The sequence below is a fragment of the Stenotrophomonas pictorum JCM 9942 genome, from assembly GCF_001431585.1.
GTDB lineage: Bacteria > Pseudomonadota > Gammaproteobacteria > Xanthomonadales > Xanthomonadaceae > Stenotrophomonas > Stenotrophomonas pictorum.
Genome location: NZ_LLXS01000025.1, coordinates 1 through 41,880, shown reverse-complemented (window position 1 = coordinate 41,880; position 41,880 = coordinate 1). Strand labels below are relative to the sequence as shown.

At 66.0% G+C, this 41,880-nt stretch carries 36 protein-coding genes and 2 pseudogenes; 20 read left to right on the top strand and 18 right to left on the bottom strand.

Translation table 11 applies throughout. From position 1 onward, the window contains the following. Nucleotides 1-1,485, top strand: a 1,485-nt coding sequence (gene hutU, locus ARC78_RS09435) for a urocanate hydratase (protein WP_057506170.1), incomplete at its 5' end; no start/stop codon positions are given. Between the two features lie 962 nt (nt 1,486-2,447). Next, nucleotides 2,448-2,741 (top strand): hypothetical protein, encoded by a 294-nt coding sequence (locus tag ARC78_RS09430; RefSeq protein ID WP_145974310.1) that lies wholly within the window; start codon nt 2,448-2,450, stop codon nt 2,739-2,741. Between the two features lie 22 nt (nt 2,742-2,763). Here the strand turns inward: ARC78_RS09430 and ARC78_RS16330 are convergent. Then, nucleotides 2,764-2,916, bottom strand: a pseudogene (locus ARC78_RS16330) (VOC family protein); the annotation flags it as partial. A gap of 183 nt (nt 2,917-3,099) precedes the next feature. Between ARC78_RS16330 and ARC78_RS09425 the strand changes: the two are divergent. Then, a complete protein-coding gene (locus ARC78_RS09425) occupies nt 3,100-3,990 on the top strand; it encodes a polysaccharide deacetylase family protein (protein ID WP_158499981.1) in 891 nt (296 codons plus the stop codon). 39 nt (nt 3,991-4,029) lie between these two features. Here the strand turns inward: ARC78_RS09425 and ARC78_RS09420 are convergent, their stop codons facing one another. Next, nucleotides 4,030-5,157: a fatty acid desaturase family protein gene (locus ARC78_RS09420; RefSeq protein ID WP_054657024.1), complete on the bottom strand. Its 1,128-nt coding sequence runs from the start codon at nt 5,155-5,157 to the stop codon at nt 4,030-4,032. Between the two features lie 3 nt (nt 5,158-5,160). Further along, nucleotides 5,161-6,222, bottom strand: a complete 1,062-nt coding sequence (locus ARC78_RS09415; protein ID WP_054657027.1) for a ferredoxin reductase — start codon at nt 6,220-6,222, stop codon at nt 5,161-5,163. A 92-nt stretch (nt 6,223-6,314) separates the two neighbouring features. Here ARC78_RS09415 and fabR point away from each other — a divergent pair, with 92 nt between their 5' ends. Beyond that, complete coding sequence (gene fabR, locus ARC78_RS09410) at nt 6,315-6,977, top strand: HTH-type transcriptional repressor FabR (protein WP_054657029.1); 663 nt, start codon at nt 6,315-6,317, stop codon at nt 6,975-6,977. 48 nt (nt 6,978-7,025) lie between these two features. Here the strand turns inward: fabR and ARC78_RS17100 are convergent. Further along, nucleotides 7,026-8,133 (bottom strand): annotated as a pseudogene (locus tag ARC78_RS17100) (DUF1615 domain-containing protein). 67 nt (nt 8,134-8,200) lie between these two features. Here ARC78_RS17100 and ARC78_RS09400 point away from each other — a divergent pair. Continuing rightward, the gene (locus ARC78_RS09400; protein ID WP_057506169.1) at nt 8,201-9,433 is read left to right on the top strand and encodes a GGDEF domain-containing protein; all 1,233 of its coding nucleotides are present in this window, start codon (nt 8,201-8,203) and stop codon (nt 9,431-9,433) included. A 425-nt stretch (nt 9,434-9,858) separates the two neighbouring features. Here ARC78_RS09400 and gyrA read toward each other — a convergent pair whose 3' ends face one another. From gyrA to ARC78_RS09340, 12 genes are all read right to left on the bottom strand, one after another. Next, the gene (gene gyrA, locus ARC78_RS09395) at nt 9,859-12,585 is read right to left on the bottom strand and encodes a DNA gyrase subunit A (protein ID WP_057506168.1); all 2,727 of its coding nucleotides are present in this window, start codon (nt 12,583-12,585) and stop codon (nt 9,859-9,861) included. Nucleotides 12,586-12,862: 277 nt separating this feature from the next. Next, entirely contained in the window at nt 12,863-13,927 is a 1,065-nt protein-coding gene (gene mtnA, locus ARC78_RS09390; protein ID WP_054657034.1) for an S-methyl-5-thioribose-1-phosphate isomerase, read from the bottom strand. 34 nt (nt 13,928-13,961) lie between these two features. Continuing rightward, nucleotides 13,962-14,651 (bottom strand): DUF3011 domain-containing protein, encoded by a 690-nt coding sequence (locus ARC78_RS09385; RefSeq protein WP_054657036.1) that lies wholly within the window; start codon nt 14,649-14,651, stop codon nt 13,962-13,964. 121 nt (nt 14,652-14,772) lie between these two features. Next, on the bottom strand, nt 14,773-15,717 hold the full coding sequence (gene epmA / locus ARC78_RS09380) for an EF-P lysine aminoacylase EpmA (protein ID WP_054657037.1): 945 nt from the start codon (nt 15,715-15,717) through the stop codon (nt 14,773-14,775). A 115-nt stretch (nt 15,718-15,832) separates the two neighbouring features. Next, the gene (locus ARC78_RS09375) at nt 15,833-16,315 is read right to left on the bottom strand and encodes a GNAT family N-acetyltransferase (RefSeq protein ID WP_054657039.1); all 483 of its coding nucleotides are present in this window, start codon (nt 16,313-16,315) and stop codon (nt 15,833-15,835) included. Further along, nucleotides 16,312-18,789, bottom strand: coding sequence for an NAD-dependent DNA ligase LigA (gene ligA, locus ARC78_RS09370; protein ID WP_054657041.1), 2,478 nt, complete (start codon nt 18,787-18,789; stop codon nt 16,312-16,314). Before ligA ends, ARC78_RS09375 begins: the two co-directional genes overlap by 4 nt. Before the next feature lie 133 nt (nt 18,790-18,922). Further along, a complete protein-coding gene (gene zipA / locus ARC78_RS09365; protein ID WP_057506167.1) occupies nt 18,923-19,660 on the bottom strand; it encodes a cell division protein ZipA in 738 nt (245 codons plus the stop codon). A gap of 48 nt (nt 19,661-19,708) precedes the next feature. Beyond that, entirely contained in the window at nt 19,709-23,212 is a 3,504-nt protein-coding gene (gene smc, locus ARC78_RS09360) for a chromosome segregation protein SMC (RefSeq protein ID WP_057506166.1), read from the bottom strand. A gap of 231 nt (nt 23,213-23,443) precedes the next feature. Next, nucleotides 23,444-23,893, bottom strand: coding sequence for a 50S ribosomal protein L9 (gene rplI, locus ARC78_RS09355; protein WP_054658583.1), 450 nt, complete (start codon nt 23,891-23,893; stop codon nt 23,444-23,446). A 157-nt stretch (nt 23,894-24,050) separates the two neighbouring features. Then, nucleotides 24,051-24,281 carry a 30S ribosomal protein S18 gene (gene rpsR / locus ARC78_RS09350; protein WP_002804494.1) on the bottom strand — a complete coding sequence of 77 codons (231 nt, stop codon included), beginning with the start codon at nt 24,279-24,281 and terminating at the stop codon, nt 24,051-24,053. Between the two features lie 11 nt (nt 24,282-24,292). Beyond that, nucleotides 24,293-24,724, bottom strand: a complete 432-nt coding sequence (gene rpsF / locus ARC78_RS09345) for a 30S ribosomal protein S6 (protein WP_054658585.1) — start codon at nt 24,722-24,724, stop codon at nt 24,293-24,295. 209 nt (nt 24,725-24,933) lie between these two features. Continuing rightward, nucleotides 24,934-25,272 carry a HesB/IscA family protein gene (locus ARC78_RS09340; RefSeq protein WP_054658587.1) on the bottom strand — a complete coding sequence of 113 codons (339 nt, stop codon included), beginning with the start codon at nt 25,270-25,272 and terminating at the stop codon, nt 24,934-24,936. A 150-nt stretch (nt 25,273-25,422) separates the two neighbouring features. Between ARC78_RS09340 and asnS the strand changes: the two genes are divergently transcribed. The 13 genes from asnS to ARC78_RS09275 all read left to right on the top strand — a co-directional run bounded on the left by asnS (nt 25,423) and on the right by ARC78_RS09275 (nt 37,707). Continuing rightward, nucleotides 25,423-26,817: an asparagine--tRNA ligase gene (gene asnS, locus ARC78_RS09335; protein WP_054658589.1), complete on the top strand. Its 1,395-nt coding sequence runs from the start codon at nt 25,423-25,425 to the stop codon at nt 26,815-26,817. Between the two features lie 24 nt (nt 26,818-26,841). Further along, complete coding sequence (locus ARC78_RS09330) at nt 26,842-27,147, top strand: hypothetical protein (protein ID WP_054658591.1); 306 nt, start codon at nt 26,842-26,844, stop codon at nt 27,145-27,147. Next, on the top strand, nt 27,144-27,458 hold the full coding sequence (locus tag ARC78_RS09325; protein ID WP_054658593.1) for a hypothetical protein: 315 nt from the start codon (nt 27,144-27,146) through the stop codon (nt 27,456-27,458). Before ARC78_RS09330 ends, ARC78_RS09325 begins: the two co-directional genes overlap by 4 nt. 8 nt (nt 27,459-27,466) lie before the next feature. Next, on the top strand, nt 27,467-28,105 hold the full coding sequence (locus ARC78_RS09320; protein ID WP_054658595.1) for an FMN-binding negative transcriptional regulator: 639 nt from the start codon (nt 27,467-27,469) through the stop codon (nt 28,103-28,105). 85 nt (nt 28,106-28,190) lie between these two features. Further along, on the top strand, nt 28,191-28,853 hold the full coding sequence (gene can, locus ARC78_RS09315) for a carbonate dehydratase (RefSeq protein ID WP_054658601.1): 663 nt from the start codon (nt 28,191-28,193) through the stop codon (nt 28,851-28,853). Nucleotides 28,854-28,925: 72 nt separating this feature from the next. Further along, on the top strand, nt 28,926-29,453 hold the full coding sequence (locus tag ARC78_RS09310) for a 3-hydroxyanthranilate 3,4-dioxygenase (protein ID WP_054658597.1): 528 nt from the start codon (nt 28,926-28,928) through the stop codon (nt 29,451-29,453). Between the two features lie 142 nt (nt 29,454-29,595). Then, nucleotides 29,596-30,870 (top strand): kynureninase, encoded by a 1,275-nt coding sequence (gene kynU, locus ARC78_RS09305; protein WP_057506165.1) that lies wholly within the window; start codon nt 29,596-29,598, stop codon nt 30,868-30,870. Nucleotides 30,871-30,889: 19 nt separating this feature from the next. Continuing rightward, nucleotides 30,890-32,260, top strand: coding sequence for an FAD-dependent oxidoreductase (locus tag ARC78_RS09300; protein WP_057506164.1), 1,371 nt, complete (start codon nt 30,890-30,892; stop codon nt 32,258-32,260). Between the two features lie 87 nt (nt 32,261-32,347). After that, nucleotides 32,348-33,790: an exodeoxyribonuclease I gene (gene sbcB / locus ARC78_RS09295; protein ID WP_054658210.1), complete on the top strand. Its 1,443-nt coding sequence runs from the start codon at nt 32,348-32,350 to the stop codon at nt 33,788-33,790. After that, entirely contained in the window at nt 33,787-34,473 is a 687-nt protein-coding gene (locus tag ARC78_RS09290; RefSeq protein ID WP_054658208.1) for a DUF2461 domain-containing protein, read from the top strand. The genes sbcB and ARC78_RS09290 overlap by 4 nt, the downstream gene beginning before the upstream one ends. Nucleotides 34,474-34,547: 74 nt before the next feature. Beyond that, nucleotides 34,548-35,021, top strand: coding sequence for an SRPBCC family protein (locus ARC78_RS09285; RefSeq protein ID WP_054658206.1), 474 nt, complete (start codon nt 34,548-34,550; stop codon nt 35,019-35,021). 161 nt (nt 35,022-35,182) lie between these two features. Then, on the top strand, nt 35,183-35,584 hold the full coding sequence (locus tag ARC78_RS09280) for a DUF2946 family protein (RefSeq protein ID WP_054658204.1): 402 nt from the start codon (nt 35,183-35,185) through the stop codon (nt 35,582-35,584). A 62-nt stretch (nt 35,585-35,646) separates the two neighbouring features. Next, entirely contained in the window at nt 35,647-37,707 is a 2,061-nt protein-coding gene (locus ARC78_RS09275) for a TonB-dependent copper receptor (RefSeq protein WP_057506163.1), read from the top strand. 457 nt (nt 37,708-38,164) lie between these two features. On the opposite strand, the gene chrA is transcribed toward ARC78_RS09275, so the two are convergent. After that, a complete protein-coding gene (gene chrA / locus ARC78_RS09270) occupies nt 38,165-39,382 on the bottom strand; it encodes a chromate efflux transporter (protein WP_054658214.1) in 1,218 nt (405 codons plus the stop codon). Nucleotides 39,383-39,728: 346 nt separating this feature from the next. Here chrA and ARC78_RS16770 point away from each other — a divergent pair, with 346 nt between their 5' ends. After that, nucleotides 39,729-39,887: a hypothetical protein gene (locus ARC78_RS16770; protein WP_157722792.1), complete on the top strand. Its 159-nt coding sequence runs from the start codon at nt 39,729-39,731 to the stop codon at nt 39,885-39,887. Nucleotides 39,888-40,166: 279 nt separating this feature from the next. On the opposite strand, the gene ARC78_RS09265 is transcribed toward ARC78_RS16770, so the two are convergent. Beyond that, nucleotides 40,167-40,421, bottom strand: a complete 255-nt coding sequence (locus tag ARC78_RS09265) for a hypothetical protein (RefSeq protein ID WP_145974309.1) — start codon at nt 40,419-40,421, stop codon at nt 40,167-40,169. A gap of 123 nt (nt 40,422-40,544) precedes the next feature. Here ARC78_RS09265 and ARC78_RS09260 point away from each other — a divergent pair, with 123 nt between their 5' ends. Beyond that, nucleotides 40,545-41,726, top strand: coding sequence for a restriction endonuclease (locus tag ARC78_RS09260; RefSeq protein WP_145974308.1), 1,182 nt, complete (start codon nt 40,545-40,547; stop codon nt 41,724-41,726). The last annotated feature ends 154 nt before the right edge of the window (nt 41,727-41,880 follow it).

The following is a 41,880-nucleotide window of genomic DNA, read 5'->3' as shown; positions in this document are numbered from 1 at the left end:
AGCTACGACAGGATCCTGGAAACCCTCAAGCGGCTGGACGACAACCAGACTCTGCTGGTGCAGTCGGGCAAGCCGGTCGGCGTGTTCCCCACCCACCCCGATGCCCCGCGCGTGCTAATCGCAAACTCCAACCTGGTGCCGCACTGGGCCAACTGGGAGCACTTCAACGCGCTCGATAAGAAAGGCTTGATGATGTACGGGCAGATGACCGCCGGCAGCTGGATCTACATCGGCAGTCAGGGCATCGTCCAGGGCACCTACGAGACCTTCGTCGAGATGGGCCGCCAGCACTACGGCGGCAGCCTGACCGGCAAGTGGATCCTCACCGCCGGGCTGGGCGGCATGGGCGGTGCGCAGCCGCTGGCTGCCTCGCTGGCCGGCGCCTGCTCGCTGACCATCGAATGCCGCCAGAGCAGCATCGATTTCCGCCTGCGTACCCGTTACGTGGACGAGCAGGCCACCGACATCGACGATGCGCTGACGCGTATCGCCAGGTACACCGCCAGCGGCGAAGCCAAATCCATCGCGCTGCTCGGCAACGCCGCCGAGATCCTGCCCGAGCTGGTACGCCGCGGCGTGCGTCCGGACGCCGTCACCGACCAGACCAGCGCGCACGATCCGGTGCACGGCTACCTGCCGATCGGCTGGACCGTCGAGCAGTGGCTCACCGAACAGCAGGCCAACCCTTCGATGGTTCGTGACGCCGCCAAGGCGGCGATGCGCGTGCACGTGGAGGCAATGCTGGCTTTCCACGCCGCCGGCGTCCCGACCGTGGACTACGGCAACAACATCCGCCAGATGGCCTTCGACGAGGGCCTGAAGAACGCCTTCGACTTCCCCGGTTTCGTGCCGGCCTACGTGCGCCCGCTGTTCTGCCGCGGCGTCGGCCCGTTCCGCTGGGTCGCGCTGTCCGGCGACCCGGAAGACATCTACAAGACCGATGCCAAGGTCAAGGAGATCATCGCCGATGATCCGCACCTGCACCGCTGGCTGGACATGGCGCGCGAGCGCATCGCCTTCCAGGGCCTGCCGGCGCGCATCTGCTGGGTCGGTCTGGGCCTGCGCCACAAGCTGGGCCTGGCCTTCAACGAGATGGTCCGCAACGGGGAGCTGAGCGCGCCGGTAGTGATCGGCCGCGACCATCTGGACAGCGGCAGCGTCGCCTCGCCCAACCGCGAGACCGAAGCGATGAAGGACGGCTCCGACGCCGTCTCCGACTGGCCGCTGCTCAACGCCATGCTCAACGTCGCCGGCGGCGCCACGTGGGTGAGCCTGCACCACGGCGGTGGCGTCGGCATGGGCTACTCGCAGCATTCCGGCGTGGTCATCGTCTGCGACGGCAGCGAGGAAGCGGACAAGCGCATCGCCCGCGTGCTGTGGAACGACCCCGGCACCGGCGTGATGCGCCACGCCGATGCGGGTTATGAGATCGCCATCGAGTGTGCGAAGGAAAAGGGGTTGGACCTGCCGGGGATTCTTGGCTGATTTGACCACGGGGAGGTTGTGCAATCACCTCCCCATAATCGGATATCCCATAAAGGGCAGCCTCCGGGCTGCCCTTTTGTCTGGCGCTCTTTTATCCATAGAGCCGTAGGCTGGGGTGGCCTTATCAACCCAGCTTCGTTCCAGCGCGAACGGAAGATCAAGATCAAAGGCGTTCCGTTTGCTGTCGCAACCGGGTGACTTTTGACGCGGCAAAAGTCACCAAAACCGCTTACGCCGGACGCATGCCGATGCGATGAAGCCGCATCGGTGCCCTGCGCTTCTCGCGGATCGGGGCGGCGCGGAACTCGCTGCGCTCAGACACCCGCGCCTTTCTCCCCCGATCCGCTGCGATGCTCGGCATGCTTTCACGGCTGGGGAAAGTCAAAAGCGCCAGCACAACATTGCTGCGCCCTACCCTCCCCGGCGTTGCTGTTGCCGATCTTTTGCGCTACCGGCGTCCACTTACGCCCTAGGCCGAGGCAATTAGATACGTTTTCAGAACAATCGACCAATAATCGCTCGACTGCGACCATAAATCGCTCGTGCACGACCAGAAAATGGTCGGCGTCGACCATATATCGCTCGACGTCGAGCAGAAAATGGTCGCGCGCGAGCAAAAACCGGTCGTCGCCGACCGGAAAACGGCCGCCACTGGCCGTTGACGGGTCATGACCGGAAGGAACCGGCCGGGTGCGGCCCGGCCAATCCCCTCACCGCTCGCCCCCTCGGCGCCATGCGGCCACAGGGGTGGCTCCGGGGCCGACTGCCACGCCCGGCTGATCAAGGCATGGACCGGAACAGTAAAGGGAATCGCACGCTGTCGCCGCCACAGCGCACTTTAGAAAATCTGCCAGCGGTCGAAAACATGACGGTCGCACATCCCTTTCCGGGATGCACCGCGCCGGCTGGTTCGAGCGCGAACGTGCCGGAAAACATGCCCCCATCGTGCGATGTCGAACCTGATGAAGCCTCCCTTCAAATTCCGCCCGGGCTTGCTGGTCTGCAGCCTGGCGCTGGCGCCATTCGCCCACGCCGGAGCGCCCCGCGACAGTCTGGCGGTGTCGCGGGTGCTGGTGGAGCACTGCCAGACGCGCACCGATCCGGACGCCCGGCCCATGGACTTCGGCGTACCGGGCTTCGCCTGCGCGCACACCACAGTCCCTTCCGGCCGCGCCGGCGAAGCGATGGCGATCCGCTGCTCCTTTGGCCGCTACCCGTCAGTCACCCTTACGGTGGTCGCGCAGCTGACGTTCTGAACGGTCCCGGGTGCCCCGGCGCCGTTAGTAGTTCGCCGCGCATGCCGGCCGGGTAGTCGTCGGGAGCGCGATGGACAGCGGTGACGCGGCTGTCGGGAAAGGTCGCCGCATAGAAGCTGGCCGCCTCCAGCGCGGCGTGGTCGTACCACAGGCAGATCGTGTTCTTGCCCGGCATCGGGCGTCTCCCGTTCGGATAGACAGGACGATCGCCACCCGCGGCAGCGATTGCGCTAAGGCAATGGTTTATCACTGCGGTTGTAAGCAGGCGGTCATGGCCAGCCTTCTGTGCACGGCAGCTACACTCCGGTGCCGCCCCGCTTCATGACGGCCCAGCCCCATGCCGCTGCTGTTGCGAATCTTGAAGTTGCTGACCCTCAGCGCCGCCTTTCTCATGGCCGGCGCGCAACAGCTGGGCCTGACGTTTGACGATGGTTTGAACCCCGACACCGAACCCCACGCGCCGCGGTGGAGTGCACAGATCCTCGCCGGCCTGCGTCAAGCCGAGCTCACCGCCATGGCATTTCCCTCGCTGGCCCGCACCGGGGAAGGCCAAGGACTGGCGCTGATCCGGCAATGGGCCGAGGCCGGCCACGCCATCGGCAACCACACCGCCTCGCACCGCAGCCTGTCCCTGCCTTCGATCACCCTGGCCGGGTTCATCGCCGATGTGGATCGGACCGACGCGGTGTTCGGGAGTTATCCGAACAGGGTGCCGTTGTTGCGCTTTCCCTATCTGAAAGAAGGCAACAGCGTCGAGCGCCGCGACGGCATGCGCGCCTGGATGCAGGCCCACGGCTACCGCGCCGCGCCGGTTTCCATCGACGCCAGCGACGGGTACTACGACCAGGTGTATGCGGCGCACATTGCCAAGGGCGACACTGACAGGGCCAGCCGGGTGAAGCGCGCCTATATCCAGCACCTGCTGGACCGCGCCAGCTACTACGAGGCGCTGGCCGTCACCACGCTGGGGCGCAGCCCGGCGCATGTGCTGCGGTTGCATACCAACCAGATCAATGCCGACGCGCTGGGCGAGATCGTGGCCGCGTTCCGGGCCCGCGACTGGACGCTGGTGAACCCGTGTATCGCGTTCGATGATCCGCTCTATGCGCGCCAGCCCGAGACGCTGCCGGCCGGTGAAACCATCGTGTGGGCGCTGGCCAGGCAGGCCGGCCACGCCGGTTTGCGCTATCCGGCCGAGGATTCCACCGATGAGGCGCCGGTACTGTGCGCGCAGGGCCTGCTGCCGTAAACACCGACGCCGCCCGGAGGCGGCGTCGGTGAGGGTGTCTCAGCCGGCGTCCAGCTGCGCACCAGCCGGCAACGGCTCGCGGCGTGCCGGTTTGCTGGGGAAGGCGTGGCGCAGGATGCGCCACATCACCTGGCCGAACTGGCGTGGCATCGAACCGGTGTTGTAGTGCTGGCCATAGCGGGCGCAGATGTCCTTCACTTCCACCGCCATCGCCGCATAGCGGTTGGCGGGGATATCCGGATAGAAATGGTGTTCGATCTGGTGGCTGAGGTTGCCGGTCATCACGTCCATCCACTTGCCGCCGGTCAGGTTGGACGAGCCGCGCAGCTGGCGCAGGTACCAGTGGCCGCGGCTTTCATTGCGCACGCATTCCTTGGGGAAGGTTTCGGCATCGGCGGTGAAGTGGCCGCAGAAGATCACCACATAGGTCCACACGTTGCGGATGAGGTTGGCCGCCACGTTGCCCAGCAGCACCGGCAGGAAGAACGGGCCGGCCAGCGCGGGGAACAGCACATAGTCCTTGAGCATCTGCTTGCTGATCTTGCGGCCGACCGGGCGCGCCTGCCGCCACAGCTGCTTCAGGGTCATCTTGCCGGCCAGCACCCGGCCGATGCGCAGGTCCTGGATGGCGATGCCCCATTCGAACAGCAACGCGAACACCACCGCCACGAACGGCTGGGTCAGGAAGAACGGGTGCCAGCGCTGCTCGGGGAAGATGCGCAGCAGGCCATAGCCGATGTCGTCATCGAGTCCGCGCACGTTGGTATAGGTGTGGTGGCGGAAGTTGTGGGTCTTGCGCCAGTTCTCCGAGGTGCCGACGATGTCCCATTCGTAGGTCTTGCCCTGCAGCGCCGGATCGCCCATCCAGTCGTACTGGCCATGGATGACGTTGTGTGCCAGCTCCATGTTTTCCAGGATCTTGGACAGTGCCAGCAGCAGCACGCCGGCGATCCACGCCGGGACCAGCACGCTGTGCACGAAGGCGCCGAGGAACAGCAACGCGCGGCCGGCCACGCCGGTCCAGCGCACCGCGGCCACCACCTTGCGGATATAGCGCGCGTCGCTGCCGCCGAGGGTGGCGAAGTGGCGCGCACGCAGCGCATCCAGTTCGTCACCGAAGGCCTGCAGCTCGCGCGACGAGAGTGCACGGTTTTTCACGGAGGACATCGCTTAAAGCTCCAGGATCAGATCGGTGCTAGCGCTGCTCACGCACAGCTTCAGCGGAACGGACGGCTCGCCGGCGTACTCGCCGGTCAACGTATGACGGGTGACGCCGGCGACCTTGCCGCAGACGCAGGTATTGCAGATCCCCATGCGGCAGCCGCTGGCCGGCTGGATGCCCTGCGCTTCCAGGGCCTGCAGCAGCGGGGTGCCGCGCGCCACGGTAAGCGTGCGGCCGCTGTGGCGCAGTTCCACCTGCACCGTGCCCTGCTCCACCTCGGGCAGGACCGGCAGGCTGAACGCCTCGCTTTCAAACCTGGCCACCTGGTCGTGCAGGCGCATGCGCGCCGCCTCGACAAAGCCGGCCGGGCCACAGGCCAGTACCCGGGCGTTGCCCAGATCCTCGATGCCGGCGAACGACCACTGGTCCACGCGCGCGGCGGGCGCGGCAGGGTCGCGGGTCAGCGCCAGATGCAGGCCGAAGTCCGGATGCCGGGCCGTCAGCGCCTGGAGTTCATCGACAAAGCACAGCTCTTCCCTGCGCCGGGCCCAGTACACCAGGTCCACCGGGGCCGGCATGCCGGCATCGGCCAGCTGGCGCAGCAACGCCCGCATCGGGGTGATACCACTGCCGGCGGCCAGCAGCAGCAGGCGCTGGCCGGGAGTGGCCGGGACGGTCATCTCGCCGAACGCCTGGCCGAGGCTGAAAACCTCGCCCAGTGCGGCCTCACGGGCCAGGTGCTGGCTGACTTTGCCTCCGGGGATCGCCTTGACGGTAATCGCCAGCCGGCCATTGGCCAGCGGCGTCGGACTGTAGCTGCGGGTGAGCAGGCGCCCGTCCACTTCCACGCCCAGATTGACGTGCTGGCCGGGCAGCAGACCGTCGAAGTGGCGATTGGGCTGCAATTCCAGCGTTACCGCATCGGCGCTGGCGGCCGTACGCCCGACCAGACGCGCCAGCGGACGCCGCAGCGTCCACAGCGGATGCACGCGGGTGGACCAGAAATCGAAGAAGCCTTCACTGAACCAGTGAATCGGCGGCGGCGCGGCATTGCGGTAGACGGCACTCATGACTGAACTATACGGATGAGCGCACACCTGTGTATACAGGTGTATACCCTCCATACCGGCTATGATTCATTGTCCTGACCGGCCCGAGCCTGATGACCACCCACGACCTGCCCTTGCCGACCGCCGATGACGCGCACACTCCGCGCAAAGCCTCCATCTCGCGTGACGACCTGCTGGCGGCGGCCCTGTCCCTGGTCGGGCCGCATCGCAGCGTCTCCACGCTGAGCCTGCGCGAGGTAGCGCGCGAAGCCGGCATCGCCCCCAATTCGTTCTACCGCCAGTTCCGTGACATGGACGAACTGACCGTGGCGCTGATCGATCTGGCCGGCCGTTCGCTGCGCACGATCATCGGCCAGGCGCGTCTGCGCGCGGCCGACAGCAACCGCGGGGTGATCCGGCTGTCGGTGGAAACCTTCATGGAACAGCTGCGCGCCGATGACCGGCTGATGCATGTGCTGCTGCGTGAGGGCACGGCCGGCACGGATGCGTTCAAGCACGCGGTGGACCGCGAGCTGGGTTACTTCGAAGACGAGCTGCGGGTGGATCTGGTGCGGCTGGCCGCTCTGGACGGTGCCAGCCTCTATGAGCCGGCGCTGGCGGCCAAGGCCATCACCCGGCTCATCTTCGCCATGGGCGGCACGGCGATGGACCTGCCGGCGGAAAAAGATCCCGAGCTGATCGAACAGATGAGCCAGATGATCCGCATGATCATCACCGGCTCGCGCGCCCTGGCGCGCCACCCTCCCAACACCTGAGCCCTGGCGGTTGCCCGCCTGGCAGCGGCGGCACCGCTGTTGCGCGCTTCAACGTTGCAGACACTGCCGGTAGCGCGCATCGACCCGGTTGGCGAACCACTGCGTGGTCAACGCGCGGGTGATCTTGGGGCTGTCCAGGCGGATGCCGGGAACCCGTGGCAGCGGCTTGCAGGCGCTGGCTTGAGCCAGTGCGAACAGCTTGGCATGCAACGCGCGGTCACTGAACTGCAAGCGGTCGCCCTGTTCCAGCGCACGGCGGATCGTGCGGCCATCCATTCCCAGCTGCGGCGCCAGGCGTCGCAACGCGCGCTCGGTCTGGACGTGCTCGTCCATGGGCGCGCCAGGATCGAGCAGATCGCCATCCAACGCCAGCGTGCTGCCACTGGCCAGGGCCACCGCCTTCTGGAACGCGGCATTGCGACTGGCATACCAGCCGGCGTTGGAGTCGGCGAAGCGGTGCACTTTCTGTATATACGGGGTCGTGTAGCCAATCAGGTGCAGGGTGCCGAAGTACAGCACGCCGCGGCGGGTGAATACCTCGTTGCGGATGCTCCCGGGGACCGGCCACGGATAGCTGCGCGCCTGGCGTTCGGCGAATGGGATACCCACCTGCATCGCACCACCGGTCTGCACCGGGTTCTTGCCGGCGAACAGGCGCGCCCCCCAGCGGCACACGACCGATAATGTCCTCCCACAGTGCGCTCAGCTCGCGCTCGGTGCGCACCCGTGCCCGATGCTCGGCATAGCTGCGGCCATCTGCCGCCCTCACCTTCAACCCGGCGTCAACCAGTAGCGCGGGAATATGCGATGACGCGGCACGCCGGTCGATTTCGCGCTGTGCGATCTGCGGCAGATCCGCCACGGCCGGGTCCGCCTGACAGCCCGACTCCTGCTCGATCACCGCAAGTACCGCACAGATGTTTTCCGGATGGGGCGTGATCGCCTGCGCGACGAATACCGCCTGGATATCGGCCGCCCATCCGCCACGATCACGGGTGCCTGCCGGGATACGGCGTTCGATACCCGCCCGAACCGCCAACGCCGCCGGAGCCGGCATTGGCGGAGGAAGCGTGTGGCAGGAGACCAGGGCCCAGGCCAGCGGCAGACTCGCCAGTAGCGGCGGCGTACACGGACACGCCACCGCTGCGCCGACCATCGCGTGCGCCCAGCCTGCCCATATACTTCGCCCCCGCCTGTCCCAATCGCCGAACGTGGCTTGACCCTTGAGCGCCACCGCTGAACAGTACTTCCCGCTCGTGGTCCCCGCCACCTCCCTGCTGCTCGGGTTGGCGCTGCTGGCTGGTTGGCGCTCTGTGCGCGGACACCGTTATCTGTTGTGGTTGGCCGCGGGCTACATGGTCACTGCCGTTCCGCTCGCCGCCCAGATCCTGATGGACACCCCGCAGCTGGCGACCTGGTCGGTACTCACCGGTGCCTTGTACTGTGCAGGCAGCTGGGCCACCGCGCAGGGTTTCGCGCTCAGATCCGGCAGCAGGGTGTCGGCGCGCGCGGCGCTGGCCGTCAGCCTCGGCACGTTACTTGCGCTGTTGTGCTTCTCGCGATTGAACGACGTGCTGGGCGCGCGCATCGTCTTCCTCAACCTTGGCATGGGACTGCTGCTGGCATTGGCGCTGCCGGTGCTGTTCGGCCGCGACCGGGCGGACACCCTGTTCGAACGCCTGCTGCGCCGGACCTATCTGCTGCTGGTGGTGTACGCGCTCCTGCGTCCGCTGCTGGCCGGAACACTGGCCGGCTGGTTCAGCAGCAGTGGCATGCCGCGCTCAGGTCTGTGGCTGTGGATGCTGGCTTTCAATCTGCTGCTCAATCTGTGGCTGTTGTTTCTGTTGCTGGGCGGCGTGGCCCAGCAATTGATGGGAGAACTGCGCCACGAGCGCAACCACGACCCGCTCACCCTGCTGCTCAACCGCCGCGCTTTCTTCCAGATCGCCCACCAGCGCCTGCAGCACGGCACCGCCGCCCACTGGGCACTGCTAGCCTGCGACGTCGATCATTTCAAACAGGTCAACGACACCTGGGGCCATGCCGTTGGCGACAACGTGCTGCGGCAAGTCGGTGCACTGCTGCAGGAGATGACGCGCCCGGATGATCTGGTCGCGCGTTTCGGCGGAGAGGAATTCGTAGTGCTGCTGCGCTGCGATGACCTGCCAACGGCCACCCGGATCGCCGAGCGGATCCGGAGCGGCCTCAGCCAGATGCGCTGCTCCCCGGCGAAACACACCCTGACCGCCAGCTTTGGCGTCACTTTGGTAGCGGGCGCGGAGGACCTGGAAAGCGCACTGGAGCGCGCAGACCAGGCGGTATACCGGGCCAAGCACGAAGGCCGGAACCGGGTGGTCGCCAGCCCATCACCTGGCGCAGCCGGCAACATCTGCCCGACCCCGTCTACAGCGGCTGTCGCTCAACCTGATGACGCCGCGCGCAAGGCAACCCGATAGCCACCAGCCTTCGCCAGCAGGGGACGCGCTCCGGAGGCGGACATGGATCTGCCCTCCTCCAGGCGGCCTTCGGGATCGATCGTTTGCCCCTGCAGCATCTCCGTCACGCAGCCGGAACAGCGAGATCCTGCAAGCCTGCCTGGATGCGATTGCGACGATAGGTCACAGGCACGCCGGTGCTGGCCCGATCACGCAGCGTCCACCGTGCGTCCTTTCCCACTTGCTCACTGCCAAGCGCAGCGCGTTGGGCCAAAGCTGCAGCCCTATGCCGGCCGCACCGCCGAGCCGGAAAATGGCCTGGAACAGCGGCGGTGCTTCATGGCGCGGATGCCCATGTCGAGTTCTGCGCGGGCTGCTGCACGCTGATTTCCGACACAGAAAACGCCGGCTTGCGCCGGCGTTTTCTTTTACCTGAAGCCCGTCAATCAGGCCTCCGGTGTCGCCTCTGGCGTCTGCCCTTCGACAGCCGCACCCTCAACCACGGCGGTATCCACGGCTTCGTCATCCAGGCTGTCATCACCGGCTTCCAGGGACGCGTCCAGGCGTTCGACCGCCTGCAGCTTCTCGCCCTTGGACAGGCGGATCAGGGTGACGCCCTGGGTGTTGCGGCCGACGCGCGAGATTTCCGAACCGCGGGTACGCACCAGCGTGCCGCCATCGGAGATCAACAGCACTTCATCGCCCGTACCCAGCAGCACCGCGCTGACCAGCTTGCCGTTGCGCTCACTGGTCTGGATGCCGATCACGCCCTGCGTACCACGCCCCTTGCGCGGATAGTCGGCCAGCGGCGTGCGCTTGCCGTAGCCGTTCTCGGTCGCGGTGAGGATGTACTGCACGCCGGTGTCATCGGCACCGGTGTCGACGATATCGCCGCCCTCGGTTGCCACGTCCTCGACGTTGCTGTCGTCCTCGTTCTCGTCCTCGGCGCCGCCGGCGCTTTCAGCCACGATCAGGCTGACCACTTCCTCGCCCTTGGCCATCTTGATGCCGCGCACGCCCGTGGCGGTGCGGCCCATCGAGCGGACCTTGTCTTCGGCAAAGCGCACGGTCTTGCCATTGGACGCGAACAGCAGGACGTCACGCTCGCCATCGGTCAGGCCCACGCCAACCAGCGCATCGCCCTCGTCGAGGTTGATGGCGATCTTGCCGCGTGCCAGACGGAACGCGAACTCGCTCAGCGGGGTCTTCTTGACGGTGCCATGACGGGTGGCGAAGAACACGTACTGGTTCTCGTCGTACTCGCGCACTGGCAGTACCGCCTGCACACGCTCGCCACTTTCCAGCGCGATCCAGTTGATGATCGGGCGGCCACGCGCATTGGAGCCGGCTTCCGGCAACTGATGCACCGGCAGCCAGAACACCTTGCCCGCGCTGGTGAACGTCAACAGCGTGTCATGGGTATTGACCAGCCACAGTTGTTCGATCGAATCCTCGTCCTTGGTCGCTGCGGCGCTGCGGCCACGGCCGCCACGACGCTGGGCACGATAGGCGCTTACCGGCTGACGCTTGACGTAACCGGCACGCGACAGCGTGACCACCACGTCTTCCGGCGCGATCAGATCCAGAATGTCGAGATCTTCCTCGCTGTGGCGGATCTCGGTACGGCGTTCATCACCGAACTCGCTGCGCACGGCGATCAGCTCGTCGCGGATCACCTGCAGCAGCACTTCCGGGTTTTCCAGGATACGGATCAGGCCAGCGATGACTTCCAGCAGGACCTTGTATTCCTCGGTCAGCTTGTCCTGCTCCAGCCCGGTCAGGCGGTGCAGGCGCATTTCCAGGATCTGCGTGGCCTGGACGTCGCTGAGCTGATACAGGCCATTAACCAGGCCCAGGCCCTTGGGCAGGTCTTCCGGGCGCGAGGCCTCGGCCCCGGCAGCGCCCAGCAACGCACCCACCAGACCCGGCTCCCAGGTCTTGGTCAGCAGGCGCTCCTTGGCTTCGCCCGGATTGGCCGACGTCTTGATCAGCTCGATCATCTCGTCGATGTTGGCCAATGCGACCGTCAGACCTTCCAGCACGTGCGCACGCGCACGCGCCTTGCGCAGCTCATAGATGGTGCGGCGGGTGACCACCTCGCGACGGTGGCGGATGAACGCCTCCAGCATCTGCTTGAGGTTCAACAGCTTCGGGCGGCCATCGACCAGCGCCACCATGTTGATGCCGAACACCGACTCCATCTGGGTCTGCTGGTAGAGGTTGTTCAGGACAACTTCCGCCGACTCGCCACGCTTGATCTCGATGTAGATGCGCATGCCGTCCTTGTCGGACTCGTCGCGCAGCTCGCTGATGCCTTCGAGCTTCTTTTCCTTGACCAGCTCGGCGATCTTCTCGATCAACCGCGCCTTGTTCACCTGGTACGGAATCTCGGTGACGATGATCGATTCGCGGCCGTTGTCGGCCACTTCGATATCGGCCTTGGCGCGGATGCGCACCCGGCCACGACCGGTCCGGTAGCCGGCGATGATGCCGGCAGTACCGTTGATGATGCCGGCGGTCGGGAAGTCCGGACCCGGGATGTACTCCATCAGGCCATCGACGTCGATCGTCGGATCATCGATCAGCGCAATGCAGGCATTGAGCGATTCGGTGAGGTTGTGCGGCGGGATGTTCGTCGCCATACCCACGGCGATACCGGCCGAGCCGTTGACCAGCAGGTTCGGGAACCGGGTCGGCATGACCGTCGGCTCCAGCTCCTTCTCGTCGTAGTTGGGCTGGAAATCGACGGTTTCCTTGTCGAGATCGGCCATCAGCTCGTGCGAGAGCCGCGACATGCGAGCCTCGGTGTAACGCATCGCGGCGGCGGAGTCGCCATCGACCGAACCGAAGTTACCCTGGCCGTCCACCAGCATGTAGCGCAGCGAGAAGGGCTGTGCCAGGCGCACCAGCGTGTCGTACACCGACTGGTCGCCATGCGGATGGTACTTACCGATGACGTCACCGACGATACGCGCCGACTTGAAGTACGGCTTGTTGCTGTGCGCACCCAGCTCGCTCATCGCGAACAGGACGCGGCGATGGACCGGCTTGAGGCCATCGCGGGCATCGGGGAGTGCGCGCCCGACGATCACGCTCATTGCGTAATCGAGGTAGCTCTTGCGCATCTCGTCTTCCAGGTTGACCTGGATGATTTCCTTGGCGTTTTCTGCCATTCGGGTTCCGTTGTCTGGTAGCGATCCCGTCCGGCGACGGGCCTGTGACAGGCGGCGATGCCGGAAACTCGAATCAACCTGCGGAGTCTAGCACAAAGGACGGTTTTCCGCCGCCGCCAGCCGGGTTTTTACCCGAGTAAATCAGCAACTTAGACGCCCCTCGGGATGCCGCCGGAATACGTGACCGCGGCCCCGCCCGCCCAAGTGGCGCACGGATGGGCCGCGAACTGGCAAAACACGCCAGTCCTCACGTCCCCACTCCGCTGCGGACCTGCCTTCAGCCGCCGAACGCGGCCTTCATCGCCGCGGTGTCCGGCTGCAGGATCACGCCACGTTCGGTGACGATGGCATCGATCAGCTCACCGGGGGTCACATCGAACACCGGATTCCATGCGGCGATGCCCTCGGCTACGGTGCGCACGCCACCAACGCCGAACAGCTCACCCGGATCGCGCTGCTCGATCTCGATCTCATCGCCGTGCGCGGTGTGCATGTCCACGGTGGACGATGGCGCCACCACCATGAATTTGACGCCATGGTGGCGGGCGGCAATGGCCAGCTGGTAGGTGCCGATCTTGTTGGCGGTATCGCCATTGGCACAGATGCGGTCGGCGCCGACGACCACCCACTGCACCGCCCCGGTCTTCATCAGATGTGCGGCCGCCGAGTCGGCAATCAGGGTGGCGTCGATGCCATCCTGCTGCAGCTCCCAGACGGTCAGGCGGGCACCCTGCAGCCACGGCCGCGTCTCACCGGCGAACACGCGCTCGATATGCCCTTGCGCCTTGCCGGCACGGATCACGCCCAGCGCGGTGCCGAAACCGGCAGTCGCCAGCGACCCGGTGTTGCAATGGGTCAGCACTCCGCTGCCCGGGGCGATCAGTGCGGCGCCCAGCGCGCCCATGAGGCGGTTGGCTGCCAGATCTTCATCGGCGATAGCCTGCGCCTCCCGCTCCAACACCTGCTGCCAGTCAGTGCCAGCGGCGGCCAGCACCCGCCTCATCCGCGCCAGCGCCCAGGCCAGATTCACCGCGGTTGGCCGTGAGGCATTGAGCTTACCCAGCGCCGGTTCGAGCCGCTGCACCGCCTGCGCGCCGTCCGCGGCCTGCACATCCCGCGCTGCCAGCACCACGCCCCACGCAGCGGCGATACCGATGGCCGGCGCACCGCGCACAGTCAACGCATGGATCGCCTCGGCGACCGCGTCGCTGTCATGGCACTGCACATGTTCGACCACGAACGGCAGCTTGCGCTGGTCCAGCAGCTCAAGCGCTTGGCCGGTCCAGCGGATCGGGCGGATATGGTCGTAGCGGGCGTAATCGAGGGAGTTGGAATCGTTCATGGCGCCATTGTAATGGGCGCCACACAGGCCCGCCTCAGTCCACGGAGAATTCCGCGCGGCAACCGTCATCCACCCAGACGCCGGTGCGATCCCAACCCCAGTTCTGCCCCTCGATGCAGGCCCTGGAGGACAGCTGTTTTACCAGCGTCACCTTGCGCTCGACGGTCACTCCGCATTCGCGGCGGAGATTGCTTTTGGATTCGCAGGTCACCCGTCGCGGGACATCCACGAAGCCGGAGCCATCGGCCGCACCAACCTCGAACTGGCCCTGGCAGCCCCGGCTCACCCACACCTGGTTGCGCCCGTAACCCCACGTGCGGCCTTCCTTGCAGGGCAGTACGGACTGTTGCCGGAGCAGTCGCACCGGCGCCCCGCGCAGCAATACCGGGCATACCTCCGTGCGTCCTCGCGACTCGCAACGCACCACCCGGCGCCCTACCCGCTGCGCAGCGGTGGGCTCTTCCGCGGCAAATTCGGCGCGACAGCCATTGGCGACCCACACACCTGCAGCGTCCGTGCCCCAGTCCTGTTCACGAATGCAACTGTGCTCGGACAGCTGTCGTACCAGCTGTATGCCCCGGGCAAGGTTGGCCGGGCAATGCATGCGTTCTGCGCCTTTCGATTCGCACCGCACCACCGTGTCAGCGGCAAGCACAGGATCGGGCGTTTCCGCCGCCACCAGCATCGGCATGGCACACAACAGCACGGCGTAAATGCTCCTCATCCGACCTGCCTATCCAAGAGCCTGAGGTATTCCGTTGACCGACACACTGCCTGCATGACCGTGATCAGAGCATCATCATCGACGATGAGCCAGTGCTGGGCCACGCAACGTCTGGTGGTCTTCAGGCGTGGGCGAAATCGAAAGCCAGCACATCGGCGATGCATCCTGTGCCGCCCAGCGCCATCAACAGCCGATCCACGCCGACCGCCACACCGGCGCAGGCCGGCAGCGTCGGTAGTGCGGCGAGGAACAGCTCATCCAGCGGTGGCAGCGTCGCCGCGCGCGTGCGCCGCACCTCGAGGTCGCGCTCAAAACGCTGGCGCTGTTCAACAGCATCGTTGAGCTCGTGATAGCCGTTGGCCAGCTCGAACGGTCCCAGATACAGCTCGAAGCGCTCGGCCAGCGGCGGTTCGCCCGGGCGGATGATCGCCAGCGCCGCCTGCGTGGCCGGCCAATCGTGGATCACGGTGATGCTATCGGCCGGAAACTGCGACTGGATGCGATGGGTCATCAGCAGATCCAGCCAGTCATCACGGGTCAGACCTGCCGGGTCGATACCGATCTCGCCCAGCCCGGCGCGCAGCTGCGCCTCATCGGCCAGGAAGGGATCCAGCCCCAGCGCCTCCACGAACAGTTCGCGATAGGTGAGGATGCGCACCGTGGCCTGACGTCCGCGCTGGGCCAGGGCGGCCTGCACCAGCTCGATCGTTTCACCGATCAGGCGATGGTGATCCCAGCCGACCCGATACCACTCGAGCATGGTGAATTCCGGGTTGTGGCGACCGCCAGCCTCGCCATTGCGGAACACCCGGCCCAGCTCGTAGCAGTCGCCCACACCGGCGGCGAGCAGTCGCTTGAGGGGATATTCGGGCGAGGTGCGCAGCCAGCGCAGCGCTGGCCCGGCGCTGACATGCCCGCTGAAACGGGTATGGAAACCTTCGATGTTCGGCTCGGTGTTGCCGGCCGCGGACATGATCGGTGTTTCCACTTCCAGCACGTCACGCTGCGCGAAGAACTCGCGGATCAGCGCGTTCAGACGGGCACGCTGGCGCAGGGCCTCAATCATGGCGCACACCTGATCGCTATGGATGGTGGGAATGCCGGTTTTGCAGGAGCAAAAACCGGCCGTGCGCCACCCTGCGGGCGGCTTCGCCGTGAAAAACCGCTGTCCTGCCGTTTTTTCATGGATGCAGCCCGCGCCCGGCACTGGTCAAAGGCAAGGTCAGGATGTCGCGCTCGTCATCGCGATAGCCGGCCGCCAGATACAGCCGTTTTGCCCGGGCATTGTGATGGTTCACTTCCAGCCGGATAACGGCCGCGCCCTCGCCTGCGGCCCAGTCGCGTGCCAGCGCCAGCGCCTGTCGGCCCCAGCCACGGCCACGCACGGCCGGGGTGAGATACAGCTCGTCGAGCAGCACGAAACGGCCACCCTGCTCCACGCTGAAGCACCAGCCCAGCGTGATGTAACCGGCCTCGGTAACGTCCTCGCTGGACAACAGCAGCACCGCGCCATGACTGGCGTTTTCGAGCAGCGAGCGCAGCCCCGGCTCAACCAGTCCGGACTGGTACAGGATTTCGTCCTCGACATAGAAGTCGCGAACCATGGCGATGAGGCGCGGGAAGTCCTCTGGCCCGGCGATGCGGGCCTGCAACGTGTTGCTCATGCGGTTTTTCCGTTATCGGCCAGGAAGGCGAGCAGGCGGGCTTCATCCCACACCTCCACGCTCAACTCATTGGCCTTGTCCAGTTTGGAGCCAGCTTCGGTGCCGGCCACGACGAAGCTGGTTTTTTTCGACACGCTGCCGGCCACCTTCGCCCCCAGCGCTTCCAGCCGCGACTTGGCGTCCTCACGACTCATCTGCGCCAGGGTGCCGGTCAGCACCACGGTCTTTCCTTCCAGCACGCCTTCGGCCTGCAACGCCGCTTCGGGCGTCCGCGCCAGCAGTTCAGCCAGCGCATTGCCGGCAGCCGAAAACAGGGTGGCATTGGCGTCAACGTCCAGCCACGCTACCAGCGCATTGGCCGTTTCCGCAGGCAGGCCGGCGGTAACAAAGTTGTGTGCGCTTTCATCGAGGATCGCATCGACCGAAGCAAACGCCTGTGCCAGCTGTTTGGCCCGTACCGGCGTAACCTTGGGGATTTCCATATCCGACAGCAGATTGGCCAGTGTCAGCTCCGTCCGCAGCTTGGCGCTGGGCGCGTGCCTGTCGGTGATCTGCACCCCACGCGCGAGCAGCGCATCGATGGCCTGCTGGTTGCCCGGCTGCGCCATGAAGTGGCCGATCGCGCGCGCCACTTCACCGCCGATATCCGGCACCCGCTTGAACATCGGCCATGGCAGGTGCCGGATCAACTCCAGATCACCGAACCATGCGGACAGCGCTTTTGCAGTGCTCTCGCCGACGTGTTCGATGCCCAGCGCGAACAGCAGCCGCTCCAGCGTGGTCCTGCGGCTGGCCTCGATGGCGCCGATCAGGTTGTCGGCCCAGCGGGTGGCGATCTTCTTCGTATTCCACTGGAAACTGGCAGGTACCGACAGCACCTGCGCACGCCAGCCGGCTTCGGCCCCATCCAGCTTGAGGATGCGGTTGAGTGTGTCTCCACTGCCCTCCGGCGCGAGGTGCAGCTGCAACTGGGCGGCCAGAGATTCGGGCGAACCGGCATCCAGCACGAGCTTCAGCAACAGCAGCTGGTCGCGTTGCAGGGCATACAGATCGGCCACGCCGCGAACGATGCCGGCATCGACCAGCGTTTCGATGTACTTGTCGCCCAGTCCGTCGATGTCCATGGCCTTGCGTGAGGCGAAGTGGGCGATGGCCTCCTTGCGCTGCGCCGGACAACTCAGCTCACCGGAGCAGCGCCACGCGGCCTCCCCCTCTTCGCGCACGATCTCCGAACCACAGACCGGGCAGGCGCGCGGCATCTGCCACGGTGTCGTGCCCTCAGGGCGACGCTCGGCGATCACACTGACCACTTCCGGAATCACATCGCCGGCACGGCGTACGATCACCGTATCGCCCACACGCACATCCAGACGCGCGATCTGGTCGGCGTTGTGCAGCGTGGCATTGGTCACCACCACGCCCGCGACATGTACCGGCTTCAGCCGGGCCACCGGCGTGGCGGCCCCGGTACGGCCGATCTGGATCTCGATCGCCTCCACCGTGGTGCTCTGCTCCTGCGCCGGGAACTTGTGTGCGATGGCCCAGCGCGGGGCGCGCGCGACAAAGCCCATCTGCTGCTGGCCGTCACGGTCATCGAGCTTGTAGACCACCCCGTCGATATCGAAGGCCAGGCCGTCGCGACGTTCGCCGATGTCACGGTAGTACGCCAACAGGCCTTCGGCGCCTTCCACCACCGCGCACAGATCGCTGACCGGGAAACCCCAGAGAGCCAGCTGCGCCAGGGTTCCCGAATGGGTCGCCGGCAGTGCGCCGCCAGACACTTCACCCAGGCCGTACGCGTAAAAGCTCAGTGGCCGCTGCGCGCTGATCTTCGGATCGAGTTGGCGCAGCGAACCGGCCGCACCATTGCGCGGATTGGCCAGCACCTTGCCGCCGTGCAGACGCGCCTGCTCGTTGTAGCGCTCGAAATCGGCGCGGGGCATGTAGACCTCACCCCGTACCTCCAGCACCTGCGGCCAGCCTTCGCCCGCCAGCTGCTGCGGTATCACCTTGATCTGGCGCAGGTTGGCGGTCACGTCCTCGCCGGTCGCCCCGTCGCCGCGGGTCGCGCCCTGCACGAACACGCCGTTCTCGTAACGCAGATTGATCGCCAGTCCATCGAGCTTGGGTTCGGCCGAGAACAGCAGTTGCTTGCGATGCAGCCGTTCATCGATGCGGCGGACGAAATCGTGCACCTCGGCCTCGCTGAAGGCATTGCCCAGCGACAGCATCGGCACCGCGTGCACCACCTCGGCAAAACGCGAGGATGGCTTTCCGCCGACCTGCCGGCTGGGTGAATCACCGCTCTCCAGTTCCGGGTGCTGCGCCTCGAGCGCTTCCAACTCGCGCATCAACCGGTCGTATTCGGCATCGGGAATCAGAAGCTCGTCACGCTCGTGATAGGCGCGCGATGCCCGGGCGAGCTGCTCGCGCAACGCGGCAATGCGCTGCTGTGCGGGAATATCTGTGGTCATATCCGGAATTTTAGCGCCTTCCTGTCAGCCAACCGAGCGGATCCCTGGTCGCGCCAGCAAAGGTAACGTCGCCGGCGTTCGTCCAAAAGCAAAGCCCCGCAAGCGGGGCTTTGCAGATCTCCAGATGCAGCGCTTACCAGCGTGGCGACTTGGTCAGCGGCGGTGCCTGGTGCTGGCGGTCATAGGCGCGCAGCTCGTCACGGATATGCGCGATGCGCTGGCGCCCCAGGGCGTTGCGGCTGTCATCGAGCACCACACCGTCCAGCAGCTCGGCCATGCGTTGCACCGTGGGCAGCATCTTCTCCCAGCCATCCAGTGCCGTCATTGGCGCCGGCAACGTCAGGAAGAACGCGATAGCCGGCGTTTCCATCTCGCGGATATGGGTCATATCGAAGCTGCCGGGCTTCATGATGCTGGCCATACTGAAGATCGGACCGCGCTCGGGATGCCCCTCCACCAGGCGGTGGAAGACATTCATATAGCCGAACACCAGCCCGGTCTTTTCTGCGGCGACCACGATGTCTTCACCGCGCAGCACTTCGCCCGCACGTGCAGCCACATACAACGAGACGATCTTGTCGAAATCCTGGCTCGGACGCTTGCCCAGATCGCTGCCCGCCGATGGCTCGACATCCGGCAGCCCGAGCTCGGGCTGGGTGACACTGGCGTCCCCGTCGAGGCTGCCGTCTTCTTCGGAGGCGACGTCGCCGGTCTCGCCCAGCACCGGCTCGCGGCGCTGGCGTTCGACCTCCGCCGACTCCTTGCGCTTGCCCTGCGGGGCCCGCTTCGGGCGGCCAAACAGGAAAATGGCCGCAATGAGCAGCAGTCCGGCAGCCAGGATGCCGATGCGCAGAAGTTCCGTGTCGGACATTCGATGCGTACTCCGGATTAATCGTTCAGGTGGTTAAAGAATGGCACGTCAGGCCGCGCCCGCCAATCGCGCAGCCTCTTCCAGGTCCACGCTGACCAGACGGCTCACGCCCGGCTCGCGCATCGTCACGCCCGAGAGCTGATGCGCCGCCTCCATCGTCGCCTTGTTGTGGCTGACAAACAGGAACTGCACCTTCTCGCTCATCTCCTTGACCATCGTGGCCAGGCGACCGACGTTGGCCTCGTCCAATGGCGCATCCACCTCGTCCAGCAGACAGAACGGCGCGGGATTGAGCTGGAAGATGGCGAACACCAGCGCCACCGCGGTCATCGCCTTCTCGCCACCGGACAGCAGCGAAATGGACGACACGCGTTTGCCCGGCGGGCGCGCCATGATCGTCACCCCGGTATCGAGCAGATCCTCGCCGGTGAGTTCCAGATAGGCGTGACCGCCGCCGAACAGGCGCGGGTACAGCGCCTGCACCCCGGAATTGACCCGGTCGAAAGTGTCCTTGAAGCGGCCACGGGTTTCACGGTCGATCTTGCGGATGGCATCTTCCAGCGTTTCCAGCGCGGTGGTCAGATCCACGTTCTGCGCCTCCAGATACTCCGAGCGTTGCGAGGCCTCTCCGTACTCCTGGATTGCGGCAAGGTTGACCGGCTCCAACCGGCGCATGCGCGCATCGATCTGGTGCACCGCCTGCTCCCATTCGGACAGCTTCGCGTCGTCCGGCAAGGTGTTGAGGACGTCCTGCAACACGAAACCGGCTTTCTCCACCGCCGCGGAAAGCTGATCGGCGTTGAGCACCAGCGCCTGCTGGTCGAGCTTGCGCTGGGAGATACGCTCGCGCTGCGCCAGTGCCTGCTCGTCACGCTGATGCCGGGTCTGCTCCAGCGCCCGCAGTTCGGCATCAATGCTGTCCAGCTGCGCGCGCGCCTCGCCCAGCGCCCGATCGGCGCGGACCCGCTCGCCCAGCGCATTCTGATGCTCGGCCTCCAGCGCCAGCACCGGTGAATCGCCCTCGTCCAACTGCGAATGCAGCTCACCCAGGCGCGAATCCAGCTGTCCGCGCTGGTTGATCATCCGCTCCAGCGCGTGGCTCAGCGAGGTGACCTGTGCGCGTTGCGACTCCAGCGTCAGCGCCAGGGCGTGCATGCGCTCGCGCACGCTGCGCGCGGCATCGCGCGACAGATCACGCGCTTCGGTCAACCGCCGGCGCTCGCTTTCCAGCGCCTGGCGAGTGCCCTCCAGATCGCCCATGCTCGACAGCGCGTCCTCCAGTCGCATACGCGCCTCGCCGGCCTGTTCGCGGCTGGCCTCGAGTGTTTCCAGCAGCTGCGACAGCTCGCTTTCAATGCGGTCGATCCGGCTGCGCGCCGAATCCAGCTTGCCCTGCTGGCTCTGCAGTTGTCCGGCCAGCTCCGACGCGCTGCGATGCGCCTGATACAGCGCACGCTGCGCCTCTTCCCGATGCTGTTCGGCGGCAAGTGACTGCTCGCGGAAGCCTGCCAGCAGCTGCTCCAGCTGCGCCTCGCGCTCCTGCAGCATTTCAATCTGCTCGCGCAGGCTGACGATCTCGCGCTCGCGCAGCAGTGCGCCCTGCTTGGCCGCGCCCGAGCGCGAAACGCGCACCCAGCCGTCGCCCAACCGCTCACCGCCACGGGTGATGACAGAATCGCTCTCGCCCAGCTGGCGCTGCAGCGCAGTGGCCTGGGCCAGATCTTCGGCCCCATGCAGCCGCGCCAACAGGCGGCGGATGGCCAGCGGCCCCTGCACCTTGGCCGCGAGCGAAGTCGGGGCGAAATCGGCCGCTTCCGTGGCCGCGGACACCAGCGCGATGCGGCCTTCGCCCAACTCCCCCAGCGCGTCGACCAGCGCCTCGGGGGAATCCACCAGCACCCCTTCGATCAGCTGCCCCAACGCGCTTTCAACCGCGTTTTCCCAGCCGCTTTCCACGGTGAGGCGCTCGCCGACACGCACCGCCGAATCCAGCCCGCGCGCCTTCAGCCACGCCACCGCTGCCCCCTGCTCCTGACCGAGCGCGGCCTGCTGCAGGGTTTCCAGCGAAGACAGCCGCCCGCGTGCGCTTTGCGCCTGCTTGCGCACCTCGGCCAGTTCGGACTGGCTGGTGCGCTGCTGTTCCTGCAGGTCGGCCACCGCCCTCTTGCGTTCTTCGACCTGCTCGTTCAGTTCGTCCAGCGCCGCCTTCTGCGTTTCGTGCTGCAGTTGCAGCTGCTCGAACGCGTCGGCCAGCACTTCCAGATCCAGCCCGGCCCGCTCGGAAAGCAGCGCCTCACGCCGCCGTTCGGCTTCCAGGATCTGCCGCTCCAGATAGTCCACGCGGGTGCGTTCGACTTCGCCCGAGCGGGTCGCCTCGGAGGTATTGCGGTTGTGGGCCTCCCAGCGCTGCTGCCAGTCGGCCAGTTTCGCTTCGGCCTCGCGCAACGCTTCCTGGCGCAATTCGTTGTCTTCCTGCAATTGCTCCAGCTGCGGCTCCGCGCTGTCCACCGCTTCGCGCAGCACCATCAGCTTGGCCTCGTCGCCACTGATGTGCTGCCCCAGTTCGGCCAGCGCATGCTGCGCTTCATCGCGTGCCTTGTGCAGACGCTGGGACATTTCCCGCTGATGCTGGATCTGCTGCTCCAGCCGCGCCAGGGTGCTGCCGACCTGATAGAACTCGGCCTGCGCGCGACTGAGCAGGTCCGCCGCTTCCTCGCGCTGCACGCGGCCGGTTTCGATCCGTGCCTCGGCCTCGCGCTGTTCGGCGATCAGCTGTTGCAGCCTGGTTTCCTCGCGCGACAACGCCTCGCGCAAACCGCCCAGGCGCCCATCCAGGCCGCGGTATTCCAGCGCCTTCCATTCGGCATCCTTGACCCGACGCTCTTCCTGCAGCGCCTGGTACTGCTCGGCCTGGCGCGCCTGGCGCTTGAGGTGCTCGAGCTGCTTGCTGATCTCATCGCGCAGGTCGTTGAGGCGATCAAGGTTCTCGCGCGTGTGGCGGATACGGGTTTCGGTTTCCTTGCGGCGCTCCTTGTACTTGGAGATGCCCGCCGCCTCCTCCAGGAACACGCGCAGGTCCTCCGGACGCGCCTCGATGATCTTGCTGATCATCCCCTGCTCGATGATCGAATAGCTGCGTGGCCCCAGACCGGTCCCCAGGAACAGGTCGGTGATATCGCGCCGCCGGCACTTGGTGCCATTGAGGTAGTAGTTGCTGCTGCCGTCGCGGCTGACCGTGCGCTTGACCGAGATTTCGTTGAACGAGGCGTACTCGCCGGAAATCGTATGGTCGGTGTTGTCGAAGATCAGCTCCACCGTCGCCTGTGACACCGGCTTGCGCCCTGCCGAACCGGAGAAGATCACGTCGGTCAACGAGTCGCCCCGCAGGCGGCTGGCCGAACTTTCACCCATCACCCAGCGCACGGCGTCGATGATGTTGGACTTGCCACAGCCGTTGGGCCCCACCACACCGGTCATGTTGGTGGGCAGGTGCAGGGTCGTGGGGTCGACGAACGACTTGAAACCGGAAAGCTTGATCGTGGATAGACGCATGGAGTCAGACTGTTTCCTGGCGCCGGAAGCCGCTGGCCAATACCGCAGGGAAGATTCCGGAAGGTTCCTTTTCCGCTCTCAAGTCGTTGATATTTTCAGGAATTCAACGCCACGAGCACGGCACTGGGGACTGAGTATAACGACACCTCGCGCTGCGGGCGCCGGGCTCACCCCGGAAAAAGAAACGGGCGCCTTTCGGCGCCCGTTCCTCTTGCACATAGGCAGCGCAGATCAGGCGTCGGCTTCGACGATGACCTTGACGGTGGCTTCCACGTCGGCGTGCAGCTTGACGGTGACGTCGTACTGGCCCACGGCACGGAAGGCGCCTTCGCCCATGATCACTTCGCTCTTGCTCAGCTCCAGGCCGGCAGCGGTGAAGGCTTCGGCGATATCACGCGGGCCGACCGAGCCGTACAGCTTGCCTTCGGTCGAAGCATGCGCACCGATGGTGACACTTGCGCCTTCCAGCTTCTCGGCGCGAGCCTGTGCGCCGGCGTGCGAGGCCTGGGCCTTGGCTTCGTACTCGGCACGCTTGGCTTCGAACTCGGCAACGTTGGCCTCGGTGGCCGGCACGGCCTTGCCCTGCGGCACGAGGAAGTTGCGGCCGTAGCCCGGCTTCACGTCAACCAGGTCGCCCAGGCCGCCGAGGTTGGTCACTTTCTGCAGAAGAATCAGCTTCATGATGTTGCTCCGTTATTCGTTAGCGGCGCCAGAGGGCCCCGCAACGCTTGCTGTCCGAATAGGACGGGTGGGAAAACGGATGCCCTGAGGCATCCGTCATCCGTTCTACGTTTGATTTCCGCACGCAACCGCGCAGATCAGACCGGAAAATCCGGAATCAGACGTCGTGGTTGTCCGTATACGGGATCAGAGCCAGGAAACGGGCGCGCTTGACGGCCGTGGCCAGCTGGCGCTGGTACTTGGACTTGGTACCGGTGACGCGGCTCGGCACGATCTTGCCGTTCTCGGTCAGGTACTGGCGCAGGGTGTTGAGATCCTTGTAGTCGATCTCCTTCACACCTTCAGCCGTGAACTTGCAGAACTTGCGGCGACGGAAGAACTTGGACATGGTGGCGCTCCTTATTCAGCAGAAGCGGCGTCTTCGCCGGCTTCTTCATTGGTGGAAGTGGCACCCTCTTCGTCGTCGCGACGACGACGCTCGCCACGCTCGGGCTTGTCACCCTTCTCGTCCTTGCTCTTCATGATCAGCGACTGCTCGGTGTCAGCCTCGTCACGCTTGATGACCAGGTTGCGCAGCACGGCGTCGTTGAAGCGGAAGCTTTCGGTCAGTTCGTTCAGAACCGACTGGTCGGCTTCGATGTTCATCAGAACATAGTGGGCCTTGACCAGATTCTGGATCGGATAAGCCAGCTGACGACGGCCCCAGTCTTCCAGACGGTGGATGGTGCCATTGCCGTTCTCGACCAGCGCCTTGTAGCGCTCGATCATGGCCGGAACCTGTTCGCTCTGGTCCGGGTGGACCAGGAACACGACTTCGTAATGACGACTCATGTTTTTCTACCTTTCGGATGTGGCCCGTATGGGCCGGACAGCCCCCCGCGTTGAATCGAGGTGGGGCAAGGAACCTGCACCAGGAGGCGCAGGAAGCCGCGAATTATGGCAGCTGCGACCAGCGGCCGCAAGGAAAGCGGCTCCGGCGCAGGAAGCGGCGCCCGCGCCCGGCATTGCTACGGCCCCGGACACCGCGGGCGATGCTGGTCTCAGGCCTTGTCGGCGTCAGTGGTGAAGCTCTCGCCGCACCCGCATTCAGCCGCGGCATTGGGATTCCTGAAGGTGAAGGTCTCGCTCAGCCCCTGCTTGCCGAAGTCGATTTCGGTGCCATCCACCAGCGCCAGGCTATCGGCGTCGACATAGATGCGGACCCCGTCCTGCTCGAACACCGTATCGTCTTCGCGCTGCTCCCGGGCCAGATCGGTGACATGCCCCCAGCCAGAGCAACCGGTGCGGGTCACACCGAAACGCAGCCCCAGTGCTCCCGGCGTGGAGGCGACAAAGCGCTGTACACGGGAATGGGCGACGGGGGTCAGATGAACAGCCATGATGGGACGACTCCAGCAGAATTACGTTCCGATTATAGGTGTGGGCGGCCGCCACGGACCGCAAGCGTGGATAAATGCCTCGCCTGCCCGCAGTACAGCCGCTAAAATCTCGCATTCACAGATCGAGTCGATCAACAGAGGATTCAAGTCATGACGGTGGTCAGCGTTGCACACGCCCTTGCCGGGAAATTCCCGGAAGGCGGAGAAGTCACGGTTCGGGGATGGGTGCGCACGGTGCGCGGCTCGGCTGGACTGGCCTTCGTCAACGTCAGCGATGGCTCGGGCTTCGCTCCGATCCAGGTCGTGGCCACCGATGCCCTGACCAACTTCGAGGACATCAGGAAGCTGACCCCGGGCTGCTCGGTGATCGCCACCGGCACCCTGGTGAAGTCGCAGGGCAAGGGCCAGAGCTTCGAGATCCAGGGCCAGAGCCTGGAGATTGTCGGCTGGGTGGAAGATCCGCTGACCTACCCGATCCAGCCCAAGCCGATGTCGCCGGAGTTCCTGCGCGAAGTGGCGCATCTGCGTCCGCGCACCAATCTGTTCGGCGCCGTCACCCGCATCCGCGACTGCCTGTCCAAGGCCGTGCACCGTTACTTCCACGAGAACGGCTTCTACTGGATCAGCACCCCGATCATCACCACCTCCGACGCCGAAGGCGCCGGTCAGATGTTCCGGGTCTCCACCCTGGACATGAGCAACCTGCCGCGCACCGGTGACGGCGGGATCGACTTCAGCCGCGACTTCTTCGGCAAGGAGACCTTCCTGACCGTGTCCGGCCAGCTTAACGTCGAGGCCTACGCGTTGGCCCTGAGCAAGGTCTACACCTTCGGTCCGACCTTCCGCGCCGAGAACAGCCACACCACCCGCCATCTGGCCGAGTTCTGGATGGTGGAGCCGGAGATCGCCTTCGCCGATCTGGCCGAGAACGCGCGCGTGGCCGAGGAGTTCCTCAAGTACCTGTTCCGCGCGGTGCTCGACGAGCGCGCCGACGACATGGCCTTCATCGCCGAGCGCGTTCAGAAGGACGCGATCACCCGCCTGGAAGCCTTCGTCAACGCGCCGTTCGAGCGCATCGAGTACACCGACGCGATCGCGCTGCTGCAGAAGTCGGGCAAGAAGTTCGACTACCCGGTCGAATGGGGCCTGGACCTGCAGACCGAACACGAGCGCTGGCTGACCGAGGAGCATGTCGGTCGCCCGGTGGTGGTGACCAACTATCCCGAGCACTTCAAGGCCTTCTACATGCGCCTGAACGATGACGGCAAGACCGTCGCGGCGATGGACGTGCTGGCCCCGGGCATCGGCGAGATCATCGGCGGCAGCCAGCGCGAGGAGCGCCTGAACGTGCTCGACGCGCGCATGGCGCAGTTCGGCCTGGATCCGGAGCACTACCAGTGGTACCGCGATTTCCGCCGCTATGGCTCGGTGCCGCACGCCGGCTTCGGCCTGGGCTTCGAGCGTCTGGTGGTATACGTCTGCGGCCTGAGCAACATCCGCGACGCGATCCCCTACCCGCGCGCGCCGGGCTCGGCGGAGTTCTGATCCAGTGACAGGGAGGCGTCTGCGGTGACCTTGTTCTTCGCGTTGTGCTTCATCGGCGTGGCCATTGCCGGCTTCAGCGCCTTCCTGATTTTCTGGCCGCTGACCCTGATCCATATCCGCGACCGGCATCCGGCGCTGGCGACCGAATTCGGCGCCGGCGCTTTCCTCAAACCCGACAGCCTGCGCTGGCTGCTGGCCCGCGACTTCTCCCGCATCCCGGACCGTTCCCTGTCCGGACTGGCAGCCCCGGCGCGCCTCGCGCTGCTGGTGATGTTCGGCGGGCTGGGCATGGCGCTGCTGCTGTGGCTTTTTTCCCAGGTAATGACATGAACGATTCGGACAACGCGACCGACCAGTGGTGGCTGGCGCAACTGGGCAACACCCTGATCTGGGCGCGCCTGCGCATCCGTCCGGCCGGCACCGCCGAGGTGCTGGACAGCGACGGCAATACGCTCAGCTACGACAGCGAGGACACCGCCCGCGCACAGCTGCTCGATGCCGAGTTTGTCGCCTTTGACGGCATCGACGAGGAGGATGCACTGCAGCGCGGCTTCTCGCTGCACGAGATCCAGCCACCGCACGCGGACAATGACGACGCGTTGCAGGGCCGCATGGTCCAGCTGCTTGGCATGCGGGCCTGACCCCACGGATGTTCACTCCGGCCGCTTTCGCCGAGACGGATCTGCAGTGGCTGGACCGGCTGCTGGCACGCGACCCGTTCGTGACGCTGCTCACCACCGGCGAAGACGGCCTGCCCGAGCTGACCCGGCTGCCGGTGCTGTATCGGCGCCAAGACCAGCAGATCGAGCTGCGCGGGCACTGGGCGCGTCCCAATCCGCAAGCCCGGCAACGCACCCCCGCCAAAGTCCTGGTGGACGGGCCGCACGGCTATGTCTCGGCCAGCTGGTATCCGGACAAGGAAAGCGCCGCGCGCGTTCCGACCTGGAACTACGCGGCGGCCGAGCTGCGCGGACAACTGCACTCCTTCACCGATGAAGACGCGCTTGCCGCACTGCTGGTCGATATCAGCGACCACTTTGAGGCGGACGTGGGCCAGCAGTGGCGGTTCGAGCCACAGCGCGAGGACCATCGCCGTCAAGTGCGCGGCATCGTCGGATTCCGCTTCGTGGTCGAGCAGGTCCAGCTCAAACTAAAACTGGGCCAGAACCATCCACCCGCCAACCAGCAGGCCGTGATACACGCGCTGCAGGCGCTGTCCACGCCACGCGCACAGGAGCTGGCCGACTGGATGACGCTCCACCGCGCATCGCGCGACACGCCACAATGACGCGGCGCAGCCTCCATTTCCCGCGACGACGCCGTTTCCATGACGGCGACGCCCTCCCCCTCCAGATCGCAAGGGAAGCATGACCATGAAAGACATCCGCAAACTGCTGCAGAACAACAGTGATTGGGCCGACCGGATCGAGCGCGAAGATCCGGAATTCTTCCAGCAGCTGTCCAAACAGCAGAACCCCGAATACCTGTGGATCGGCTGCTCCGATTCACGCGTGCCGGCCAACCAGATCATCGGCATGGCGCCGGGTGAGATCTTCGTGCACCGCAACGTCGCCAACGTGGTGGTGCATACCGACCTGAACTGCCTGAGCGTGATCCAGTACGCGGTGGACCAGCTGAAGATCAAGCACATCCTGATCGTTGGCCATTACGGTTGCGGCGGCGTGCACGCGGCACTGAACCAGGTGCGCGTCGGCCTAGCCGACAACTGGCTGCGACATGTCGGCGATGTCGCGCAGAAGCATGACGATATCCTCTCGCAGATCGACGACCCGGATCTGCGCCATGCGCGCCTGTGCGAGTTGAACGTGATCGAGCAGGTGGTCAACGCCTGCCGCTCGACCATCGTCCAGGACGCCTGGGCGCGCGGCCAGAAGCTGATGGTGCACGGCTGGGTCTACAGTCTGCGCGACGGCCGGGTCAGCGAGATGGGCATCGACGTGGGCGCCCCGGAAGATCTGCAGCCGGCCTACGAGAGGGCCCTGTCGTTCGTGCCGCGCAAGGGCAAACGCCACTGACCTCCCACCCCCTGCTGTGGCCGCTGATGCCGCGGCAGGGGCAGGCCCGTTTCCCGCCACAGGCTCCCCCGCATGCTGCCACTCCCCCTCAATCTGCACGCCTGGATCGATGAGCATCGCCACCTGCTGAAGCCGCCGGTGGGCAACAAGATGATCGAGAACGGCGATTTCATCGTGATGGTGGTCGGCGGCCCCAACAGCCGCAGCGACTACCACTGGGATGAAGGCCCGGAGTGGTTCTACCAGCTCGAGGGCGAGATGGTGCTGCGCGTGCAGGAAGACGGCGCGGTGCGGGAGATTCCCATCCGCGCCGGCGAGATCTTTCTGCTACCGCCGCGGGTGCCGCACTCGCCGCAGCGCATGCCCGGCTCGATCGGCCTGGTGGTCGAGCGCAAGCGTCTGGACCACGAGCTCGACGGCTTCATGTGGTTCTGCCCGCACTGCAACCACAAGCTCTATGAGGAGTTCTTCCACCTGAAGAACATCGAGACCGACCTGCCCAAGGTATTCGACCGGTTCCATTCCTCGCTGGAACACCGCAGCTGCCAGCGCTGCGGCACCGTGCATCCGTTACCGGCACCGGCCTCGCCCGAAATCTGAGCGCACCTTCCGTGCGGTTCGCACGGCGCCCCGGCCATCGCCCGGCACCATCTGCCGCGCCACTGCCGGCATCCGCAACAGGCAACCGGCAACCGTGCCGGGACAGGTACACTTCGGGCTCATTCTCGCCACCTGCGTACCGATGAACGAAACCCTGTCCCCGGCCCACGCCACCGCCTTGGATGCCGCCGATCCGCTGCGCCACCTGCGCAGCCAGTTCCTGATTCCGCAGCACCAGTCCGCCGACCAGACCTACTTCGTCGGCAACTCGCTGGGCCTGCAGCCCAAGGGCGCCAAGGCGATGGTGCAGGAAGTGATGGACCTGTGGTCCAGCATCGCGGTGGAAGGCCATTTCACCGGCCCCACGCACTGGATGGGCTATCACCGCCTGGTGCGCGATTCGCTCGCGCGCGTGGTGGGCGCACAGCCCGGCGAAGTGGTCGCGATGAACACGCTGAGCGTGAACCTGCATCTGATGATGGTCAGCTTCTACCGCCCGACCCTTGAGCGCCCTGCGATCCTGATGGAAGCCGGTGCGTTCCCCACCGACCGTCATGCGGTCGAGGCGCAGATCCGTTTCCACGGTTTCAATCCGGCCACCGATCTGATCGAAGTGCAGCCGGACGAGCCCAACGGCACGATCTCGATGCAGGCCATCGAGCGGGCGCTGGGCGAACACGACCGCCGCGTGGCGCTGGTGCTGTGGCCCGGTGTGCAGTATCGCAGCGGACAGGTGTTCGATCTGGCCGCGATCACCCGGCTGGCGCGTGCGCACGGCGCCAATATCGGCTTCGATCTGGCCCATTCGGTCGGCAACGTGCCGCTGGCGCTGCATGACATCGCCCCGGATTTCGCCGTGTGGTGCCACTACAAGTACCTCAACGCCGGCCCCGGCGCGGTCGCCGGCGCCTTCGTGCACGAACGCCACGCGCGCGACACCTCGCTGCCGCGCTTTGCCGGCTGGTGGGGCCATGAGCAGGCCACGCGCTTCCAGATGGCGCCGGAGTTCGTCCCCGAAGTCGGCGCCGAAGGCTGGCAGCTGAGCAATCCGCCCGTGCTGGGGCTAGCGCCGCTGCGCGCCTCGCTGGCGCTGTTCGACGAGGCCGGTATGCCGGCCCTGCGCGAGAAGTCGCTCAAGCTCACCGGCTATCTGGAAACGATGGTGCGCGCGCGTCTGGACGGCGTGCTGCAGATCATCACCCCGACCGAGCCGGAGCGTCACGGCTGCCAGCTGTCGCTGCGCGTGGCCGGCGGACGCGAACAGGGCCGCTCGCTGTTCGAGTACCTGCAGTCGGTCGGCGTGCTCGGCGACTGGCGCGAGCCGGACGTGATCCGCATCTCGCCCACCCCGATGTACAACCGCTACCGCGATGTCTACCGTTTCATCGAAGAAGTGGAAACCTGGGCCGGTGTATGACCCGACGGAACCCCACGACTTGACCACTACCGCCCCACGCGGCCTCACCATCATCGGCGCCGGTCTGGCCGGCTCCCTGCTCGCCATCCTGCTGGCCCGCCAGGGCTGGCGCATCACCGTGTACGAGCGCCGCGGCGATCCGCGCATCGCCGACTACGAGTCCGGTCGCTCGATCAACCTGGCATTGGCCGAACGCGGCCGCAATGCGCTGCGCCAGGCCGGCGTGGAAGAGGCGGTCATGGCCAAGGCGGTGATGATGCGTGGACGCATGGTGCATCCGCGTCACGGCACGCCGGAGTTGCAGCGCTACGGCCGTGATGACAGCGAGGTGATCTGGTCGGTACACCGTGCCGAACTTAACGTCACCCTGCTGCAGCTGGCCGAAGCGGCCGGCGCGCGGTTCCACTTCCACCGTCGCCTGCACACCGTGGATTTCGATGCCGGCTACGCCCGCTTTATCGACGACCGCGACGATTCCCCCCACGACACCCACTTCGACACACCGCTGGTCGGCGCCGATGGCGCCGGCTCGGCGCTGCGTGCGGCGATGAACCGCAAGTCGCCGCTGGGCGAGCGCACCGAGTTCCTCGACCACTCCTATAAGGAGCTGGAAATCCCGCCGCATGCCGACGGCCGCTTCCAGATCGAAGCCAATGCGCTGCATATCTGGCCGCGCGGACGCTATATGTGCATCGCCCTGCCCAATGACGAAGGCACCTTCACCGTCACCCTGTTCCTGCCCAACGACGGTGAGCCCAGCTTCGCCAACGTGCGCAGCGGCGCCGAGGCGCAGGCGTTGTTCGAGCGCGAGTTCGCCGACGCGGTGCCGCTGATTCCGGATCTGCGCCGCGACTGGGAACAGCACCCGCCCGGCCTGCTCGGCACCCTGTACCTGGATCGCTGGCATCAGGGCGGCAAAGCGGTGCTGATCGGCGATGCAGCCCATGCCATGGTGCCGTTCCACGGCCAGGGTATGAACTGCGCGTTCGAGGACTGCGTGTTCCTGGCCGACGCGCTGGCCGCCAACGCCGATCCCGCACAGGCCTTCGCCCTGTTCGAGCGCGAACGCAAGCCCAACGCCGCGGCGATCCAGCAGATGGCGCTGGACAACTACATCGAGATGCGCGACCAGGTGGCCGATCCTGCCTTCCTGCTGCAACGCGAACTGGAACAGGCGCTGCAGGCGCGCTGGCCCACCCGCTTCGTGCCGCATTACACGATGGTCACCTTCCTGCACACGCCCTATGCCGTGGCGCTGGAACGCACCCGCATCCAGCAGCGCATCCTGGCCGAGGCCACCGCCGGCCACACCACGCTGGCGCGGATGGACTGGGCCGCACTGGAACGGATCGTCCACGCGCAGCTGCCGGTACTGGCAGGGGCGCACTGATGGCCTGTCCCTGCACCGTTCCGCACGCGGATGAACGATGCCGTCACCACGGCTGACGCACGCCACTAGCCGCCGGTAAAGACCCCCATGCCCGACACTTTCCTCTTCTACGACCTCGAAACCTTCGGCCAGGACCCGCGCCGTACCCGCATCGCCCAGTTCGCGGCGGTGCGCACCAACGTCGAGCTGGACGTGGTCGACGAGCCGGTCAGCTTCTACGTCAAGCCGGCCGACGACCTGCTGCCCTCGCCCATCGCCACGCTGATCACCGGCATCACCCCGCAGCATGCCCTGGCCGAAGGCGTCAGCGAGGCCGAGGCCTTCGCCCGGATCAGCGACCTGATGGCACGGCCGCAGACCTGCACGCTGGGCTACAACACGTTGCGCTTTGACGACGAGTTCGTCCGCTACGGGCTGTTCCGCAACTTCTTTGATCCCTACGAGCGCGAGTGGCGCGGCGGCAACTCGCGCTGGGACCTGCTGGACATGCTGCGGCTGGTACACGCACTGCGCCCGGAGGGCATCCAGTGGCCGCAGCGCGAGGATGGCGCCACCTCGTTCAAGCTCGAACACCTAGCCATCGCCAACGATGTCCGCGAAGGCGACGCGCACGAGGCGCTGTCCGACGTCTACGCCACCATCGGCATGGCGCGCCGCTTCAAACAGGCCCAGCCGCGCATGTGGGACTACGCGCTGAAGCTGCGCGACAAGCGCTTCGTTGGCAGCCTGCTGGACGTGGTGGCGATGAACCCCGTGCTGCACATCTCCATGCGCTACCCGGCCAGCCGGCTGTGCGCCGCGCCGGTGCTGCCACTGACCCGCCATCCGCACATCAGCAACCGGGTGATCGTGTTCGATCTGGAAGGTGACGTGCAGCAGCTGCTGGACCTGTCGGCCGAGGAGATTGCCGCGCGCCTGTACACCCGCGCCGCCGATCTGCCCGAAGGCCAGCAGCGGGTGCCGTTGAAGGAAGTGCATCTGAACAAGGTGCCGGCGCTGGTGGCCTGGAACCACCTGCGCGCGCCCGACTTCGAGCGCCTGGCTATCGATCCGGCCGCCATCGCGGCCAAGGTCGAACAGCTGCGCGCGCTCGGCCCGGAACTGGCCGAGAAGGTGCGCTGCGTGTTCGCCGGCGAGCGCGCGGCCGGCCCGGTCGATGCCGACGCCTCGCTCTACGACGGCTTCCTGGCCGAGGGTGACAAGGCGCTGATGCCCAAGGTGCGCACCGCTCCGCCCGAAGCGCTGGCCGAACTGGAAGGCCGCTTCCGCGATCCACGCCTGCCCGAGCTGCTGTTCCGCTATCGCGCCCGCAACCACCCGCAGACGCTGCATGGTGAAGACCGCGCCCGTTGGGACGACTACCGCCGCCTGCGCCTGTTCGATGAAGCCGCCCGCCTGGGCGAGCAGACCCTGCCGCAGCACTTCGCGCAGATCGAGCAGCTGCGCGCCGAATACCACGACCACCCCGAGCACCTCGCCCTGCTGGAGCATCTGCAGCACTGGGGCCAGCACCTGCAGCAATCGCTATGACCGCCTATTTTTCCGATGCCAGTTTCAAATTCCTGCGTGGGCTGGCCGCGCACAACGACAAGACCTGGTTCAACGACCACAAGGCGCAGTACGAAGCGCACGTGCGCCAGCCGTTCCTGCGCCTGATCGCCGACCTGCAGCCGGATATCGAGGCGATCAGCCCGCATTTCCGCGCCGATTCGCGCACCGTGGGCGGCTCGCTGTACCGCATCCAGCGCGACGCGCGCTTCTCCCACGACAAATCGCCCTACAAGACCTGGCAGGGCGCGCGCTTCTATCACGAGCGCCGCCGCCTGCAGATCGTGCCGCTGTTCTACCTGCACCTGCAGCCGGACAACTGCTTCCTCGGCGGCGGCCTGTGGCACCCGGAGCCGGAAAGCATGCGCAAGGTGCGGCAGTTCATTTTCGACAATCCGGCCAGCTGGGAACGCGCCGTACGCGATCCGGCCATCGTCCGCCGCTTTGCGATGGAAACCGACGAGAAGCTGCAGCGGCCGCCGCGCGGCTACCCGGCCGACCACCCGCACATCGAAGATCTGAAACAGCGCAACTGGGTGTATTCGCGCCCGCTGACCGATGCCCAGATGTGCAGCCCGCAGCTGCGCCAGACCCTGGTCAAGGACTACGCCACGCTGGCACCGTTCATCGATTACCTGTGCGCGGCGCTGGATCTGGAGTTCTGAGCGGAACCGGCTTCACACCACCTGCCGCACTTTGCGGCACGCTTGCCGGTATCACCCGACAGGAGGATGCCGCCATGACCGCCATCCATCACCAGCTCTGGATCGATGCCCCCCTGTCCACCGTCTACGCCGGACTGGCCACCGCCGAGGGACTGGGCCAGTGGTGGATCGCGCACCAGCAATCGGTGATCGACGGCGACACCCTCCTCAGCCACAACCCCGGCGGCGGTCATGGCGTGGTCGCGATGAAGGTGCTGGAGACCCTCCCCGGGCAACGGGTGCGCTGGGAGGTGATCAGCCACCACCCCCGCCAGAGCCCCGCCTCGGCCTGGTCCGGTACCGAGATCCGTTTCGAGCTCTCCCGCCGCGCCAGCCCCGGCGCCTGGCGCGGCCTGCCCCACGAAGGCGAACCGATGACCGTGCTGGAGTTCCACCACCTCGGCTGGGACCCGCACAGCGAATACCTCGGCTTCTGCAGCCAGGCCTGGGCCGAAACCCTGGTCCTGCTGCGCCGCTGGGCCGAAGCCCGCACCCCGGGCCATCACTGAGCCGCCCCCTGCCGCGGGTCCCGGAAGTGGGCACCGCATGACCGCGCCGGTGCCTGCGACACTTGGTCGCACGCTTTCATATCAATGACATAGCGCTCTTTCGGGGTTGGATGCGGCCGGCGCCGGTGAATCGGCTGCGGGCACTGGACTAGACTTTCCATGTGAACCGTTCATCCACCCTGTTCCGATTTATCGGCCGGCTTGGCTTGCTCGCCGGGCTGCTGATGGCGCTCGCGCCGTCGGCCAGCAGGGTGTTGTCCGGTACCGGGCCGCAGGTACTGCCCGGCTGGACGGAACTTTGCACCTCCACCGGCATGCACTGGGTAGACACCGGCGCGCCATCCCCCTCGCAGACGCCGTTTTCCGAGGGTCCCCATGCGGCGATGGGAGAGGACTGTTCCTATTGCCGTCTGGTCGATCTGCTCCTGCCGGTCATCCTGTTCCTGGGCTTGGTGCTGCCGCGTGCTGCGGCTGCCCGGCTGACGGGGCAGCCTGATCCGCCGCTGCGCCTGTGGCAGAACCTGCGCGGCCTGGGCAGCCGGGGTCCTCCCGTCCTCCTCTGATCCACAAGCGGTATTCCTGCGCGACGCCCCGGGTGTCGCCTCACTTGTGTTTTGGAGTTCCCATGTCCCATCCAGTCCGCCCGGCGCCGCGCGCGTCGTGGCTGTCCCTTGCCATTGCCTCGGCCCTGGCCTCGCCGTTCGGTGTACAGGCCGCCGCGCCTGATCCGGTCGATTTTGAGGCCGTGGTCGTGACCGCGTCCCCCGTCTCCCCACTGACCTATGAAACAGACCCGAAACTGCCCCGCCAGCCGGTGCCCGCCAGTGATGGCGCCGACTACCTGAAAACCATTCCCGGCTTCAGTGCCGTGCGCAACGGCGGCACCAATGGCGATCCGGTATTGCGCGGCATGTTCGGTTCGCGGCTGAACCTGCTGACCAACGACGGCAGCATGCCGGGGGCGTGCCCGGCCCGGATGGACAATCCGATGTCCTATGTCTCGCCCGAGACCTACGACAGGCTGGTCGTCATCAAGGGCCCGCAGACGGTGCGCTGGGGGCCGGGCGCGTCCGCGGGCACGGTGCGCTTTGAACGGCGGACCCCGCGCTTCGACACGCCCGGTATCGATCTGACCGGAAGCCTGCTCGGTGGTTCGTTCGGCCGCAACGACCAGGTGCTCGATGCCACCGCGGGTATGCCGGTGGGCTATGCCCGGCTCAGCGCCAACCGTTCCGAGTCGGACGACTACAGGGACGGTTCCGGCGACGTCGTGCCCTCGTCATGGAAGAAGTGGAACACCGACCTCGCTCTGGGCTGGACGCCCGACGCTGACACGCTGCTGGAGTTCAATGCCGGCGTTGGCGACGGCAGCGCCCGCTACGCCGGGCGGGGCATGGACGGCGCGCAGTTCAAGCGCCAGAGCTACAGCCTGCGGTTCGAGAAGTCCAACCTGCCCGGCAGCCTGGAGCGCGTGGAAGCCAGTGTGTTCGCCAACTATGCCGACCACGTGATGGACAACTACACCCTGCGCACGCCAAACCCGATGAGCTCGATGCCGATGCCGATGGTCGCCCAGGTGGACCGCAGGACCCTGGGCGGACGCAACGCCTGGACCTGGGCAACCGGGGGACTGGAGCTGACAGCGGGCATCGATGGGCAACAGAGCCGGCACCGCGAACGTGGCGGCATGGGACGCAACGCCCACCTCGCGATGCCGTGGGTGACCGATGCGAACTTCCAGAACGCTGGTCTGTTTGCCGAGGCGACATGGACGCTCTCCGCCGCCCGGCGTCTGGTGTCGGGCGCCCGCGCGGACCGCGCCGAAGTGACCGACAAGCGGACGGTCGCAGGGATGATGGGTAGGCCCAATCCCACCGCCGGCCTCCGCCGCAAGGAGACGCTGCCGGCCGCCTTCATGCGGTTCGAACAGGACACCACCTCCACGCGGGGGACCTGGTACGCCGGCCTTGGCCACACCGCGCGCATGCCCGACTACTGGGAGCTGTTCTCGCCCGACCGGGGGCCGATGGGCGCGGTGAATGCCTTCGCCGGCATCCACCCGGAAAAGACCACGCAGCTGGATGTCGGCCTGCAGTACCGTGCCCCGACGTTCGATGCGTGGGTATCGGCGTATGCCGGCCGCATCCAGGACTACATCATCTTCGCGTACATGGAGGGCGGAATGATGGGAATGATGTCCTCGGCCGCCAACGTGGATGCGGACATCCGCGGCGGCGAGGCCGGTGTCGAGTTCCGCCCCGCACCCCACTGGAAGCTGGGCGGCACGCTGGCCTACGCCTGGGGCGAGAACCGTGCCTCGGGTGATGCATTGCCGCAGATGCCGCCACTGGAGGCCCGCCTGAGCGCCGGCTACGACAACCGGCGCTGGAATGCCGGCGTCCTGGTTCGCGCCGTGTCCAGGCAGACGCGCGTGGCACTCAACCAGGGCACGGTGGTCGGACGCGATATCGGTCCCAGTGCGGGGTTTGCGACACTGGCGCTCAATGGTGGCTATCGCTTCACCGACCGCGTGCAGCTGACCGCCGGTGTCGACAATCTGTTCGACCGGGCCTACAGCGAACACCTGAATCTGTCGGGCAGTGCCGACTTCGGCTATCCGGCCGATCCGCTGAGGTTCAACGAGCCTGGCCGTTCCGCGTGGGTGAAGCTCAACGTGGACTACTGACTGGAGCGGGTGCCTGCCTGGACGGCAGGCACCCGTGTCCGTGGACGTGGCGGTCAGGTCCGCCCACGGGTTGAGCTCACCCACCCGCTGCCGCCAGACCGCGCAATGCCGGGGCATGACGCCCACCCCGCCTGCCGGGCCGATGCGAGGGCATGGCCGTTGTCCTTGCACAAGCCGGCCGTGGTGTGGAGTGCCGACGCCACGGCCCCGCCATCAGGATCAACATGAGGTGGGGTTGCGCCTGATGGCCGGCTGGACGCCACGCAGCTCAGATGGCGGTGAATGCGGAGCGTCGGCGGCGTGGCCGACTGCAGGTTGGGCCACCCCACCCCGAGCAGCTCTCTCGACGGAGCGCTTCAGGCTTTGCCGCCGTGGTGCGGATATCCGGCCAGCGGCGCGGGCCTCAGACACCTTGGCCGGAAACCGCCAGCGACCGGCAGCGCCTCGGCCAGGATCGCTAGCTGAGCAGACGCGCCACGATGGACGCTGCCACGCACCACGACACGATCCATAGCGCCGAAACCCGCCGGGTGGTCAGCAGGGCAAATCCGATCAGCGCGATGACGAAATCGGCCACGCCGTGTACGCCTTCGGTCCAGACCGGGGTGTAGAACGCCGCGATGAGCAGCCCCACCACCGCGGCATTGATACCGGCTATGCCACGGGTGGCCCAACGGCGCCGCGCCAGGTGCTCCCACAGCGGCAACACCGCCAGCAACAGCAGGATGCCGGGCAGAAACACGGCCAGCAGCGCAAGCGTCGCGCTGGCTGCGGCGGGCCAGCCCACCGGCACTTCGGCGCCCACAAAGGCCGCCAGGGAGAACATCGGCCCGGGCATCGCCTGCGCCGCTCCGTAGCCGGCAAGGAAGGTGTCCGGATGCACCCAGCCGGTGTCGACCACCGCCGGCTGCAGCAGGGAAAGCACGACGTGACCACCGCCGAAGACCAGTGCCCCCGCCTTGTAGAACGCGGCAGCCAACGCCGCTGCGGTGGGGGCGTCGGCGGCAGGCCACATCAACGCGCCCGCCAGGCCGGCCAGGAAGACGAGCAGAAACGCGACGCCACCGCGGCGGCCATAGCGCACCGGGAAAGCGGCAGACAGGGGTGCATTCACCTGCCGGCAGAAGCACCATCCCAGCATGGCGCCCAGGGCTATGGCGCCCAATTGTGCCCATGCACTTCCGGTGGACACGATCAGCACGGCCGCCCCCGCAGCGATGAGGACTCGCGGCGCATCCGGGGCCAGTTGCCGGATCATGCCCAGCAGACCGTGTGCGACCACGACCACGGCGACCAGCTTCAGGCCGTGCACTGCGGCGGTCCCCACGCCTTGTCCGACATGGGGCGCTATCAGCGCGAATCCGAACATCAGCAGGGCCGACGGCAGGGTGAACGCCACGAAGGCGGCCAGCGCCCCCGCCCAGCCACCACGGAACAGGCCGATCGCGAAGCACATCTGACTGCTGGCCGGTCCCGGCAGAAACTGGCACACGGACAGCAATTGTGCGAAGTGGGCGTCATCCAGCCAGCCGCGCAGCCTGACAAATTCCTCGCGGAAATAGGCCAGATGGGCAATGGGACCGCCAAACGAGGTCAGCCCCAGGCGCAGAAAGATGCGGAAAACCTCGCCTGCGCTGCCCGGTGACGGTGGAGTCTGGGGGGAAGTGTTGGACAACGGCGTCTCGCACAGGCCACTTGCGTTGCGCAATGCTACCAGCGCCTCTCCAGTTGAAGACGGCCCGCCTTCGGCAACGCCCCGGCACCCACCGCCTTCACCAGCAAGCGCCGGATCCACCGGACCAGGCGGCGCGGGCCCTACCCGCCCGGCGTCTTTGCCCGGCCGTGCGATGCCGGTTGATGAATCCCAGCCAGCCTGCCGAGCCGGAAGGCCCCCATCACCGGGGACACAAGTGAATCAGCCACGCCAATCAGAGCCCGGTCTCCGCCGGGCCTTGCACCGGGATCCGCTTCGACCTCTCCCGCCGCGCCAGCCCCGGTGCCTGGTACACAAGGGCGAACCGATGACCGTGCTGCAGTTCCACTGCCTCGGCTGGGACCCGCGCAGCGAATACCTCGGCTTCTGCGGCCAGGCCTGGACCGAAACGCTGGTGTTGCTGCGGCGCTGGGCTGAAGCCCGCAGCTCGCAGCCCGGGACATCACTGAACCTCGTGCACATGTAGGTTGTGCCAGCACATTGCAGATGCAGGTCCGCTTCTGTTGTCGAACTGTCTTAGTCTTCGAAAGAATCAGAGTTTTAAAACGACTCTGACCCGTTTTTTGCCGACCCGTTTTTTGCCACCGTGACGGGGTTGGGCCGAGCGAGCGTGGGACCGATCCACTGTGCCGCCGAACTTATTTCAGTCGGCCAGTGGAACCCAAAAGCCTTTCCACTCTCGTACGGTCTTCCTTGAGAGGCTGATGGCTACTGGCGTGTATCGCTTCTGAAAGCGCTGACCTTCTCATTGCACGATCTGGCGGGTGTGCGCATTGGGGTACGCCTTGTCCAGCGCCGCATCCAGCTCCTCTTGGGTCGTCCGCGACAACACGCCAGTGTCCTTGAGTGCTCGTTCGACTCGGGCAAGCGTGGCCTTGGCCGTTTCGATGTCTGCACGGAACTTGCTCGGGTTGTTTCCCGAATAGTTCTCCCACTTCTCGCGCAAGCTTGCCAAGTCTTGAACGTCCTGGGCGTGGTCGTTCAGGGTGTAGTCGGTCATCTTCGTTCGGGCAGGGTGCGCGGCCAAGAGCATGCCCAAATCGAGCCAGCCTGGCCAGCCGTCGGCGGATGGCGCCGCGGATTCTTCGATGGCAGCATTTGACTGTCGACAGGGAGGGTGAGCGTGGCAAAAGCGAAGGAACAGCCAAGCCCGCCGGATGCGCACTTGGAAGCGATCGTGTTGCAAGCCCAGGCCATCACGGAGGCCTGGGCCAAGCGGCACGAGTTTTGGGAAGACTCCACTCACAAGAATCCATTGGTGCACTACGACACGGAACCTGGGGAGGGTGTGTCGATCCTGACGCTGTGCTCCGATGGCATGCCGGCGCGATGCCTGAACGAGGGAACCAGAGAGGCCGATGAACTGGGGGAAGAGTTGGCGCAGATAGGTCTCTACCTCGAACTGGACGATGCAGTCACTGCCAACTACTACCTCATCGACTACGAGTCAGCGCTGCAGAAGCAGTTCGACCAATGGGCCCAATGGCAGTGGACTTGCCGTCTGATCGAAGCGGACACGGCAGACGTGTCGGGGGACATCTACCGACACTTTGCGGAACACCCGGACGATCTTTACCGGCTTCCTCACCGCGACTTCGAAGAACTGATCAGCAGCGTTTTCACTGCGCGGGGGTGGAAAACACAGATCGGCCCCGGTACGGCCGATGAGGGCGTGGATGTCCGGATGTGGCTTCAGTCTCCGTTGGGCGATGCACTGACCTTGGTCCAAGCCCGGCGATACGCAAAGCACCGGCCGATTGGGCTGGAGGCCGTCGCCGCATTGGAAGCGCACAGCCTGCGTGAAGAGGCGTCTGGGCTGTTTGTGACCACCTCCCGGTATCGGCGAGTGGCCCAGCGCTTTGCCAGCCGAAACAAGAAGCTCCTGCTGGCGGATTCGTCGGACGTGACGACCTGGTGCCACGAGGCGTCTGTTGCAGTGCAGAGCGCGAAGGCAAAGGCACTAGCCCTTGAGTCGGTTGATCGCCTGCTGGCGGAGATAAGGGCGGCGGGCACGCACCCGGCTCTGGTGTGCTGCCTCAAGCGTTATCCGTCGTTCTGTCTGGTGCTGCGGGAGACTCCGAGCGGTGCGCTGCTTTTGCCCATCCCATCGGAGGCGACGTCGAGCGACGGGCAGGCCGGATTCGTCTTGCCCGTATTGGATGGGCGCCTGAACTACCAAACGCCAGACCGGGGGGTGTTCCGCGCCATTCGCACGGAGCGAAATGGCGACGTGAGCTACTGGGGAAGGGGAGATCTCTACAGCCATTGGGCAGGGGAAGCCTTGGGCTTCGACTTCTGGGACTGATGGCGTCGGCGCCATCATTAGTCGGTCCGGTGTCACCGGTCTTAGCCACTTGAAGCGTAAAGCGGGCTTTACGTTGAGGCCACGTAGGAATGCTCTTGTAAGCATCGGAGGTGATCAGATGATGTCCGCTTCTGACCTATTCCGTTGAAAAACT

What these genes read in the sequence shown, in the direction of transcription:
- ARC78_RS09430 (WP_145974310.1), top strand. Translation starts at nt 2,448, where the DNA reads ATGAAGCCTCCCTTCAAATTCCGCCCGGGCTTGCTGGTCTGCAGCCTG.
- ARC78_RS09420 (WP_054657024.1), bottom strand. Translation starts at nt 5,157, where the DNA reads ATGTCCTCCGTGAAAAACCGTGCACTCTCGTCGCGCGAGCTGCAGGCC.
- ARC78_RS09415 (WP_054657027.1), bottom strand. Translation starts at nt 6,222, where the DNA reads ATGAGTGCCGTCTACCGCAATGCCGCGCCGCCGCCGATTCACTGGTTC.
- fabR (WP_054657029.1), top strand. Translation starts at nt 6,315, where the DNA reads ATGACCACCCACGACCTGCCCTTGCCGACCGCCGATGACGCGCACACT.
- gyrA (WP_057506168.1), bottom strand. Translation starts at nt 12,585, where the DNA reads ATGGCAGAAAACGCCAAGGAAATCATCCAGGTCAACCTGGAAGACGAG.
- mtnA (WP_054657034.1), bottom strand. Translation starts at nt 13,927, where the DNA reads ATGAACGATTCCAACTCCCTCGATTACGCCCGCTACGACCATATCCGC.
- ARC78_RS09385 (WP_054657036.1), bottom strand. Translation starts at nt 14,651, where the DNA reads ATGAGGAGCATTTACGCCGTGCTGTTGTGTGCCATGCCGATGCTGGTG.
- epmA (WP_054657037.1), bottom strand. Translation starts at nt 15,717, where the DNA reads ATGATTGAGGCCCTGCGCCAGCGTGCCCGTCTGAACGCGCTGATCCGC.
- ARC78_RS09375 (WP_054657039.1), bottom strand. Translation starts at nt 16,315, where the DNA reads ATGAGCAACACGTTGCAGGCCCGCATCGCCGGGCCAGAGGACTTCCCG.
- ligA (WP_054657041.1), bottom strand. Translation starts at nt 18,789, where the DNA reads ATGACCACAGATATTCCCGCACAGCAGCGCATTGCCGCGTTGCGCGAG.
- zipA (WP_057506167.1), bottom strand. Translation starts at nt 19,660, where the DNA reads ATGTCCGACACGGAACTTCTGCGCATCGGCATCCTGGCTGCCGGACTG.
- smc (WP_057506166.1), bottom strand. Translation starts at nt 23,212, where the DNA reads ATGCGTCTATCCACGATCAAGCTTTCCGGTTTCAAGTCGTTCGTCGAC.
- rplI (WP_054658583.1), bottom strand. Translation starts at nt 23,893, where the DNA reads ATGAAGCTGATTCTTCTGCAGAAAGTGACCAACCTCGGCGGCCTGGGC.
- rpsR (WP_002804494.1), bottom strand. Translation starts at nt 24,281, where the DNA reads ATGTCCAAGTTCTTCCGTCGCCGCAAGTTCTGCAAGTTCACGGCTGAA.
- rpsF (WP_054658585.1), bottom strand. Translation starts at nt 24,724, where the DNA reads ATGAGTCGTCATTACGAAGTCGTGTTCCTGGTCCACCCGGACCAGAGC.
- ARC78_RS09340 (WP_054658587.1), bottom strand. Translation starts at nt 25,272, where the DNA reads ATGGCTGTTCATCTGACCCCCGTCGCCCATTCCCGTGTACAGCGCTTT.
- asnS (WP_054658589.1), top strand. Translation starts at nt 25,423, where the DNA reads ATGACGGTGGTCAGCGTTGCACACGCCCTTGCCGGGAAATTCCCGGAA.
- ARC78_RS09325 (WP_054658593.1), top strand. Translation starts at nt 27,144, where the DNA reads ATGAACGATTCGGACAACGCGACCGACCAGTGGTGGCTGGCGCAACTG.
- ARC78_RS09320 (WP_054658595.1), top strand. Translation starts at nt 27,467, where the DNA reads ATGTTCACTCCGGCCGCTTTCGCCGAGACGGATCTGCAGTGGCTGGAC.
- can (WP_054658601.1), top strand. Translation starts at nt 28,191, where the DNA reads ATGAAAGACATCCGCAAACTGCTGCAGAACAACAGTGATTGGGCCGAC.
- ARC78_RS09310 (WP_054658597.1), top strand. Translation starts at nt 28,926, where the DNA reads ATGCTGCCACTCCCCCTCAATCTGCACGCCTGGATCGATGAGCATCGC.
- kynU (WP_057506165.1), top strand. Translation starts at nt 29,596, where the DNA reads ATGAACGAAACCCTGTCCCCGGCCCACGCCACCGCCTTGGATGCCGCC.
- sbcB (WP_054658210.1), top strand. Translation starts at nt 32,348, where the DNA reads ATGCCCGACACTTTCCTCTTCTACGACCTCGAAACCTTCGGCCAGGAC.
- ARC78_RS09290 (WP_054658208.1), top strand. Translation starts at nt 33,787, where the DNA reads ATGACCGCCTATTTTTCCGATGCCAGTTTCAAATTCCTGCGTGGGCTG.
- ARC78_RS09285 (WP_054658206.1), top strand. Translation starts at nt 34,548, where the DNA reads ATGACCGCCATCCATCACCAGCTCTGGATCGATGCCCCCCTGTCCACC.
- ARC78_RS09275 (WP_057506163.1), top strand. Translation starts at nt 35,647, where the DNA reads ATGTCCCATCCAGTCCGCCCGGCGCCGCGCGCGTCGTGGCTGTCCCTT.
- ARC78_RS16770 (WP_157722792.1), top strand. Translation starts at nt 39,729, where the DNA reads ATGACCGTGCTGCAGTTCCACTGCCTCGGCTGGGACCCGCGCAGCGAA.
- ARC78_RS09265 (WP_145974309.1), bottom strand. Translation starts at nt 40,421, where the DNA reads ATGACCGACTACACCCTGAACGACCACGCCCAGGACGTTCAAGACTTG.